Source organism: Ralstonia nicotianae, assembly GCF_018243235.1.
Lineage (GTDB): Bacteria > Pseudomonadota > Gammaproteobacteria > Burkholderiales > Burkholderiaceae > Ralstonia > Ralstonia nicotianae.
In genome coordinates this window covers 1587501-1645171 of record NZ_CP046674.1, presented here as the reverse complement: position 1 = coordinate 1645171, position 57671 = coordinate 1587501, and the positions used below count along the sequence as shown (strand labels likewise).

Genomic DNA, 57671 nt, shown 5'->3' with positions numbered 1-57671 from the left:
GCTGGGCGAAGGCATCTGGACGTTCGAGGATCTGTCCGCGCACCGGCCGGTGACGGCGGCCCTGACGCCGCGCGAGCGCGACATCGCCGCGCAGCTGGTGGAGGGCAAGACCAGCAAGCAGATCGGCAAGCAGTTGGACATCAGCCCGCGCACGGTGGAGATCTATCGCGCGCGGCTGATGAAGAAGTACGCCGCCAGCACCTCGCTGGAACTGGTGCAGCGGCTGATGGGGCACTGAGGCGGCGGGGGCCGCGTCAGACCATGCCGTCGTCGGCGTTGATGATGGCGCCGTTGATGAAATCCGACTGGTCGGAAGCCAGCAGCAGGATCAGGCCGTCGAGGTCCTGCGGCTTGCCGACGCGCTTGCGCGGCAGCATCTGCACCAGCTTCTGGCCGGCCTCGGTTTCCCAGTGGTGATGGTTGATCTCGGTGTCGATGTAGCCGGGGCAGATGGCGTTGGTGTTGATGCCGTGGCGGCCCCATTCCAACGCCATGGCGCGGGTCATGTGCACCACGGCGGCCTTGCTCATGCAGTAGATGCCGATCTGCGACAGCACCTTCAGCCCCGCCACCGAGGCGATGTTGATGATGCGCGACTGCGGCAGCGGCGAGCCGTTCTTCTCCGCCCCCCTGGCCCGCGCGATCATGCGCTTGGCGGTTTCCTGCGCGACAAAGAAGGCGCCGCGCGTGTTGGTGTCGAAGACGAAATCGAAATCGTCCGGCGTCACGTCGACCATGCGCTGCGTGGTCGAGACCCCCGAATTGTTGACCAGGATGTCGATGGTGCCCGCCTCGGTCTCGGCGTGGGCGATGGCCGCGCGGATGCTGTCGGGATCGGTCACGTCCAGCCGCACCACGTGGGCGCTGCCGCCCTTCGATTCGATATCGGCGCGCAGTTCCTTGAGCCGCTCGACCCGGCGGGAAGCCAGCACCACCTTGGCGCCCGCTGCCGCCAGCACATGCGCGAAACGCGCCCCCAGGCCGCTGGACGCGCCGGTGATCAGCGCGACCTTGCCTTCCAGATTGATCGACAAACCCATGATGCGTGGTCCCTGTGAGTTGTAGTGACGCGCCGGACCGTTCGCGCCCGGCGCCGGCAGGTGAAGCGGGCGCAGCTTGGCGAAAATCGAACGACCGTTCAAAAGTTTCGCTTGCCGCATCCGGGCGCGTCCCCGACAATGCCGGAAATTCTAATGCAGCGATCCGCTATACCAATAAGCAAACGCCCTACAAGCGAAGAGGCATCATGAACCAGCAGCAGCTCCTCGAACAGTACGGTCCCCGCGAATCCATGGAGTACGACGTCGTGATCGTCGGCGGCGGGCCGGCTGGCCTGGCGACCGCGATCCGCATCAAGCAGCGCGCGGCCGAGACCGGCAAGGACGTTTCCGTGGTCGTGCTCGAGAAAGGCTCCGAGCCCGGCGCGCACATTCTCTCGGGCGCCGTGATGGACCCGCGCGCGATCGACGAGCTGCTGCCCGACTGGAAGGCACAAGGCGCTCCGCTCAACCAGCCCGTCACCGGCGACGATGTGCTGTTCCTGAGCGAGACCGGCGCCACGCGCACCCCCGACTGGCTGGTGCCGCGCAACCTGCACAACGAAGGCTGCTACGTCATCTCGCTGTCCAACGTCGTCAAATGGCTGGCGACGCAGGCCGAGGGCCTGGGCGTGGAGATCTTCCCCGGCTTTGCCGCCGCGGAGGTGCTCTACGACGACCGCGGCGCCGTGCGCGGCGTGGCCACCGGCAACATGGGGGTCGGCAAGGACGGCGAGCCGACCGACCACTTCCAGCTCGGCATGGAGCTGCTGGGCAAGTACACCATCTTCGCCGAAGGCGCGCGCGGCCATCTGGGCCGGCAGTTGCTGGACAAGTACAAGCTCGATGCCGGCAAGGACCCGCAGAGCTTCGCCATCGGCATCAAGGAGCTGTGGGAGATCGACCCGGCCAAGGCCAAGCCCGGCCTGGTGGTGCACACCGCCGGCTGGCCGATGGATGCCGATACGTTCGGCGGCGGCTTCCTGTACCACCTGGAAGACAACAAGGTCACGCTCGGCTTCGTGATCGGCCTCGACTACAAGAACCCGTGGATGAGCCCGTTCGAAGAAATGCAGCGCTGGAAGACGCATCCGGCCATCCGCGCGCACATCGAGGGCGGCAAGCGCATCGGCTATGGCGCCCGCGCGATCAACAACGGCACGCCGCAGGCACTGCCCAGGACGGTGTTCCCGGGCGGCGCGCTGGTCGGCTGCGACGCCGGCTACCTGAACGCGGCGCGCATCAAGGGCAGCCACGCGGCCCTCAAGAGCGGCATGCTGTGCGGCGAGGCGGTGTTCGAGGCGGTGACGGCGGGCCGCGCCGGCGACGAGCTGTCGGCCTATCCGGCGGCGTTCGAGCAGAGCTGGCTGAAGGAGGAGCTCGACCAGACGCGCAACTTCAAGCTCTGGTTCAAGAAGCATGGCCGCATGGTCGGCAATGTCATGACCGGCATCGAGCAGTGGCTGCTGCCCAAGGTTGGCATCAAGACCCCGCCCTGGACGCTGCACAGCACGGCGCCCGACAACGTCTCGCTCAAGCCGGCCGGCGAATGCCCCAAGATCGCGTATCCGAAGCCGGACGGCAAGCTGACCTTCGACCGGTTGTCATCGGTGTTCATCTCGAACACCAACCATGAAGAAAACCAGCCGGCCCACCTGACGCTGAAGGACCCGACCGTCCCCACGCGCATCAACCTGACGCAGTTCGCCGGGCCGGAACAGCGCTACTGCCCGGCCGGCGTGTACGAATTCGTCAAGAACGACGACGGCACCGAGCGCCTGCAGATCAACGCGCAGAACTGCGTGCACTGCAAGACCTGCGACATCAAGGACCCGACGCAGAACATTGTGTGGGTCACGCCGGAAGGCGGCGGCGGCCCGAACTACGTCGGCATGTAAGTGCCTGGCGCCCAACAAAAAAGACGGCTTCGCGCCGTCTTTTTTGTTGCCTGCGCGGATCGCCTTACGGCGCCTTGGCGGCGATGGCCGGGGTCGCCACCGCCACGTCGCCGCATTGGGCGCGATGGCGCAGCGCATGGTCGGTCAGCACCAGCGCCAGCAGCGCCTCGGCGATCGGCGTGGCGCGGATACCGACACACGGATCGTGGCGGCCGAACGTCTCGACCGCGGTCGGCTCGCCCGCCTTGTCGATCGAGCGGCGCGGCGTGCGGATGCTGGAGGTCGGCTTGATCGCCAGCGATACCGAGATGTCCTGCCCGGTGGAAATGCCGCCCAGGATGCCGCCCGCGTTGTTGCCGACGAAGCCGGCCGGCGTCAGTTCGTCGCCGTGCTCGGAGCCGCGCTGCGACACGGCATGGAAGCCGGCGCCGATCTCCACGCCCTTCACTGCATTCAGGCCCATCATGGCATGGGCGATGTCGGCGTCCAGGCGGTCGAACAGCGGCTCGCCCCAGCCGACCGGCATGCCGGTTGCCACCACCTCGATGCGCGCGCCGACGGAGTCGCCGTCGCGGCGCAGCGCGTCCATGTAGGTTTCGAGCTCGGGGAGGATCTCGGCGTTGGGCGCGAAGAACGGGTTGTTCGGCACCTCGTTCCAGTCGAGGAACGGAATCCGGATCTCGCCCAGCTGCGACATGTAGCCGTGGATCTCGACGCCGAACTTCTCGCGCAGCCATTTCTTGGCGACGGCGCCGGCCGCCACCACGGGCGCCGTCAGCCTGGCCGACGAACGGCCGCCGCCGCGCGGGTCGCGGATGCCGTACTTGTGCCAGTAGGTGTAGTCGGCATGGCCCGGGCGGAAGGTCTCGACGATGTTGCCGTAGTCCTTGCTGCGCTGGTCGGTGTTGCGGATCAGCAGGCAGATGGGCGTGCCGGTGGTCTTGCCCTCGAACACGCCGGACAGGATCTCGACAAGGTCTTCTTCCTTGCGCTGCGTGACGTGGCGCGAAGTGCCGGGCTTGCGGCGGTCGAGATCGGGCTGGATGTCCTCGGCCGACAGCGCCATGCCCGGCGGGCAGCCGTCGATGACGGCACCGATGGCCGGGCCGTGCGACTCGCCGAAGGTGGTGACGGAAAACAGCAGGCCCAGGGTATTGCCAGACATGATCGTGCTCGGAAAGGCGCCACGGCGGTGCGTGGCGCGAAACATCGGGAAACCGCTATTGTAAGGCTGACGGATCAGCCGCCGATGCCGAGCAGCTCGACCTCGAAGTTCAGCGTGGCGTTGGGCGGGATCGTGCCGGGCACACCGCGCGCACCGTAGGCGGTCGCCGGCGGACACGTCAGCTTGGCCTTGCCCCCCACCTGCATCTTCTGCACGCCCTCGGTCCAGCACGGGATCACGCGATTCAGCGGGAAGGCGATCGGCTGGCCGCGCTTGTAGGAACTGTCGAACTCGGTGCCGTCGGCCAGCGTGCCGCGATAGTGCACCTTGACCGTATCGGTCGCCTTGGGCGACGGCCCGCTACCCTTGGCCACATGCTGGATGGTCACGCCCGACGGCAGCGACTCGGCCGGCGCGGCCGACACGGCGGATGCCGCCTGAACGTTGTATGCGGCGAGGGCGAGCGATGTGGCGCACAGCAGCAGGGAAAGGCGTTTCATAGGCGTATGACGAACGGGGTTGGGAATCAGGGTTTCAGGTGGCGGGCCGCTTGACCCGCCGCGTTGCCAGCCGGCAGTGTATCCAATTGCGCCGCGGCTAGCGCCGCTCGCCGCGCAGGGCCAGCACAGCGGCCTGCAGCCCTTCCGGCGACACCGCCTGCGGTGCCACCGGCGTGCCGATGCACAGCTCCAGCCGGTTGAGGAAGCCGCGGCGGAACGGGCGCGTCATCGCCGCGCCATCCTTGCGCGAGAAGAAGCTGCCCCACAGGCCGCGCAGCGCCATCGGCACCACCGGCACCGGGGTGCGCTCGACGATGCGGCGCACGCCGTCCTTGAACGGATTCATCTCGCCGGTGGCCGTGATCTTGCCCTCGGGGAAGATGCAGACCACCTCGCCCTCGGCCAGCGCGGCGGCGATGGCGTCGTAGGCGCGCTTGAGCAGCGCCTCGTCTTCGTGCGCCGGCGCGATGGGGATCGCCTTGATCGTGCGGAAGAACCAGGACAGCAGCGGCACGCGGAAGATGCGGTGGTCCATCACGAAGCGCACCGGCCGGCGCACGAAGGCCCCCACCACCACCGCGTCGACAAAGCTGACATGGTTGCAGACCAGCAGGCACGGGCCCTCGTCGGGAATCCGCTCGTCGCCCTCCACCTTGACGCGGTAGACGGTATGGATCAGCAGCCACATCACGAAGCGGATCAGGAATTCCGGCAGCAGCGCGTAGATGTAGATCGCCACCACGGCGTTGAGGATGCCCGTCACCAGGAACAGCTGCGGGATGGTGAAGCCGGCGCGCGTGAGCACCATCGCCAGCACCGCCGAAGCGATCATGAACAGCGCGTTGAGGATGTTGTTGGCGGCGATGATGCGCGCCCGGTGCGTCGGCTCGCAGCGGCTCTGGATCAGCGCGTACAGCGGCACGCTGTAGAAGCCGCCGAACATCGCCAGCAGAAACAGATCGGCCAGCACGCGCCAGTGGCGATGGTTCTGCAGGAAGCCCGCCACGCCCGTCAGCGCATCGTGTGCGACCAGCGCCTCGGCATGCGAAGCGAAGTACAGGTCCACCGCGAACACCGTCATGCCGATCGAGCCGAACGGCACCAGGCCGACCTCCACCATGCGGCCCGAGAGCTTTTCGCACAGCACCGAGCCCAGGCCGATGCCGATCGAGAACACCGCCAGCAGCAGCGTCACCACGTTCTGGTCGCCGCCGAGCACGTTGCGCGCAAAGGCGAAGAACGAGGTCAGGAAGGTCGCGCCGACGAACCACAGCCACGAGATGCCGAGCAGGCTCAGGAACACCGCGCGCTGGTTGCTGGCCAGCTTCAGGTTGCGCCAGGTCTCGGAGACGGGGTTCCAGTTGATGCGCAGATCCGGCTGCGAGGCCGGCGACACGGGCACACCGCGCGCCGTCAGCCAGCCGCCGACGGCGATCGCCAGGCAAGCGATGCCGGTCAGCGCCGGGCCGACCAGCTCGCCGTTGCGCGTCAGGTTGGCCAGCTCGCCGCCGCCGATGGTGCCGAGCAGGATGGCGACGAAGGTGCCCATCTCCACCAGCCCGTTGCCGCCCACCAGTTCGGACGGTTGCAGGTGCTGCGGCAGGTAGGCGTATTTGACCGGCCCGAACAGCGTCGAGTGCACGCCCATCAGGAAGGTGCACAGGTACAGCAGCTCGACCCGGCGCAGCGCAAAGCCCGCGCAGCCGATCGCCATGATGGCGATCTCCAGCGTCTTCACCAGGCGGATCAGCCGGGCCTTGTCCATGCGGTCGGCGATCTGCCCGCTGGTGGCCGACAGCAGCACGAACGGCGCGATGAAGATCGCCGAGATCAGGAACGCCGCCGAGGCCGGGTCCGCGTTGCCGAACAGCGCGGCGTGATAGGTGACCAGCGATGAGAAGGCGACCTTGAACACGTTGTCATTCATGGCGCCCAGAAACTGGGTCCAGAAAAACGGGGCGAAGCGGCGCTGCTTCAGCAGGGAAAACTGGCTCGATTGGCTCATCTGGCGGACAAATCGGGATTCAACAAAAAACCCGCTCGCGGTGCGGGCGGGTTTCGGGGATTCGGCATACCGGCGCTCCCGGCACGGCCGGCGGCGTGCAGCCGGTCAGGCCGGTCAGTCTTCGCTGGCCTCTTCCTTCGGCCAGTCGCGGATGTACGCCTTGAGCATCTTGTTCTCGAAGTTCTGTTCCTCGAAGACGGCCTTGGCGACGTCGTAAAACGAGATCACGCCCATCAGCGTGCGGTTGTCGAGCACCGGCAGATAGCGGGCATGCCGCTCCAGCATCATGCGGCGCACTTCGTTGACCTCGGTCTCGGGGGTGCAGGTGAGCGGATGGTCGTCCATCACCTTGCGGATGGTGGTGCCGTCATCGACCTTGCCGTTGTTCCGGGCGAGCACCAGGATGATCTCGCGGAAGGTCAGCATGCCGACCAGCTCGCCGTATTCCATCACCACCAGCGAGCCGATGTCGTATTCCGCCATGGTCTGCACCGCCACCTGGAGCTTGGTTTCCGGGGCCACGGTGTAGAGCGTGTTGCCCTTCACGTGAAGGATGTCGCTGACTTTCATGTTGCGTCTCCCAGGTCGGGGTGCCGGTCCGCCGGGGCGGCGACCGCGCGCGGGTAGTGATTATGGTTGTGTTTCGATCCTAGCCCAAACCGGTGGGCTTCGACAAGCGCATGCCCCCAAAATGCGGCAGAAAAAGCCCGTCAAAAACCGCGCCCGCTCGGCGTTTGCCCGGGATGCACCGCAACGGGGTGCGGTGCTAGCATGCCCCGTCCCGACCTCATTTGGTGCTTGTTTCCCATGTCCAAAGCCCGCTTCGACACGCTGGCGCTGCATGCCGGTGCCGCGCCCGACCCGGCCACCGGCGCCCGCGCGACGCCGATCCACCTCACCACCTCCTTCGTCTTCCGCGACAGCGAGCACGCCGCCTCGCTGTTCAACATGGAGCGCGCGGGCCACGTCTACTCGCGCATCTCCAACCCCACCGTGGCGGTGTTCGAAGAGCGCATGGCGGCGCTGGAGAACGGCGTCGGCGCGATCGCCACGGCGTCGGGCCAGGCCGCGCTGCACTTGGCCATCGTCACGCTGATGGGCGCGGGCTCGCATATCGTGGCGTCGTCGGCGCTGTACGGCGGCTCGCACAATCTGCTGCACTACACGCTGCGCCGCTTCGGCATCGAGACCACCTTCGTCAAGCCGGGCGACATCGACGGCTGGCGCGCGGCCATCCGCCCCGAGACGCGCCTGCTGTTCGGCGAGACGCTGGGCAATCCGGGGCTGGATGTGCTCGACATCCCGACCGTCGCGTCGATCGCGCACGATGCCGGCGTGCCGCTGCTGGTCGATTCGACCTTTACCACGCCGTGGCTGCTGCAGCCGTTCGCGCACGGCGCCGACCTGCTCTACCACTCGGCCACCAAGTTCCTGGGCGGGCACGGCACCACCATCGGCGGCGTGCTGGTCGACGCCGGCACCTTCGACTACGTGGCGGCCGGCCGGCATCCCGAGCTGACCGAGCCGTACGCGGGCTTTCACGACATGGTGTTTGCCGAGGAAAGCACCGTGGCGCCCTTCCTGCTGCGCGCCCGCCGCGAGGGCCTGCGCGACTTCGGCGCGTGCATGAACCCGATGGCGGCATGGCAATTGCTGCAAGGCATCGAGACGCTGCCGCTGCGCATGGCGCGGCACGTCGAGAACACGCGCCGCGTGGTCGCCTTCCTGGCGGGCCACCCCATGGTGGCGTCGGTGGCCTATCCCGAACTGGAAACGCACCCCGACCACGCACTCGCCAAACGCCTGCTGCCGCGCGGCTGCGGCGCGGTGTTCAGCTTCGATCTGCGCGGCGACCGGCGCGCCGGCCAGCAATTCATCGAATCGCTCGGCCTGTTCTCGCACCTGGCCAATGTGGGCGACGCGCGCTCGCTGGTGATCCACCCGGCCTCGACCACGCATTTCCGCATGGATGCGGCCGCGCTGGCCGCCGCCGGTATCGGCGAAGGCACGATCCGCCTGTCGATCGGCCTGGAAGACGCCGACGACCTGATCGACGATCTCAAGCGCGGTCTGAAGGCCGCCGAGCGTGCCATGTCGGCCGCGTCCGGCAAGACCGCCCCCGCCCCGACCGGAGCCCGCTGATGGAATGGACCGTACAAGGCCGGCGCGCCTATGCCTACACCGGCGGCAAGCCGTTCGATCCGGCGCTGCCATGCGTGATCTTCGTGCACGGCGCGCAGAACGACCATTCGGTGTGGGGCCTGCAAACCCGCTGGTTCGCCCACCACGGCTTCAGCGTGCTGGCGGTCGACCTGCCCGCGCACGGCCGCAGCGCCGGCGCCCCGCTGACGACCGTCGAGGCCATGGCCGACTGGGTGATGGCGCTGGCGCAGGCCGCCGGCGTCGCCCGGCCGGCGATGGTGGTCGGGCACAGCATGGGCTCGCTGATTGCGCTGGAGTGCGCGTCGCGATACGCCGACCGCGTCGGACGCATCGCGCTGGTGGCCACCGCCTGGCCGATGAAGGTGTCGGAGGCCCTGCTCGAGGCGGCACTGAACGACACGCCGGCCGCCATCGAGATGGTCAACGCCTGGTCGCACTCCAGCCTGGCCAACAAACCGTCCGCGCCGGGCCCCGGCTTCTGGATGCACGGCGGCAGCCAGCGCCTGATGGAGCGCGTCGCGCGCGGCTCGCAGGCGCCGGTGTTCCATACGGATTTCTCGGCCTGCAACGCCTATGCGCGCGGCGCGCAGGCCATGGCGACAGTGCAGTGCCCCGCACTCGTGATCGTCGGAGACAAAGACCAGATGACGCCCGCGCGCGCCGGCAGGCAGGTCGCCGCCGGGCTGGCGGGCAGCCGCGTGGTGGCCCTCCCCTGCGGCCACGCCATCATGGGAGAATGTCCGGACGGCACGCTCGATGCGCTGATCGCCTTTGCGCGCGAGCGCGCCGCCGTCGCCGCGTAACCGGCGTCCCGCACAGGAGGCGACCATGGCCACCACCGACGCGCACCGCTTCGGCAGCTTCGCCGAGTTCTATCCGTACTACCTCGGCGAGCACCGCAACCGCACCTGCCGGCGCCTGCATTTCGCGGGATCGACGCTCGCGCTGGTGTGCCTGATCCAGCTGGTGTTCACGGGCAGTCTGTGGTGGCTGCTGGCCGCGGCCGTCAGCGGCTACGCCTTTGCCTGGGTCGGTCACTTCGCCTTCGAGAAGAACCGCCCCGCCACCTTCCGCCACCCGATCTACAGCCTCATGGGCGACTGGGTGATGTACCGCGACATCTGGATCGGCAAGATTCCGTTCTGACCGGCTTCCGGACGCGGCTCAGGCGCGGGCGGACGCCGCCAGCGTTGCGGCGGCCGGCGCGGCCGCGGCTTCGGCAGCGGCCTTCACGCCGGACTCGCCGGACGCGAACACGGCTTCCAGCGTGCAATCCAGCGCCGGGTTGTGGAGCTGGGCCTCGAGCATGCGCGTATCGCCCAGCTGATGCGCGAACGCCGTGCGCGACAGCCGCGGCAGGCTCAGCACCAGCTTCTCGTAAAGCGGGCGCAGCGTGGTGGTATGCGCGTCGCACAGCAGCGCCCAATGCGCCTGCCCGCGATCCTGCTGCAGCTTGCCGACCAGATGCAGCGTCTTCAGCTGGATCAGCAGGTCGGCCACGTAATCCGCCTCCAGCTGCAGGCGCCGGCCGATGTCCAGTTCGCCGAGCGTGCGTGGCGCGTGGTCGCGCGCGCGGTGCAGCAGCAGCAGGATGCCGAGCGCATCGAAAAACTCACTGCCCGGGAAGGTGCGGCGCTGCCAATAGCCCTGGCGGATGATCGGCAAGGTGGCGGCGATGGTCGCGCCCAGCAGCGTCACCAGCCAGCTGACGTAGATCCACAGCAGGAAGATCGGCAGCGCGGCAAAGGTCCCGTAGACCGCCGTGTAGGTGGGAAAGCGCGCCACGTAATAGCCGAAGCCGCGCTTGGCGATTTCGAAGGCCACGGCGGCAACCAGCCCCGCCAGAAACGCATCGCGCCACGCAACGAGGGTGTTCGGCACGAACACATACAGCATGGCGAACGCGATGGCCGACAGCAGGATCGGCACCAGCCCCACCACCACGCCCAGCCCATACGGCAGCTTGGCGACGTAGCCCGCCGAGACCGACACCAGGTACGAGCTGACCGACAGGCTCGCGCCGATCAGCACCGGCCCGAAGCTGACCAACGCCCAGAACACCAGCACGCGCTGCGCCAGCGGCCGGCGCTGGCGCACGCGCCAGATGGCGTTGAGGGCGTTCTCGACCGTGAGCATGGTCATCACCGACGTGACGACCAGGCCGACCAGGCCGGCGGCCGTCAGCCCCTTGGCGTTGTGCGAGAACTGGTTGAGATACGTCAGGATCGGCCGGCTGATGTTGCCCGGCACGAGGTTGCTGAACAGGTAGCCCTCGATGGCCGCCCGAAAGCTCTGGAACATCGGGAACGCGGTGAACAGCGCGAACGCCACCGTCAGGATCGGCACCAGCGACAGCACCGTGGTGAAGGTCAGGCTGCCCGCCACCTGCGGCAGGCTGTCCTCGCCCGCGCGTCGCAGTGCATAGCGCTGCAGCGCACGCAGCTTGGGGACATTCCATTGGCGGAGCACACGGGTATCGAACTGCATGAAGAATCAGACTGGGAGCGGATGAAGCGCGTTCGGGGCCGCAACTATAATACCGCGACCCTCTTTGCGCATCGCCATGAAAGACATCCTCGTCCTGTACTACAGCCGCCACGGCAGCACGCGCGCACTGGCCGAAGCCATCGCGCAAGGCATCGAAAGCGTGGACGGCGCACAGGCGCGCGTGCGCACGGTGCCGGCCATCTCGACCGTGTGTGAAGCCACGCAGCCCGAAGTGCCGGGCAACGGCCCGCCCTACGCGGAGGTGCGCGACCTGGAAGACTGCATCGGCCTGGCGCTCGGCTCGCCCACGCGCTTCGGCAACATGGCCGCGCCGCTCAAGTACTTCCTGGACGGCACCACGCCGCAGTGGCTCTCCGGGGCGCTGGCCGGCAAGCCTGCCTGCGTGTTCACCTCCACCGGCAGCATGCACGGCGGCCAGGAGACCACGCTGCTGTCGATGATGATGCCGCTGTTGCACCATGGCATGGTGATGCTCGGCCTGCCGTACCAGCACAGCGAGTTGATGTCGACCGACGCCGGCGGCACGCCGTACGGGCCGACGCACGTAGCGCATCGCGGCGACACCGCGCCGCTCACCGCCATCGAACGCACGCTGGCCGTGGCGATGGGCCGGCGGCTGGCGCAGACCGCGCTCAGGCTCGCCGCATGACGCCCGCCGCCCCCGTCCCGCATTCGCGCATCCTGCACGGCTTGAGCGCGGGCAGCCTGATCGCGCTGATCGCGCTGTGCATGGCCTGGGAGCTGTGGCTCGCGCCGTTGCGCCCGGGCGGCTCGTGGCTGGCGTTGAAGGCGCTGCTGCTGACCTGGCCACTGCCGGGGGTGCTGCGCCGCAATCGCTACACGATGCAGTGGGCGTCCATGTTCATCCTGCTGTTCTTCACGGAAGGCATCGTGCGCGCGACGTCCGACCCGGGCGCCTCGCGCGTGCTGGCATGGGCCGAAGTCGTGCTCAGCCTGGTGTTCTTCTTCGCCACCATCTTCTACCTGCGTCCGTTCAAGCGCGCGGCCAAGGCGCGCGCCCGGCACGACGCCTGACCCTCGCGCCCGCCATGACCCACGATGCCTTCCTGCAGGCCTGCACCGACGCCATCGGCGGCACGCACGTCCTGACTGCGCCGGAAGACCAGGCACCCTATCTGACCGACTGGCGCAAGCGCTTCACCGGCCGGGCACGCGCCGTGCTGCGCCCGGCCGATCCCGAGCAGGTCGCCGCGCTGGTGCGCCTGTGCGCCGGCCATGGCGTGCCGATCGTCCCGCAGGGCGGCAACACCGGGCTGTGCGGCGGCGCCACGCCCGACGCCGCGGGCACGGCCGTGGTGATCTCGCTGCAGCGCCTGCAGCGCGTACGCGCGGTCGATCCGATCAACAACACCATCACCGTGGATGCCGGCTGCATCCTGGCGAGCGTGCAGGATGCGGCGGCGGCGGCCGACCGCCTGTTTCCGCTGAGCCTGGCCGCGGAAGGCAGTTGCACCATCGGCGGCAACCTGGCGACCAATGCCGGCGGCACGGCCGTGCTGCGCTACGGCAACGCGCGCGAGCTGTGCCTGGGCGTGGAGGCCGTGCTGCCCGACGGCGCGCTGTGGAACGGCCTGCGCGGCCTGCGCAAGGACAACACCGGCTACGATCTGCGCGACCTGCTGATCGGTGCGGAAGGCACGCTGGGCATCATCACCGGCGCGACGCTGAAACTGTTTCCGCAACCACGCGCACAGGTGACGGCCCTGGCTGCATTGGCGTCACCGCGGCAAGCGCTGGCATTCCTGTCGCTGGCGCAAGGCCATGCAGGCACGCTGCTGACGGGGTTCGAGCTGATGTCGGCGTTCTGCCTGGCGCTGGTGCGCAAGCACTACCCGCAGTTACGCGTGCCGTTCAGCCAGGCGTATCCACAGTACGTCCTGCTCGAACTGTCAGACCTGGAAAGCGAAGCGCACGCGCGCGGCGTGTTCGAAACCCTGATGGAAGACGCGCTGGCGCGCGAGGTGATCCTGGACGCCGCCGTCGCGGAATCCGTCGCCCAGTCGCGCGCGCTGTGGGATCTGCGCGAGCACATCCCGCTCGCCCAGGCCGACGAAGGCAAGAACATCAAGCACGACATCGCCGTGCCGATCTCGCGCATCGCCGACTTCATCGACTTGACCGACCGCGCGCTGGCGGCCGCCTACCCCGGCATCCGCATGGTGACCTTCGGCCACCTGGGCGACGGCAACCTGCACTACAACGTGTCGCCGCCGGCCGGCCAGGATCACGAGACCTTCCTGGCCAACCAGCCCCGCATCAACCGCATCGTGCACGACAGCGTGCACGCGCACGGCGGCTCGATCTCGGCCGAGCACGGCATCGGCCAGCTCAAGCGCGAGGACAACGCCCGCTACAAGAGCCCGGTCGAACTCGCCGCCATGCGCGCGATCAAGCAGGCGCTCGATCCGCGCGGGCTGATGAATCCGGGCAAGGTGCTATAGCGCGCTCGCTATAGATAGCCGAAGTGGCGGGCGGCCAGATTGAGCAGCGCGAAGACGACGGCCGAGGCCAGCAGCCACAGCAGCAGGCGCGGCACGCCGCTGGGCGGCAAGCGATGCTCGCCGACACTGGACCGGCCGCCGATGCTCCCGCTCTGCGCGCTGCGAATATAAGTGGTTCGGGGCGCCCCCGCCGGGCGCCGCATATGACGCGTGCTCATTTCAACTCTCCCTCCATGCCCACTGCCACCCCGCCTGCCCCCTGTTGCCGGCGAGCACGCAGCCTTGTTCAGACTGCCCCAACAAGACTCCCCTGATTTCCCGTCCGGTCAGAATCGCACACTACCCGTCGCGCCCGCCGGCGCGTCCAGGCCTTGCTTTGCGTTCCGCGTCATTGCGCGGAATTCGAGTGGCAGCGAGCTTGTTGTGGCACGACCCGACCGCCACGAAATGTAGCAAAAATTACCCCCAATGGGGGGTGCCCCCAAAGAAAAAGATTGAGGCGGTGATGCGTGGGTACGACGCTTGCAGCGTCAGCTAGGACACGCCATCAAAACAGGGAGTTTCCATGCCAGTGCAACCTTCGTTCACCCGCCCCCCTAGCGCGCACATCACGCCGCCGACACCGCCCGAGCCATCCCGCCCGCCGCCCGAGATGCCTCCACCCGATGTCCCGCCGGTCGAGCCGCCCTTCCACGATCCGGATCCGGCCGGCCCACCCATCGAGTTGCCGCCGGGAGATCTGCCGCCCGAAATCCCGCCCCAGCGCTGACCTGCCGGCCGGCGAGAGACCGCCAGCCGTCATCCATCTGATAGAATCTGCGGCCTCCCGTCTCCCGGGAGCCGCAGTTTCAGCGTGCCTGCCTGGGCAACGCATTGCGCCGCATCTGCCCATAGCTCAGTTGGATAGAGCATCGGCCTTCTAAGCCGACGGTCGGGGGTTCGAATCCCTCTGGGCAGGCCACCGATTCCTTATAGCGTCACAACGACGGTTTAACGTGTGAGCATAGGAAAGTGTGCTCGGACTCTATTCTCGACACGTGTCCCACGATCCCGGAAGATCGTTACTGGACACGGACCATCAGGCATCCGTGCAGTCCCGCGCCACGAAAAGGTCCTGCTGATCCAGCGTAGCGAACAGAGTCACGCCGCACGTGGAAGCTTTACCCTGCACCCCTTCGGGTAGTTGTGGCACCCCCAGAACGAACCACTTTCGCCTTGACGGACCACCATCTTTACCCCGCAAGCGGCACAGGTCGGCGTCTGGTAGTCACCTTCGAACGCCTGTGTCAGCAGTTCATCTCGCTTTTCAGCATCCAAGGCACGGATGCGTTCAACAATGTCCGCACCATCCAACAACTGGATGCCAGCCTCTTTGGCGTAGTCCTGCACCGGTTGGCCGATGAAACCTGTCAGTGACCAGAAAATGCCCCGTTTGACCTTCTTGGTGTGCATGACGCCACCAAGCGCGCGGACAGGCGCCACCTTGACGGGTGTACTCCATGCCTTGCACTGGACCAGTGCGATGGGATCAGGCTTCCCCTTCATGTACAGGGTTGCGTCGACACCACCATCCGCCCCTTGTGGCACCGTTTCGACGGTAAATCCCATGGCCTCGTAGTACCACACGCACAGCATCTCGAATCGCTTCCATTCCAGTTGCCGAAGCGCATCAAGGGACCACTCCACCGCTGATGATGGATCAGTCTCCGCTGGTTCCTCGAACACCTCTGGGATGTGCTGGACCGGCTGATCAGCGGCTGTGCCAAGCAGTTCGTGCGCAGCGAACGTGGGCACCACGAACACCGCCAACATTGATCCAAGACTGGTCTTGGCGGCATCAGTCAAACCATCGCGGTTGACCTCCCTGTCCTGCCACATAACGGTTCGCGCCAGTGGCATGCCCGCATCCGTCAGATCAGCCCGGCTTTCGCACACCCCTGTCACCTTACCGATCAGGTAGGTGCGGCTGGCTGGCGAGTACGTGACAACCAAGTCATCGACCTTGACCTCGTTCATGAAGCGCCAAACCTGCGACGCCACTGAAACCGCCATCTTTTCTTTTGTTTCCGGCACGATGAATAGATGCAGATCGGCCAGTTCTTTCTTCGTCATGCCAGCCTTGGCATGGTGCGCAAGCTGCGTCCAACCGATAGCAGCAATACCTTTCTGACGAAAATCATCGTAGAGACGGCCACCATCGGCCCGGATCATCCACATCCTTGTCACATACCCCCCGCAGCCCATTTTGAACGTGGTTCGGCCACACGCATGACCGGCTATCAGTGATCCAATAATACAAAAACCGCCTTGGATCGGCGGTTTCGGTGTTGGCAAGACAAATCAATACTTTAGGTTTTTTCCATTGGCGATTGCGACACTCACCATCTCCTCAAAAATTTGGAGGGCACCGTCCAGGGAGTCGGCCTCTTGCTCGATTGGCATACCGCGACCTTCCACTCCCTTCAGGTTGTGGATGCATTTAGCCTTGATGGTCGCAAAGGCGGAGTCATCAAGCACACCACCATTGAGGACGTGCCAGATAATTTGCGAAACAAGGTCCTGCAAGCACATGGAAACGATCCCCATCTTCATGGCGCTCGTTTGAAGATTCCTGACATATTCTTCGCTGGGCATGTCGTGGTTATGGAGTTTGGAGGGCTTCATAGTACACCCACAAAAACAGGTCAGGACCGGTGGACGCTTATTCTGAATGCGCCGCAGTGACGGCGCGGGCAGGCCTGCCAAAATCAATCAATCCGTCTTCGTGGAAGGTCTGGACCACATATTCCAGCATCGAACCGAACCGGTGGACCACGGCCACGAAGTTCCCGGCGACCATGCCGAACTCATATGGCATTGCATACATCACGGTCAGGTCTTCGTCTCGGTCGATGGTGAACACCGGCAGGAACACGTTCTCATTCAGGCGCCGTGCCAGTTCATGCTTCTGACCGATGCTGGCCTGCCGGTTCAGTGGCAGGTATGTAGAAACCCACGTTTGCGAACTTGGCATTTCCACTTGTCACGGTACTTCGAAATTGCGGCCATTGCGTCTACCTCACGGTAGTCGCAGTGTGCTCAAAGTGTGCTCGGATTCACCCAGTGTCCCACAGATCCTTGTCAGATAAGGGGACAGTGGCTAAAGCATGATCGCTTCTAAGCCGACGGTCGGGGGTTCGAATCCCTCTGGGCAGGCCAATAAAGATAAAGGGTTGCAGCGATTTCGCCTGCAACCCTTCTTCATTCCCGCCCTTCGTGTAGCCGCCATGCACTTCATTCGGGCGGATGACCGTGAGTGCCTGGCGGCCCTGATTTCAAAGTCGAGTACATCGGCATCAGTTCATCAGGGCGAACTGCGCTCAAACTCCGACGCTTTCCGACATGCTTGGGGTCCCCACCACACCAAAACCAGCGCGATGAACTGGTTTTCTTCTTCGGCAGACCCGGCTCCGCGGACACGCCTTAGGACGTCTACATCCTCAGAATGAGGAGGCTTATCAAACTGAAAGCTACGACACCAAACCAAAACATTCCCGGGTCGTCCTCTCGCGTATATACCGCATCTCGAACCGCGAAGTATCCACCGTAGACGGCATGCGCGCTGATGGAGGCAAGTGAGAGGCCAAGCACTGTCAGCGTGTGGTGTGAAATCGGCCCCCCTCGATGATGGGCTGCATAGGCAACTGGGATGACCAGGCCGATAGCGAACGCCACCCAGTTTGCGATGAACCATGGCCGTTCGAATGGCTTCGTGGATTCCATACTCATTGGGCTGGCCTGATGGGACCGGTGTTAGACGCTCCGCAATATATCAGATGGCCCATTGCCTCAGGAGTACGCCGTCCAGATGCCCCGCGATCATCACGCCGATCATGCACCGTTCGCCGGATGACAACTGTTGCGCCTGAGCATGCCGGCGCGGGCGCGTCAGCCTGCAATGAATTCGGGCAAGGGGCGCGCGCTCGCGAGCGGATATCCCCTGGCATCGGTGGGCAGGCATTGCGTCTGGAATGCGGTGAAGATCGCGGCGAAACCATCGGCGCGCTGCACGATCACCGCGCCATCCTGAAACGCGCCGTTTTCCCCCCAGTGCTTTCCGCGCGGATTGCCCTGATTCATGTGGGTTTCATGCAGTCCGTCTTTCTTGGGAAGAAACAGGAAGCCGAAACCATAGACGACAACGTCATGGTCGGTTGGCGGGTAGAAATCGCGATTCTGCGGTTGACCATTGCCGTTGTCGTAGGGCAAGGACATCGGCGGCTGGGTCGTATCGATCGACAGGATCTCGCTGATGATGTCGTTGACGTCGGCACGCTGGCCGTTTTCATCCGCGTACGGGACGGGCCGCATCCGGCGCAGGTCGAGCAAGCTGCGGTCCTGCCAGTAGTCGAGCCGGGGGAAATCGGTGGTCTGCAGCCCATAGGGCAATTGACCGAGCTTTTCGGTGAGCGGGTCGGTAAAGTTCAGATCGGCGTAGAAATAGACGTTGTTGTTGCCGTCTTCGCCGATTTCGGTCGACGCCGAGTTCACAACGATCTTGAAGATGGCGTCGTCACTGCCTTTGACGTTGATCACGTAGTGCGGACTGCCCGGATATTGGGGCTTGAACGGGGCCGCGTTCTGCAGCTTGCCTTTGAACATGCAATATTGATTCATCGACCTGATCTCCTGTGTCGGTCTCCCGGAACCGGGTAAGAGCGCATGCCGGCGCGCACGCACGCGACCGGCATGACTGCCTCGGTGCTTATGTGCTGTAAGGCCGGCGCGGATGCACCTTCTGATGGGTGGCGTGCATCGCCACGAACATCTCGGTCCAGCCGCCCATCCGTACGCGCAGCAGATCGAAGCTCTCGGGCGAGTTGGCCGCAGCCAGGAAGGTGGCCTGATCCGCCGTGGTCACCGTCAGGATGTTCGACCCCTCCCCTTCGACAAAGGCGTCCAGAATCTCGACCAGCCGGCTTTCGCCAATGCTTTCGTCGATATTGAGATCGACCGGAGCCCCATTGGCAAAGCCGAAAGCATCCGTCGCCGTGATGCCCTTGAGCGCGAGCACGCCGTCAACGCGCTGCTGGCTGGCATCGGTTGCCGGCAGATCGAGAGGCGAAGGAGATGGCGACATGTCGGTGCCCAACGGCTGGCCGGAAAGCCGCCCGTCGGCCGATGCCGCGCAGCCCAACCCCTGCTCCACATAGCTCGCGAACGTCCCCACGCCCGGCTGCATGCAGAAGCCGCCGAAAGGATGCGCCGGCGTGCCGTAGGCCATTGCCTTGCGCCGGTACTGGTCGGCCAGCCCATCGCGAGGCTGGGCCATGACCTGCACCGCGATCCCTGCGACGCGTTGGCAGATCTCGTTGCCGAACCGGTCGATGTCCGCGTTGCCGCGTCCCCACCGGGGCAGCGACAGTGCGATGGATCGCAGTTGGCGGAACCGGGTCGCGGCCTGACTGACGCGCGTGGCATCCCCGGCCAGCACGGTCGGATGAACCAGTGGGTCGATCATGTTCTCGCCCCAGTTGCAGAGGAGCGCCTGGACCAGTTCGCTCAATGTCGTGATCGCGGTCGCCTGATCGAAGCACATCACGCGGATTGCCCACAACGCGTTGATCGTGTTGGCCAGCGACGTGAAGCACGGCCCGAACACGTTGTAGCGCGCGCCGCCGGCATAGATATCGCGCCCCTTGGCCAAGCAGTCGTGGATGAACAGGTTGAGCAACGGCGACGGACAGACGCCCTCCATGCGTCCGAAATCCGCCACCGTTCCTTCCATCTGGCGTGCGAACGTCCACTCCAGGTGCTTGAAGAACACATCTTCCAGCTCGGCGTAGGAAGCGATCGCGCTGGCTGGCTGAGACCGGAACGAAACGTTCTTGCCGAACAGATCGACGGGGCCGGCCGATTGCATCTGCCGGCCCTGGTTCAGCGCAACCTCCAGCATCTGCAAGAGGGTGACGCCACCGAGATGGAACCAGTTGGCGCCGACAAACTGCGGCTCGTAGCAGCCATCGCAAGCGTAGTCATGGGCGTCTTCCCGGCGGACGGCCGCGTTCCACCGCGCGGCTTCGTCGGCGCTGGCGCGTGGCCCGATCGCGATACCCGAGCCGCTGAGCGCCGGAATGATCTTGTCGTCATTGAGCAGGATCGGGCTGGCGCCGCCGCTGAGCTGCCCGCGCGCGGCCTCGGCCAGCAGGCGCTTGCGCCATGCGGAGGGCATGTCCCTCGAAACCCGCAGCGACAGGACCGGCGCGTTGAACGGCAAGCGGGACGACGCGCGCAGGCAGGCCAGCGTGACATCGGAATATTCCCAGCTGCCATCGGCGTTCAGACCACCGACCGTGACCTGCTGGATCCACTGGTTGACGCTCTGCCCCTTGGGGTACGGGCCCGCGCGATTGCCCATCGCGAGATTGCCCAGTTCCTGGCGGTCGTCGATGAAAATCCGGTTGAGCAAGGTTTTCTCACCGAGCTTCAGCCAGAAGCAGTCGATGGCTTCCTGCAACTGCGTCTCGCCGAGCGGCGCTTTTTCCTGGAACGGTCGAATCAGCCGGTCAAGCCGCCCCACCGCGACCGGTTCTCCGCACAGGTGCAGCGTCGCATGGCAAGCCAGCACCAGCTGGAGCGCGTCGAGCACCGTCTCGGGCACCGCGCCGCTGGCCAGCCGCCGCAGCCGCGCCTCCATCTCCGCCAGATTCGTGCGTTCGATCTTCTGGTCCTGCGGCAAGGCCTGCGCAGTGTCGTGCGCGGTGCCGGCCAGCCCCTCGAGATATTCGGCAAGCCCGCGCAGCGCAAGACGGGACCCCGCATAGAAGGGCGCGACCGCTTCCGTGCGCTGGGGATCGGTGGCGGCAAGCGCCTGCTGAGCCTCGTCGATCCGACGGCTGACCCCACGGATTCCGTGTGTCAGCAGGGCTTCGTAGCCAGGGACGACGTGGCCCACGCCCGAGGTGGGGCTGAGCGACAGGTTGAACCAGCGAAACCGCTCGGCCTCATCGTCATCGTCCCGTGTGTAGTCGATGACGTAGCGGCCCTCGGCCAGCGATTGCGCCGGCATCGACCCGGCGAGGAGATCGAGCGGGTGAATGTCGCAGGTATCCATCCCGCCGTTGCCACGGCGGCCGACGCCGTCGAGCCGAGCCGCCAGGTTGCACAGCAGCCGGGCCGCCCAGGCGGCGCGCAGTGCGACGGGTTGACGCATGACATGATCGGCGGCGCGCGCCTGGGGCGTCGGCCCCTTGACGTCGCCCCCCGCTTCGGCCAGCAGCGCATCCCGCTCCGGGGCATGACTCGAATCGGCGAAGAAACGCTCCAGCTGCTGACGAAGCGGCGCCAGCTCGGCCGGCTTCTGAGCGCGATACCACGTATCGTCCCACTTGCTGAACAAGCGTTCGAGAAGAAACTGAACACGCAGGGACAGCGGGGCGGGTCCATTGTCGCTGGCCGCGCGGGTGCCGATCGTGTAGAGATAGTCCTTGTGGTTGTAGAACATCCAGCCGTTGGGCGAGCGCTTTTCGTAATGGCGGTTGAGCCGCGACCAATCCACCCCCGGGAACCGCCGCCAATCCTCGAAGCGGTTGGGCACCCGGCTGTTGAGGTCGTCTGCGAAGGCCTCGGCCTGCAACTCGCGCAAGCTGGGCGCATAGAAGAAGCCGCCCAGGTCCGAGCGGACGTGCGTGCCGCCAAGCAGGCGATCGCGCGCGAAGCCATCGCCATCCGCTTCGCCGAATTGCGAGCGCAGAACGGATTCGATCCGTGCCGCCGAGCGCGCGACACCGATGAAATAGATGCCCGCCTCGTCGTTGTGCGAAGCCCCGCCCGCGTTCTCGACCAGGGGCGTGCCTGCGTCGTTGCGCTTGCGCTGGCCGAAGGGCAAACCCAAGCGCAGCAGTTTGATGGTGTTGCCCGTGGCATCGTACGTGTGGGAACTGCGAACGTGAGAACGGGCATCGTACGAGGGGACCAGCTCGTCGCTGTACTGGTGACGGCCAATCACCGAATCGATCTCGGCGGCCGCCTTGGAGTGGATTTCCGCCCAGTTGATCTGGAAACGCTGGGTAAAGACAAAAGCGCCGCCGATGCTGCCGGGGTCTTCGTCGCCCACCAGCACATGCTCGAGCACTTCCACGGGCGAAGCGGGATTGCGCAGGTTCTCCTGGAACCGGCCCCCGAGCACGCGCCCGCCCGCCCCGCCCTTCGGCAGCGTCGGGTTGACACGCGACTGCATGGCGACCTCGACGATAGCGTCCGCCGCGACGCCCGCCTCACCCAAGCGCTCCGTGAGAAAACGCGCGATCGCGGACACGGCGTCCTGCGTATCGGCCTTGATGACGAACCAGGCCTGCACGCCGCTGCTCTGCAGCGCGCCGCGCGACCGGTCGACCACTTGCGGTGCATCCGGGCCGGCGCCGGGCTCCTCAAACACCATGCCGCGCGGCGGCGTACGCGATTCGGCCTTGCAGAATTGCGTCCAGGTCGAGAAGGCAAACGCTACGCAAGCGCTGGCATGGACGTCGGGATGGTCGGTGTGGATGTAGCGACGAGCGGCCGACAGCAATTTGCCGAACCCTGCGCGGTCCATGGAAGGCGGCAGGCGCAAGATCGACAACGCATTCTGAAAAGGGGCGGGATAGATCAGACCCGGCTGCATCCAGCTCAGGGTAGCGTTGGCCCGATCACGCAGCAATGGCTCCGGGCTCTCCGCCTGTGCGGTATCCGGCGATGCGCCAACTGGCGCGCGGCCGTGCGGGTCGAGGAAAAAATCCACGACAAGACGGCTCCAACGCATGCTGTTGCCTGACTCGGCCATCGATACTCCCTCCTGTTGCGACAGCGTCGCTCATGTACTTCGTTGGGTGTTTCGTCAGTGCGCCCCGCCCCCTACCGATGGAGCGCGGCCGCCAGAACATTCCAATGCCCGGACGCAAAGCATGCCCTCCGAGCCATTCGCCGGCGAATTCAGACAAGACGGATTGGATTGGTAAAGAAGAAGCCCTGCAGAGATGCCGCTATCGGCGCGCAATGGATCGGCGGTCGCCGCTTGGCGAAGGGCTCGTTTGCATTCGCCAATCAGTCAAACCGAGGCTCCGTGCACGGCAGAATCAAACACCGCGTTCGGGTTTCGCACATGCTTCATGAGAATGAAAAGAGCGAAGCAACCAATCTCGTCTGCTCGCCTGGACGTGGCGTTTGATTGCAAAGACATGCCTCCGGAATGAGATCGGCAGCCTGACCCCGGCAGTCAGTGCATGGCTTCGATTGCTTTGGGGGCAAATGTTTGTCATGCAGACTACGTCACGTTGATGCCGCGTGCCAGAATTTCTCTCTTTCTTGGGAAGCGCTGTCGCGCCTGAGTGCGGCCATAAAACCGGGGCATCGCAGCAGAATCGAATGCCGAATGGATGGAATGGGCAAGCTACAACCTGGCGCTCGGCGTGGGCGCAGAGAAAATCGTCGAGGAACTCAAGCACAACGGTTTCGAGGCCGGTCGCGCCCGGTCTCCCGTGACGGACATCCAGCTCCACCCGATCTTCAAGGCGGCGAAGACATTGGGGGGCGACGTCCAGAAGTGGGAATCGCTGAGCGAAGCCCTGCTGGAATTGGCGTCCCAGAGCGTCGATCTGAATAGCGTACCGCGCGTGCGCGGCCTGTCTTCCGAGGCCTTTCACGAACACTATTACAGCCGGAATCTGCCTGGATCGTCCGGAGTTCGCGTCGCTCCTGGAGGATATTGCCTTCGACGAGCGTTATCTCGATCCGATCGGCCCGGTCGGCAAGGTGTTCTTCTGGCTGGGTCCGAAAGGGGCGAAAACCCCGCTCCATCGCGATCTCGGGAACGTCTTCCTGGTGCAGGTGCGGGGCCGCAAGCTCTGGGGCGACTATGCCCCGACCGCGGGCGTGCCGCTGTTCGCTTCGCGATCCGAAGGCGGCCTATCTCCGGGACGTCGACGGCCATCGCTACATCGATTGCGCGCTGGGCTACGGCTCGGTCGTACTGGGACACGGCCACCCCGCCGTGGCCGACGCAATGCGGCAGGCGGCCCGGCTCGGCGGCCATTCGACACTGCTCAATCGCTGGCATGCTGAGCTTGCGCAACGTTTTGTCGACATGATCCCGGCGGCCGAAATGGTCGCCTTCCTGCGGACCGGGTCGGATGCAGTCAGTGCCGCCGTCCGCCTGGCAAGGGCGATCACGAAGCGCAGGGTGGTGCTCCATTGGGGGCTGCACGGCTGACACGATTGGTGCGCGCCCGGTGCGCAGGGCATTCTCCAGGCCAATCGCGAGCACGTGTTCGAACTGCGCTACAACGACCCGAATCACGCGGCCCACCTCGTATCGAAGCATGGTCGGGACCTGGCCGCCATCGTCATGATGCCCTACGAGATCGACCCTCCGGTGGCCGGCCATCTCCATTGCATGCAGGCGCTCGCACGAAAGGCCGGCGCGCTCTTCGTCCTCGACGAGGTGCGATCGGGATTCCGGATCGCGCTTGGCGGCGCCCAATCGTACTTCGGGCTCGAACCGGATCTATCGGCCTTCGGCAAGGCACTCGGCAACGGCTATTGCATCTCGGCCCTCGCGGGGCGCGCCTGCCATATGCGGCACATCCTGAAGCTCGGATTGACCGTCACGCATTACCGCTCTCCCGATGTCATGGCCGCAGCCGTGGCGACCTTGGAAGCACTCGATCGATCCGACGCGCCGGCAAGGCTGACCGCGCTGGGCGAGCGTCTGATGTCGGGGCTGGACCGGACCTTCGCAACGTCCGGCGTGCCCGGCCGTGCCGTCGGCTTCCCGGCCACGCCGTTCGTACGGTTCGACGCCCCCCGACCGAATGTCCGCGACAGCATGGTCCGGCATTTCATCAATGGCATGCTGGCCGAGGGCGTTCTGATGTGCCCGGCCCACCATTGGTTCCTGTGCGCGGCCATGACGGATGCGGATGTCGACGCCATCGTCACGGCCGCGGCGCGCGTGCTCGCCGGACTGCGCGGCACCATCGACCCGCATGCCCCATCCCCTCCCGGCGCAGCCTGATACCATCGGACGCGAGCAATCCGTGACCGGTGGCCGCTTGGCCCGGACACGGCAGATGCACTGAGACGCCCGCCCCCGCAGGAGCGGCTTAGTCTGTCTTCCTGAGCTGGATCAACCGAACGCGCTATTCAGGAACCCGCCAATCGTCCGCTCCTGTTGTCGTACCACGCGAATAGCGCGCCGCCTCGTCACAGCGAAAGGGGACATCATGCCGCTGGCCCGCCAGCTCCCGTTGCCCGCCGGTTCCAGCCGGCCAGCGGCCACCATGGCCACGTCGCAGATCCGCCCTGCGGTGGCCGCCCACGCACCGGACGCCGCCGATGCGTAGCGCATTGCCGTCGCCGCGTGCGTCGGGCGCCCCTTCCAGCCCGGCGTCGAATCCGCGCGCCGAGGCCCGATCGGGCCGCTCCGGCAACAGGAGCGCCCAATGACGATGAAAGCGCTTGCGGGCCGGGTAGCCCGCTTCATGGGCGTGCCAGCCGACAACCCGGAGCTGCTCAAGGCGCAGTACCGTGCCTTCTCGCGCCAGTTGCCGATGATGTACTTCATCCTCATCTCGAGCACCTGGGCGGTCGCCCTCACCTACCGCGCCATCACCCCGGCCTGGCTGACGGTCGGGATACCGCTGCTGCTGACGCTGGCCTGCGCGATACGCGTGCTGCACTGGTGGCAGTCCCGCCGCATCGACCCGACACCCGAGCTCGCCCTGGGCGCCCTCACGCGCACCAACCGGCTGGCCAGCGTCATCGCCGTGTCGTTCACGGCCTGGTCGCTCGCGCTGTTCCACTATGGCGACGCCTATACGCGGTCGTACCTGGCCTTCTACATGGCCATCACCGTGATCGCCTGCATCTTCTGCCTGATGCATCTGCGCTCGGCCGCCATCACGGTCACGGCGATCGTCAACGGGGCGTTCATCGCCTTCTTCGCGGCGACGGGCCAGCCGACCTTCATTGCGATCGCCATCAACATGGCCCTGGTGTCGTTCGGCCTGCTGGTCATCCTGATGGTCAACTACCGCGACTTCACCCTCATGGTGAACGCGCAGACCGAAGCCCGCCGCCGCGAAGCGGAGCAAAGCCGCCTGCTGCACATGATCGACGACATGCCGGTCGCCGTCATGACGGTGGAGCCGGGCACGTTCGCCATCAACTACGCCAACAACACGTCCAAGCGGCTGATCGACCGGATCGCGCACCTGCTGCCGATCGAGCCCGACGCCCTGCTCGGCACCTCCATCGACGTCTTCCACGCGCATCCGGAACACCAGCGCCGGCTGCTCGCCGATCCGGCCAACCTGCCGCACAACACGCGCATCCGGCTCGGGCCCGAGGTGCTGGACCTGAAGGTCTCGGCGGTCCGGGCCAACGACGGCAGCTACATCGGGCCCATGCTGACCTGGGCGCTGGTGACCAAGGAGGTGGAGGCCGAGAACCGCATCCGCCAGCTCGCCCACTACGACACGCTCACCGGCCTGGCCAACCGCACCAACTTCCGCGAACAGCTCGATGCCCGCCTCGCGGCGCCCGAGGCCCGCCTCGGCTTGCTGTATATCGACCTCGACGGCTTCAAGCTCGTCAACGACACCAAGGGGCACCGGGCCGGAGACGCGCTGCTCGAACGGGTCGCGCAGCGGCTGCGCGCGGTCTGTGACCGCCCCGGCATGGCCATCGCGCGGCTGGGCGGCGACGAATTCGCCGTGCTCGTGCCGCACGACGATGCCGATCGCGCGGCGGCGCTGGCCACCGCGCTGATCGAAGCACTCGGTGCGCCGTATGCCCTCGGTGCCGACCAGAACGTCCGGATCGGAGCATCGATCGGCATCGCGCTCGCCCCCGCCCACGGCCGCGATACCGAGAACCTGCTCGCCCGCGCCGACATCGCGCTCTACGCCGCCAAGGCCGCCGGCAAGGGCCTGGCACGCCTGTTCTGCGCGGACATGGAAACGCGCATCCAGGCGCGCGCGCTGCTGGAAGCGCAGTTGCGCGCCGCCCTCGAGCACCAGGACCGCCTGTTCGTCTTCTACCAGCCGATCGTCGATGTCGCGACCGGCAAGGTCACCGCGCGCGAAGCGCTGGTGCGCTGGCACCATGCGGAACGGGGCTGGGTCTCGCCCGACGAGTTCGTCCCCATTGCCGAACAGAGCGGCCTCATCGACCAGCTCGGCCGCTTCGTGCTGCATCGCGCCTGCCGCGAAGCGACCCGCTGGGAAGACGGCGCGCGCGTGGCCGTCAATGTGTCGCCCATGCAGCTGGGCAAGGCGACACTGGCGCAGACGGTGCACGCCGCGCTGATCGACTCCGGCCTGGCGCCCGACCGCCTCGAGATCGAGGTCACGGAGACCGCCCTCATCCAGAACGAAGCGGAGAGCTTCGAAGACCTGCGCCAGCTCTATGACATGGGCGTGCGCGTCGCCCTCGACGACTTCGGCACCGGCTATTCATCGCTGGCCCATCTGCGGGCCTTCCCGTTCGACAAGATCAAGATCGACCGCTCGTTCGTCCGCGACCTTCTCGAGCGGCCGGACAGCGCGGTCCTGGTCAGAGCCATCGCCGACCTCGGCCGGCAGCTCGGCGTGACCACCGTGGCCGAAGGCGTGGAAACGCAAGCGCACGTGAGAGGCATCCGGGAAGCCGGATGCACCGAGGCCCAGGGGTACTACTACGGCCGGCCGGCGCCGAGCGACGAAGACCGGCCGCGCGTGGAGGCCTGCGGCCCGGCGCGGACGGATGCCGCGTTGGCTTCCTGCGCCGGCTGACACGATCACAGCGCGTTCAGCGGAATCTTCAGATACCGCACGCCATTCGGCTCGGCCGGCGGCAGCGCGCCCGCCCGGATGTTGACCTGGATGGACGGCAGCATCAGCGTCGGCATGGCCAGCGTGGCGTCGCGCCGGGTGCGCATCTGCACGAAGTCGTCTTCCGTCACGCCGTCGCGCACATGGATATTGGCGCGGCGCTGCTCGGCCACCGTGGTCTCGCAGGTCGCCTCGCGGCCGGCGGGCGGATAGTCATGGCACATGTAGAGCCGCGTCTGCGGCGGCAAGTCCAGCAGGCGGCGGATCGACTGGTACAGCGTGCGCGCGTCGCCGCCGGGAAAATCGCAGCGGGCGGTGCCGACATCCGGCATGAACAGCGTATCGCCCACGAACACGGCGTCGCCCACCTGGTAGGCCATGTCGGCCGGCGTGTGACCGGGCACCGACAGCGCCTTCGCTTCCAGCGCGCCGATGCGGAACACCTCGTCCGCGGCGAACAGGTGGTCGAACTGCGAGCCGTCGAGCCGGAACGACGGCTCCAGGTTGAAGATCGGCTTGAACACGCCCTGCACCACCCGGATGCGCTCGCCGATGGCAATGCGCCCACCGAACCGGTTGCGCAGGTACGGCGCGGCCGACAGGTGGTCCGCGTGGGCATGCGTCTCGAGCAGCCACTCGACCCGCAGCGCGTTCGCCTCGATGTAGGCCGCCACCCGGTCCGCCGAGCCGGTCCGGGTGCGGCCGGATTTGGGATCGTAGTCGAGCACCGAATCGATCACCGCGCACGGCGTGCCCGGCCCGCCATGGACCACGTAGGTCATGGTGCAGGTATCGGAATCGAAGAACGTCGAAATCTGGGCGGGCATGGCAGGACTTCCCCAAACAATCTATATTTTAATAGAATATCGTCAGACATTCTGTCTGCCAATAGAGCACCTTTCAACAACCGCGCCCGCCATGCCCCGATCGACCGCCGTCGCCACCACGGCGCCCCCCGCTCCGCTGCCCGAGCATGCCATCGACATGCTGCGGGATGCCGCGGCCCAGGCCTGTGCCGTGCTCAAGGCCATGGCCCACGAAGACCGCCTGCTGCTGCTCTGTCAGCTGACCCAGGGCGAACGCAACGTCGGCGAGCTCGAGACGCTGGTCGGCCTGCACCAGCCCAGCCTGTCGCAGCACCTGGGCGTCCTGCGCGACGAAGGCCTGGTGGCCACGCGCCGCGACGGCAAATACATCTATTACCGGCTCGCGAGCTTCGAGGTCATCCAGATCATGCAGACGCTGTCGTCGCTGTATTGCGGTCAGGCTCTGCCCCCATCTTAGAAGGCCGCGCCCATCTGGTCATTTTGTGCTGCGGCATGTGGCGGTTGCCCTGGCATCCGCTGCCACCGCAGCGTTCATCGAACGGCCGGCCGGACGCCTCGGCCACCCAACGCCAACCCGCTATGCCCCCATCCCCCAACGCCAACCCGAACCCGCCCCACCATCCGCCCACCGAAGTCCTGATCATCGGTGGCGGCGCCGCCGGCATCGGCGTGGCCGCGAGCCTGCGCCGCCGCCGGCCGCAGTTGGACATCGCGATCATCGAGCCGAGCGATGCCCATTACTACCAGCCGGCCTGGACGCTGGTCGGCGGCGGCGCGTTCGACGCCGGCCGCACCGTGCGGCAGACCGATGCGCTGATCCCGGCAGGCGTGCGCCGCATCCGCTCCAGCGCCACGCACATCGATACCGAGACCCACCGCGTGTCGCTCGATGACGGTCGCAGCGTGCGGTACAGCCAGCTGATCGTCAGCCCCGGCCTGCGGCTGGCCTGGGAGCGCATCGACGGGCTGGAGGCGGCGCTGGGGCAGCATGGCGTCACCTCCAACTACCGCTTCGACCTCGCCCCCTACACCTGGTCGCTGGTGCGCAGCCTGCGCTCGGGGCGCGCGCTGTTCACGCAGCCGGCCATGCCGATCAAGTGCGCCGGCGCGCCGCAGAAGGCGATGTACCTGGCCTGCGACCACTGGCGCCGCACCGGTGTACTCGATCGCATCGACGTGGAGTTCAATCTGACCGGCACCACGCTGTTCGGCGTCGAAGCCTTCGTGCCGGCGCTCATGCGCTACGTGGAGCACTACCGCGCCGGGCTGGCCTTCAGCTCCACGCTGGTGGCTGTCGACGGCCCGGCGCGCACGGCCTGGTTCGAGCACAAGAACGCGGACGGCGAAACGGTCCGCGCTGCCAAGCGCTTCGACCTGCTGCACGCGGTGCCGCCCCAGGTGGCACCGGCCTTCATCGCGCAGAGCGGCCTGGGCGATGCCGCCGGCTGGTGCGAAGTCGACCCGGCCACACTGCAGCACGTCCGCCACGCCGATGTGTTCTCGCTCGGCGACGCCTGCTCGACACCCAACGCCAAGACCGCGGCCGCCGTGCGCAAGCAGGCCGTGGTGGTCGCGGAAAACCTGCTCGCCCACCGCGACCGGCAACCCCTGCCGACACGCTACGACGGCTACGGCGGCTGTCCCCTGACGGTCGAGCGCGGCAAGGTCGTCCTCGCGGAGTTCGGCTACGGCGGCAAGCTGCTGCCGACCTTTCCGCTGGCGCCAACCGTGGCGCGCCAGTCGGCATGGTGGCTCAAGACCACCGTGCTGCCGTGGCTGTACTGGAACGGGCTGCTCAAGGGCCGCGAGTGGCTGGCCCGCCCGAGCCTGCCGGTGGAGCGCTGAGCCGTGCCGCTCTACGAAGCCGGCTGGCTCGCCAGCGCGGGGCTGGGCTCCGTGGTCGGACTGATCCTCGCGCTGACGGGCGCCGGGGGCGCCATCGTGGCGGTGCCGCTGCTGATCTTCGGCCTGCACCTGTCGGTCTCGCAGGCGGCGCCGGTGGCGCTGCTGGCTGTCGGCCTGTCCGCCGGGCTGGGTTCGGTGCTGGGGCTGCGCGAGGGCAAGGTCCGCTACAAGGCCGCCGCGCTGATGGCGCTGTGCGGCGTGGCGCTGTCGCCGCTGGGCGTCTGGGCCGCGCATCGCGTGCCGAATACGCCGTTGACCGTGCTGTTTGCCATGGTGCTCGCCCATGTGGCGATCCGCATGTTCCTGCAGGCGCGCGCAACGGCCCCTGCCGCGCCATCGCCACGCCATGCCGCCCCGCCCTGCCACCTGGACACCGTCCGCGGCAAGCTGATCTGGACCCTGCCGTGCGCGCGCACGCTGGCATCCTGGGGCGCGGCGGCCGGCCTCCTGTCCGGGCTGCTCGGCGTCGGCGGCGGCTTCGTCATCGTGCCGGCATTGCGCCGCGCAACCGACCTGCCGATGCAAACCATCGTGGCCACATCCCTCGCGGTGATCGCCCTCGTCTCGGTCGGCGGCGTGCTCGCCTCGGCCATCGGCGGGCATGTCGACTGGCACATCGCCCTGCCGTTCGCCGCCGGCGCATTGGCGGGCATGCTGACCGGGCGCGGCTTCTCGCGCCATCTGGCGGGGCCGGCGCTGCAGCTGGGTTTCGCGGCGTTTGCCGGCGTGGTGGCGATCGGACTGGTTGTGCGGGCGCTGGCCTGACCTGCCGTGCCCCACCGGCCACGCCTCTGGCGCAATAGCGTCCCAGATCGCGATCACGGATGCCGCCAGCCCGCCCCCCTCCTGGCTGGACTCGCAAACACTGTGCCCAATACCGCACCCCGACACATCGGCCGCCGCAATGCACATCAGAGCAGTACAGGCGATCACATCCGCCTGAATTGGATTGCACACCCCACGATTGGCGTTACCATGCCGGCTTCACTGTGATTGTGGGGAAAATGTGGCCCATGTAAGTCAAGGGTTCGTCGGAAGACTGGAGTCGCTAAGGGGGATCGCCGCCCTGGGTGTCGCCATCTTCCACGCGCTGATCTGGATCGCCTTCGGCGCCGAGCGTGCACTCTTCACGCAGACAGTCGAAAGCGTCCACGGTGTCCAGGTCACGATTGCCCGGACCATTCTTTCGGCATTTTGCGGCCCGGCCGCCGTGATCGTGTTTTTTGTCCTGAGCGGCTTTGTCCTAGCCAGATCTTTGCGCAAAGAACCGCTCGGGGCTGCGATGTACATCGGCTATTGCCTGAAGCGGGTGATGCGGATTCTGCCCGCGCTCGCGTTGTCGATCGCCATCGTGCTTGTGTATTTGGCCGTCTTCTATCCCGGATACCAAGCCTTTCCGGCAGCCTCGATCTGGTTCAACTGGTGGTACAAGGAGCCGATCACAGTCGTTGACGTCGTCAAGAACCTCGCGATGGTGTCGTCATCCCTCAACTCGAATGCCTGGACGCTGCGCATCGAAATGCTGGCTTCGTTTGCGTTGCCGTTTGTCGTGGCGATCATGGGGCGCAGCGGAATGGTGCGTTCGCTGATCGCCGTCGCCGCATGCTTTGCATGGGCCGCCTATACAGACAACCCGGCAAGCGCGCCTGGCGAGTTCGCCCATTACGCCTATATGTTCGTGCTGGGCGTAGCCGTCGAGAAGCACATCGGCCAGGTTGCAAGGATTCCAACGTGGCTGTCCGGTCTGCTGGTGATCGCCAGCCTGTCCGCAATGGTGGCCGTCAATGCCCTCTGGCCGCTCGCCCACTTCCTATATTGCGATGCGGCCATCGCCGTAAGCGCCGCGCTCCTCATCCTGGTGATCGTCGTCGACGGGAATGCGAAGTTCCTTGCGATCATGGATACCCGCGCCGTTCGCTTTTTGGGCCGTGTTTCGTACAGCTTCTATATCCTGCATTTCATCTTCCTGTACGGCACGGCAAATCTTGCGTTGCGACTGTTTCCAGAAGGCGTGCTGGTAAGGTATCCGCTGATCGCATCGGCGCTTGTGGCAATTGCTTCAATTGCCATGACCCTGCCGTTCGCATCCCTCTCGTATCGTTTTGTAGAGCGCCCAATGACAGCGGTCGGAAAACGGATCGCCGAGATGCAATGGTTGCGCATGAGGACATCGCCGTAGCGCGATTGCGCGCGATGCACGAGATGCAGGAAAGCCGCTGATGCGGCTTTTTTCGTGCCTGCCGACACGTTGACACGTGCTGCGACCTTCTTCTGACCCAGGCACAGCTACGCGAACGTTGGGGGCCCAACACTCGCCCGACTGCGGGATGAGCCGGCCCTGGTAGCCCCGGTAGCGGCGCCCGTCACCAAGACCGACTGCAAGAGGAAGCCGCCCGAGTTGGGCGACCTTGCCCGAAGGCGCACGGTATACCTGCCCGGAATTAGACGCGCGTCGGAAGACAAGAAAAAACGGCCTATGCATTGCTGCATAAGCCGTTTTTTCCAAAGCAGAAATTCTGGTCGGGGCGACATGATTCGAACATGCGACCCTCTGATCCCAAATCAGATGCGCTACCAGGCTGCGCTACGCCCCGAACCCGCGATTGTACTGTGTTTGCAACGCGATGGTCAAACCGTCCTTAGCTCCAGTCTTGGCCGATGCAGCGAGCCGGCGCTGACGTTGTCATGACACGGTGCTATAACGGCCCCAGAAGCCGCCCTCCCGAATGCCTCCATGAACCTGATCCTCTGGCGCCACGCCGAAGCCGAAGACGTTGCCACGACGCTGCGCATGCATCGCAGCACCGACCTCCAGCGGGAACTGACCCAGCGCGGGCACAAGCAGGCCGACAAGATGGCCGCCTGGCTGCGCCCCCGCCTGCCCGAAGACACGCTGGTGCTGGCCAGCCCCGCGATCCGCACGCAGCAGACCGCCCGCGCGCTGACCGAGCACTTCCAGACGCTGCCCGCGCTCGCCCCGGGCGCGGATGTCAGCGCGATCCTCGCGGCGCTGGACTGGCCGTCGAACGCCAACCTGCTGCTGGTCGGCCACCAGCCCTGGATCGGCCGACTGGCCAGCCTGCTGATCGCCGGTGAGGAGATGGACTGGAGCGTGAAGAAGGCCGGCGTCTGGTGGCTGTGCCGGCGCGTGCGCGAAGACGAGGCCCAGACCGTCCTGCGCGCGGTGATGAACCCGGACATGCTGTGACCCCGAACACCCTGCATCGTCACGGAAACGCCATCGAAAATTCATCCAACGGTCACGATTGACACGCTTTTGTCGCCGATCTGTCATGCAGCGTCTCTAGAATCGCCTCGCCAAGTCATCAAGGGGATGCCCGAATGCGAGACCTGCCGACGCCCACCCAGCCGCTGATCGATGCGTTGCCGAGCCTGAGCCTCGGCGCCTCCAACGCACGGAGGGGTCTTCATCGCGCACCGGATGCTCCGGCGCGTGACAAGCCTGTTCTGGCCATTTCGTGGGCCCGCCACCAGGATGAGGTAACCGAGGCGCAGCGCCTGCGCTACAAGGTCTTCGCCGAAGAGATGGGCGCCCACCTGGCCTCGGCCGGCACGGAACTGGATGTCGACATGTTCGACGCCGTGTGCGACCACCTGATCGTGCGCGACCAGCAGACGCTGCGCGTGGTCGGCACCTATCGCGTGCTGCGCCCGGATGCCGCCAAGCGCATCGGCTGCCTGTACTCCGAATCGGAATTCGACCTGGTGCGCCTGGCGCACCTGCGTCCGAAGATGGTCGAACTGGGCCGCTCCTGCGTGCACCGCGACTACCGTTCGGGCAGCGTGATCATGGCCCTGTGGGCCGGTCTGGGCGAATACATGCAGCGCTACGGTTTCGAGTCGATGCTGGGCTGCGCCAGCGTGTCGATGGCCGACGGCGGGCACTTTGCCGCCAGTCTGCACCGCCGCTTCGTCGAAGACGGCTCGCTCGCGCCGATCGAGTACCACGCCTTCCCACGGGTGCCGCTGCCGGTCGATGAGCTGAACCAGACCCTCGAAGCGGAGCCGCCGGCGCTGATCAAGGGCTACCTGCGCCTGGGTTCGCGCATCTGCGGCGCCCCGGCCTGGGACCCTGATTTCAACGTCGCCGACTTCCTGACGCTGCTGCGGCTGTCGGACATCAATCCCCGCTACGCCCGCCACTTCCTGCGCGGCTGACGCCGACCCGCCTGACGGCAAAACAGAACGGCCCGGATCGAAAGACCGGGCCGTTCTGCTTGCATCACGAACCGGCGACGCTCAAACGTAGACGACCTTGTAGCGCCGGCCGATGCGCTCCCACTCGTCGGCCTCCTGCGCCAGGCTGTACTCGACCAGCGGATTCTGCTCGACCCAGCTCTTCGGCAGCTCCACCTCGAAGCCGCCCTCGTTGAGTTCACCCTCGGTATGCCGCACGCGCAGGCCCGGCAACTGGATCACCCCGCGCCGCCGGCACAGCACGAAGGCCAGCCGCAGGCTGAACAGCATGCGCCAGTCGAGGAACTTGCCGCCACCGGCCAGCTTGCCGAGCTTGCCCGCGTGCCCCAGCAGCAGCGTCGCCAGGCGGGCCTGGTCGGTCTTGGAAAACCCCGGCATGTCGGCATGGCTGGCGATATAGGCCGAGTGCTTGTGGTAGCTGCTGTGCGAGATGCTCATGCCGATCTCGTGCAGGTTCGCGGCCCAGCCGAGCAGCGCGAGATTGTCCTCGCGCCGCTCATCGGGCGGATCGGGAAACTGCGACAGCAGCGCCGTCGCCGCGTCCCGCACCCGGTGCGCCTGCGCGCGGTCCACGCTGTAGCGGCGCATGAACTGCTCGATCGTCACGGTGCGCATGTCTTCGTGATGGCTGCGGCCCAGCAGGTCGTACAGCACGCCCAGGCGCAGCGCGCCATCGGTGACGTCCATGCGATCGATGTCGAGCTCATCGAAGACGCCCAGCATGATCGACAGGCCACCGGGCAGCACGGGGATGCGGTCCGGCTTGAGGCCGCTCAGCTTGAGGCGGTTGGCATTCTCGGCCTTGACCAGCGCGCGCTTCAGGCGCTCCAGCCCTTCGCGCGTGATGCCGTGCTCGCTGCTCTTGTCGTTGAAGCCGTTGAGCTCGATCAGTTCGGCCAGCGCGCGAGCCGTGCCGGACGAGCCCACCGACTGCTTCCAGCCCGCCGTGCGGTACGGCTGCACCAGCACCTGGATCTCGCGACGCGCGGCCAGCTCGGCCTGCTTCATCGCATAATCGTCGACATTGCCATTCGGGAAGAAGTGACGGCTGTGCGAAACGCAACCGATATAGAGACTCTCCATCAGCTTGGGCTTGTAGCCGTTGCCGATGATGAACTCCGTGGACCCGCCGCCGATATCGACCACCAGCCGGTTGCCCTGGCACGCCGGCGCATCGTGCGACGCACCGAGATAGATCAGGCGGGCCTCTTCGCGGCCCGCGATCACCTCGATGGGGAAGCCGAGCGCGGCCTCCGCCTCGATCAGGAAATCCTGCGCGTTCTTGGCCACGCGCAGCGTGTTGGTCGCCACCGCGCGCACCTGCTCGGGCGCGAAATCGCGCAGGCGGTCGCCGAAGCGGCGCAGTGCGTCGACGCCGCGACGGCGCGCGGGCTGGTCCAGGTACTTATCTTGCGTAAGCCCGGCCGCCAGCCGGACCGGTTCGCGCAGCGCATCGACCTGGAATATCTGGCTGCTGCTGTTGCCGCTCGCGGTGATCGTCTCGTCGACGCGGCCGATCATCAGCCGAAAGCTGTTGGAACCCATGTCGACAGCTGCCAGCAGACGGGGGGTGGGACTCATGGATGGATACGGGTAAATACGCAGGGGGATTGTGATGCACGACACAGGGCAACAAAATATGTCTTTGTTGTGTCCTATGCGTGACAATTCTAATGCGTCACAAACTTGACACGCGACTATGAAAAAGTGGCCGGATAGTCATTCGTTGGAAACCACCATGTCGACCCTTCCGACCGGCGACCTGCTCAATCGGGAAGTCGGCATCCTCGAGTTCAACGCGCGCGTGCTCGCACAGGCGGCCGACCCGGGCGTTCCGCTGATGGAGCGCTTGAAGTTCATCTGCATCGTGTCGAGCAATCTGGATGAGTTCTTTGAGATCCGCGTCGCCGGGCTGAAGGAACAGATGCGCGACAACGCCTCGGCCCTCACCCCCGACGGCCTGTCGGTGCAGCAGGCATTTGGCGTGGTGACGGAGCGGGTACGGCAGCTGGTCGCGCAACAGTATGCCATGCTGCAGGACGAAATCCTGCCGCTGCTCGAGAAGGAAGGCGTGTTCTTCCACATGACCACCAACTGGAACGAAGCCCAGCGCGCCTGGTGCCGCGGCTTCTTCCAGCGCGAGCTGGTGCCCATCCTGACGCCGATGGCGCTGGACCCGGCCCACCCCTTCCCGCGCGTGCTCAACAAGAGCCTGAACTTCATCATCGAACTGTCGGGCAAGGATGCCTTCGGGCGCGAAGCCGAACTGGCCATCGTGCAGGCGCCGCGCGCCCTGCCCCGCCTGGTGCAGATGCCGCCGGAGCTGTCGGGGTATCCGTACGGCTTCGTGCTGCTGTCGTCGTTCATGCAGGGCTTCGTGCACGAGCTGTTTCCGCAGATCGACGTGCATGGCTGCTACCAGTTCCGCGTCACGCGCAACTCCGACCTGTTCGTCTCCGAAGACGAAATCACCGACCTGCGCGAAGCGCTGCAAGGCGAACTGTCGACCCGGCACTTCGGCGATGCGGTGCGGCTGGAGATCGCGCACGACATCTCGCCCGCGCTGGCGCGCCGGCTGCAGCAGGAATTCGGCCTGTCCGAAGCCGACTGCTACCGCGTCAAGGGGCCGGTGAACCTGGTGCGCCTGCTGCAGGTGCCCGACCTGGTGGACCGCCCGATGCTGAAGTACCCGCCGCATGCGCCCGCCGCCGTGAAGGCCGTGGCCGCGTCGTCGAGCATCTTCGATGCCATCCGCCAGGGCGACATCCTGATGCACCACCCGTACGAGAGCTTCATGCCCGTGCTGGAGCTGCTGCAGCAGGCCGCGCGCGATCCGGACGTGGTCGCCATCAAGCAGACCGTGTACCGCACCGGCAACGAATCCCCGGTGATGGAGGCGCTGATCAAGGCCGCCCGCAACGGCAAGGAAGTGACGGTGGTGGTCGAGCTGCTGGCGCGCTTCGACGAAGAGACCAACATCAACTGGGCCGACCAGCTCGAATCGGCCGGCGCCCACGTGGTGTACGGCGTGGTCGGCCACAAATGCCACGCCAAGATGCTGCTGGTGGTGCGCCGCGAGGCCGCCGGCGGCAAGGCCAAGACCGTCAAGCTGCGCCGCTATGCGCATCTCGGCACCGGCAACTACCACCCGAAGACCGCCCGGCTCTATACCGACTTCGGCCTGATGACGGCCGACGAAGCCATCTGCGAAGACGTCCACCACGTGTTCCAGCTGCTGACCGGCACCGGCGCCCAGGTGAAGCTGCACCACCTGTGGCACTCGCCGTTCACGATGCACGCCAACCTGATCGAGCACATCCGCGCGGAAGCGCGCGCCGCCCGTGCCGGCAAGCGCGCGCGCATCATCGGCAAGATGAACGCGCTGCTGGAGCCGACCATCATCGACGAGCTCTACAAGGCCTCGCGCGCGGGCGTCAAGATCGACCTGATCGTGCGCGGCGTGTGCGCGCTCAGGGCCGGCGTGCCGGGGCTGTCGGAACACATCAGCGTGCGCTCGCTCGTCGGGCGCTTCCTGGAGCATCACCGCGTCTACTACTTCCATGCCGGCGGCGAGGAAGTCGTCTATCTGTCCAGCGCCGACTGGATGGACCGCAACCTGTTCCGCCGCGTCGAGGTCGCCTTCCCGGTGCTCGATCGCAAGCTGAAGGCGCGCGTGATCCGCGAAAGCCTGCAGGTGCACCTGCGCGACAACGCCTCGGCCTGGGTGATGCAGCCGAACGGCTCGTACGTGCGGCGCCAGACCAAGGGCAAGCACGTGCGCGTGAGCCAGATGGATCTGCTGAACCACTTCTCGCCGCAAGCCGCCGCGGCCGCGGAAACGGCCGCCGCCGTCGCAGCGGCCACCGCGACCGAGCCGCCGCGCAAGCCGCCCGCGGAAATCTCCGCGGGCTGAACGCCCCGACCCGCCAACAAAAAACGCACGCCCGAACGGCGTGCGTTTTTGCTTGAAGGGCGGAAAAGCCCGAAGCCGTCAGGCCGCGCGCTCGGCGCCTGAGTCCCCCGTGCCGCGCACCACCGTGCGCTCCGGCGGAAAGCTCGCGCGGAACGTACTACCCTTGCCGCGCTCGCTGACGACCTGCAGGTCGGCTCCGTGCCGCGACAGCACGTGCTTGACGATCGCCAGGCCGAGGCCGGTGCCGCCGGTATCGCGCGAGCGGCTGCGATCCACCCGGTAGAAGCGCTCGGTCAGGCGCGGGATATGTTCGGGCGCGATGCCGATGCCGGTATCGGTCACGGAAAACACCGCGTGCCCCTCCCTGGCCGACCAGTCCAGGCTGATCCGGCCGCCCTCGGGCGTGTAGCGGATGGCATTGGAGACCAGGTTGCTGAAGGCCGACAGCAGCTCCAGCTCGGCCCCGCACACGCTCACCGACGCATCGCAGGTCATGCTGATCGCGTGCCGGCCGGCGGACAGCGCCTCGGCATCGTGCTGCAGCTGGAGCATCACGCGCTGCATCGGCACCGGCGTGATCGAGGGCGGCTCGGAATTGCCCTCCAGCGTGGCCAGCGCCAGCAGGTCCTCCACCAGGTGCTGCATGCGCGTGGCCTGCACGTGCATCATGTCCAGGTAGCGCCGCTTGTCGTCCTCTGACAGCGGCAGGTCGCGCACGGTCTCGAGAAAACCGGACAGCACCGTCAGCGGCGTCTTCAGTTCGTGTGAAACGTTGGCGACGAAATCGCGCCGCATCGCCTCGGTGTTCTCGAGCTTGGTGATGTCCTGCGACACCAGCAGCTTGCGGTCCTCGCCGTAGGGCAGCACCTGGGCGGACACGATACTCTGCTTGTGCGGGCCCATGTCGCGCATGGTGAGGGGCTCCTCGAACTCGCCGCGCGCAAGATAGCGGACGAATTCCGGTCGGCGGATCAGGTGGGTGATGCGCTGGCGCAGGTCGCGCTTGGCAGACAGGCCGAAGTGCTCCTCGGCGACGGCGTTACACCACTCGATCTGGTCTTCGCCGTCGAGCATCAGCACCCCGTTGGGCGAGGCCTGAATCGCCTGGATGAAGCGGCTGTGCTGCTGCTCGACCTGCAGCACCTGCGTGCGCCAGCCCTTCATCAGCCGGTGCAGGCGGTAATACACCTCGCCCCACAGGCCGAGCGCGCTGGGAATCTCGCCATAGGCAGGCGACTCCAGCACGCGCCACAGCCGCTGGAGCTGATAGACGTAGTACAGCAGCATCGTCAGCAGCATCGCGCTGAACGCCGCAAAGGCGACCGCGTGGCCGACAAAGAAGTACAACCCCAGCGTCACCAGCCCCATCAGGGCAACGGCGACGACGAAGCGGGTCCAGATGATGTTCATGAGGCCATTCTAAGCGCTGGACCTGCGGGTGCGGAACAGACCCCGCCGACGATGGGTACGGGGTCCCCACAAGTGTCGATGCCGGGTTACTGTCCGGGATTGCGTGCCAGGCGATAGCCGCTGCCGCGCACGGTTTCGATCATGCTGCTGTAGCCGCCCGGGGCGAGCGCCGCGCGCAGACGCTTGATGTGCACGTCCACGGTGCGCTCTTCCACGAAGACGTGGTCGCCCCACACCTGATCGAGCAACTGCGAACGGCTATGCACGCGCTCCGGGTGCGTCATCAGGAAATGCAGCAAGCGGAATTCGGTCGGGCCCAGATCCAGCTTGATGGGGTTTTCCGACTCGCTGTTCACGGCGGTCACGCGGTGGGTGGCCGGGTCCAGCCGGAGGCCGTTGATGGCGACCACGTCGTCGGTCAGCTGCGGCGCGCGGCGGCGCAGTACGGCCTTGATGCGGGCAAGCAACTCCTTGGGCGAAAACGGCTTGGTGACGTAGTCGTCGGCGCCGGCGTCCAGGCCCATGATCTTGTCCTGCTCTTCGCTGCGGGCGGTCAGCATGATGATCGGGATCTGGCGGGTGCGCTCGTTGGCGCGCAGTTCCTTGGCGAACATCACGCCGGACTTGCCCGGCAGCATCCAGTCCAGCAGGACGAGGTCGGGCAGCACGTCGCTCATCAGCGACAGCGCCTGCTCGGCATTGTAGGCACGAATCGGATAGTGACCCGCGTGCTGCAGGTTGACGGCGATCAGCTCGGCGATCGCCGGTTCATCTTCCACGACCAGAATACTGCTCGGCATACTCACGTCTCCAGTCCTGCCGGTCACTCGCCCAGGATCTCGCGCTCGAGCGCCTCGCGCGAGGCGTGGCGGACGTCGGTTCCCTTGACGATATAGATAATAAACTCCGCGATATTCTTCGCGTGGTCGCCGATCCGCTCGATCGCCTTGGCGATGAAGAGCAGGTCCAGCGCCACCGAGATGGTGCGCGGGTTCTCCATCATGTAGGTGATCAGCTCGCGCATGAAGCCGCGGAATTCCTCGTCCAGCGCCTTGTCTTCCTGCAGGATCGACACGGCAGCGGTGGTATCCAGGCGCGCGAACGCATCCAGCGCGTGGCGCAGGATGGTGGCCGCCATTTCGCCGGAGCGCTTCACGTCGGCGTAGTTCAGCGAATGGGCCAGCGGATCCTGCAGGATGCGCTTGGTGCGCTTGGCGATCTTCTCGGCTTCGTCGCCGACGCGCTCCAGGTTGGTGATGGTCTTCGAGATCGCCATCACCAGGCGCAGGTCGCGCGCGGTCGGCTGGCGGCGCGCGATGATGTTGTTGCAGTCGCTGTCGATCTCGATCTCGAGCGCGTTCACTTCCAGTTCGACCGCCCGCACCTGGTCGCACAGCTCGGCGTCGAAGTTCGCCAGCGCACGCATGGCGCGCGCGATCTGTGCTTCCACCAGGCCGCCCATCTGCAGCACCTTGGTGCTGATCGAGGTCAGGTCGGTATCGAATTGCGTCGACAGATGTTTGTCGGACATCTCGGTTCTCCTTGTCGCTTCCAGCGCGGTCTGCGCGGCATCAGCCGAAGCGGCCGGTAATGTAGTCTTCCGTTTCCTTGCGGCGGGGCTTGATGAAGATCTTCTCGGTCTCGCCGAACTCGATCAGCTCGCCCAGGTACATGTAGGCAGTGTAGTCAGAGCAGCGCGCCGCCTGTTGCATGTTGTGCGTCACGATGACCACCGTGTAGTCATCCTTCAGTTCGGCGATCAGCTCTTCGATCTTGCCGGTGGAGATCGGGTCCAGCGCGGAGCACGGCTCGTCGAGCAGCAACACTTCCGGACGGATGGCAATGCCGCGCGCGATGCACAGGCGCTGCTGCTGGCCACCCGACAGGCCGTAGCCCGACTGGTGCAGCTTGTCCTTCACTTCACCCCACAGCGCCGCCTTGGTCAGCGCCCATTCCACGCGGTCGTCCATCTCCGAGCGCGACAGGCGCTCGAACAGCTTCACGCCGAAGGCGATGTTGTCGTAGATCGACATCGGGAACGGCGTCGGCTTCTGGAACACCATGCCCACCTTGGCGCGCAGCAGGGCGATGTCCATGCGCGAGGTCAGCAGGTTCTCGCCGTCCATGTTGATCTCACCCTCGGCGCGCTGCTCGGGGTACAGCGCGTACATCTTGTTGAAGGTGCGCAGCAGCGTCGACTTGCCGCAGCCCGACGGGCCGATGAAGGCCGTCACCTGCTTCTCCGGAATCTGCAGCGAGATGTTCTTGAGGGCGTGGAACTTGCCGTAATAGAAGTTCAGGTCGCGCACATCGATCTTCGGGCTTTGCACGCGCACATCGATAGACGTAGCAGTCATGGTCATTTCTTGGTGAACAAGGCACGCGCGAGGACGTTCAGCCCCAGCACACCCAGCGTAATCAGGAACACCCCGGCCCAGGCCAGTTGCTGCCACTCGGGGAACGGGCTCATCGCAAAGCGGAAGATCACGACCGGCACGCTGGCGATCGGCTGGTTCAGGTCCAGGCTCCAGAACTGGTTGTTCAGCGCGGTGAAGAGCAGCGGCGCCGTCTCGCCGGCAATGCGGGCGATGGCCAGCAGCACGCCGGTGATCACACCCGCATACGAAGCCTTCAGCGTGATCGACAGCACCATCTTCCACTTGGGCGTGCCGAGCGCCATGGCGGCCTCGCGCATCGCGTTGGGCACCAGGTTCAGCATGTTCTCGGTGGTGCGCACGACGATGGGGACCTGCAGCAGCGCCAGCGCGATCACGCCCGCGATGCCGGAGAAGTGATGCACGCGCGCCACCACGATCGCGTAGACAAACAGCCCGATCACGATGGACGGCGCCGAGAGCAGGATGTCGTTGATGAAGCGCGTGACGCTGGCCAGCGCCGAGGTCTTGCCGTACTCGGACAGGTAGATGCCGGCCAGGATGCCCAGCGGCGTGCCGACCAGCGTGGCCAGCCCCACCATCAGGAAGCTGCCGACAATGGCGTTGGCCAGACCGCCGCCCGGCGTGTTCGGCGGCGGCGTCATCTGCGTGAACAGCGACAGCGACAACCCGTCGATGCCGAGCGTCAGCGTGGTCCACAGGATCCACGCCAGCCACACCAGGCCGAAGCCCATGGCCGCCAGCGACAGCGTCAGGGCCAAGCGGTTGACGTTGCGGCGACGGGCCTGCAGGCGCGACTTGATCTTTTCCGAGTCGGCGCGGACGGCCGGGATGGAGGGCGTGCGCATGGTATTGGATGTCATGGCGTCGGGCGACAGGCGTTGGTTCACTTGTGACCCTCGCCTTTCTGCAGGCGCAGCAGCAACAGCTTGGATGCCGCCAACACGAAGAACGTGATGACGAACAGGATCAGGCCCAGCTCCATCAGCGCGGCGGTGTGCAGCCCCTGCCCGGCTTCCGCGAACTCATTGGCCAGCGCCGACGTGATGCTGTTGCCCGGCGAAAACAGTGAAACGTTGTCCAGCAGGTTGGTGTTGCCGATCACGAAGGTGACGGCCATGGTCTCGCCCAGCGCGCGGCCCAGGCCCAGCATCACGCCGCCGATCACACCGGCCTTGGTGTATGGCAGGACCACGTTCCACATCACCTCCCACGTAGTGCAGCCGACGCCGTAGGCGGACTCCTTGAGCAGCACGGGCGTGACCTCGAACACGTCGCGCATCACGGCCGAGATGTACGGGATGATCATGATCGCCAGGATGACTCCGGCGCACAGCAGGCCGATGCCGATCGGCGCGCCCTGGAACAGCGCCCCGACAAACGGGATCCTGCCCACGGTGGCGGCCAGCGGCTTCTGGAAATACTCGCCGAAGATCGGCGCGAACACGAGCAGCCCCCACATGCCGTAGACGATGGACGGCACGGCGGCAAGCAGCTCGATGGCGGTACCGAGCGGCCGGCGCAGCCAGGCCGGCGAAAGCTCGGTCAGAAACAGGGCGATGCCGAAACTCACCGGCACCGCAATAATCAGGGCAATCAGCGACGTCACGAGGGTGCCGTAGATCGGCACCAGCGCACCGAACTGATCGGCGGGCGGATCCCACTCGGCCTTCCACAGGAACGACGTGCCGAACTGCTGGATCGAGGGCCAGGCGCTGATGATCAGCGAAACGATGATGCCGCCCAGCAGCAGCAGCGTAACGAGCGCAGCAAACCGGGTCAGCCCGCCGAACAGCAGATCGCCGATGCGGCTTGGAGCGCGGACGCCGGAAGAGTCGGAGAGCGTAGCCATGATGGAAACCGGTCAGCCGTCTAAAGAGCTTTCAAGAGGTGCGGGCGACAAACACCGCCCGCACCCGCTACACAGCAGCGATCAGTTGTAGATCGGCTTGCCCGAAGCGTCCTTCACGCCCGACTTCCAGGTGGCGCGAATCTGGTTCAGCACCGGGTCCGGCAGTGGCACGTAGTCCAGCGCGGAAGCATCCTTGCCGCCGTTCTTGTAGGCCCAGTCGAAGAACTTCAGGACCTCGGTGCCCTGGACCGGCTTGTCCTGGGTCTTGTGCACCAGGATGAAGGTCGCGCCGGCGATCGGCCATGCGTCCTTGCCCGGCTGGTTGGTCAGGATCTGGTAGAACGACTTGCTCCAGTCGGCGCCGGCAGCGGCGGCCTTGAAGGCGTCGCTGGTCGGCTGCACCACGGCGCCCGAGGCGTTCTGCAGATTGATGTGGGTCATGTGGTTCTGCTTGGCGTAGGCGTACTCGACGTAGCCGATCGCGCCACCCAGACGCTGCACGAAGGCGGCCACGCCTTCGTTGCCCTTGCCGCCCGTGCCGGTCGGCCAGTTCACGGTCGTGCCTTCGCCGACCTTGCCCTTCCACTCGGCGCTCACCTTCGACAGGTAGTTCGTGAAGATGAACGAGGTGCCCGAACCGTCAGCACGGCGCACCACCAGGATGTCCTGGTCCGGCAGCTTGGCCTTCGGATTCAGCTTGACGATGGCCGGGTCATTCCACTTCTTGACCTTGCCCAGGTAGATGTCGCCCAGCACCTGGCCCGTCAGGACCAGCTCGCCCGGCTTCACGCCCGGCAGATTGATCACCGGCACCACGCCGCCGATCACGGTCGGGAACTGCAGAAGGCCGTCCTTGCTCAGCTCGTCATCCTTGAGCGGCATGTCCGAGGCGCCGAAATCGACGGTCTTGGCGGTGATCTGCTTAATGCCGCCCGACGAGCCGATGCCTTGATAGTTCACCTTGGTGCCGGTGGCCTTCTGATAGGCGTCAGCCCACTTGTTGTAGACCGGCGCCGGGAACGTCGCGCCAGCGCCGGTGATGTCGGCGGCAAACGCGATACCAGCGAAAGCCAGCGAAACAACGCCCGCAATCGCAGTCTTGACCAATTTCATGTGTCCTCCAGAGGAGCGGTTGAGCGATGACAAATTTTTGACACCCGAACTGTAGGTCGGCCGCATGACAGTTCTGTGACAACACGAAAACTTCTCACAACACGCTCAAATCGCTGAAATGTCGACCGTTGGACACAAAAAAAGCGGCGTTTCCGCCGCTTATTGGTTGGACACGTCGCGTGCGCTCACTGAAGCGTCGCCGCGAGCTGCTCCGCGTACTTGGTCGCGAGGGCCGCGTCCTGTGCCTCGACCATCACGCGCACGACCGGTTCGGTTCCCGACGGGCGGATCAGGACCCGCCCCTTGCCGTTCAGCTCAGCCTCGCTCACCTTCAACGCCGCCTGCAGGGCCGCGTGCGCTTTCCAGTCGAAACCCTTCTCAACCCGCACGTTGATCAGCTTCTGCGGGAACAGATGCACGCCATCGAGCACCTGCTCCAGCGTCTGACCGCTGCGGCGCAGTGCCGCCAGCACTTGCAGCGCGGAGATGATGCCGTCGCCGGTGCTGTGCTTGTCCAGGCACAGCAGATGGCCAGAGCCCTCGCCGCCCAGCAGCCAGCCGTGTTTCTTCAGCTCTTCCAGCACATAGCGGTCGCCCACCTTGGCGCGCACGAATTCGACGCCCTGCGCCTTCAGCGCCAGTTCCACCGCCAGGTTGGTCATCAGCGTGCCGACGGCACCCGGCACGGCCTGGCCGGCCGCGCGACGGGCCTGCACCATCACGTACAGCAGCTCATCGCCGTTATACAGGCGGCCGTTCCGGTCGACCACCTGCAGGCGGTCGGCATCGCCATCAAACGCCAGGCCGAGGTCGGCGCCGTGCTGGCGGGTCGCCTCGATCAGCTTGGCGGGCTCGGTGGCGCCATAGCCGTCATTGATGTTGCGCCCGTTCGGCTGGTTGCCGATCGAGACCACTTCGGCACCCAGCTCATGGAACACGTGCGGCGCGATGTGATACGCCGCGCCGTGCGCGCTGTCCAGCACGATCTTCATGCCGAACAGGTTCAGATCGTTGGGGAAGGTGCTCTTGCAGAACTCGATGTAGCGGCCGGCGGCATCGTCGATGCGGCGGGCGCGGCCCAGCGCATCGGACGCCGCATACACCATCGGCTTTTCGAGCTCGGCCTCGATCTGCGACTCGGTTTCATCGGGCAGCTTGTCGCCGGTGGCCGAGAAGAACTTGATCCCGTTGTCGTAATACGGATTGTGCGATGCCGAAATCACCACGCCCGCGGACAGGCGCAGCGCCCGCGTGAGATACGCGACACCGGGCGTCGGCAACGGCCCGCTCATCAGCACGTCCACGCCGGCGGCGGTGAAGCCCGCCTCCAGGGCGGCTTCCAGCATGTAGCCGGACAGGCGCGTGTCCTTGCCGATCAGCACGGTGGGCCGGCCGTGGCCATGCGCTTCGCTGCCATGCGCCAGCACGCGGCCCGCCGCGTAGCCGAGGCGCAGCACGAAGTCGGGCGTGATCGGGCTTTCGCCCACGCGCCCGCGGATGCCGTCGGTGCCGAAATACTTCCTGGACATTGCGTGTCACTCCTGAAGAGAGAGGTTCTTTTGTTTGTAAGTCGCCGGACTGGGCCGGACAATCGTCTGTTCACCCGACCCCGATCGCGCGAGGCCGGCCTGGCGGTCATGCAACCGGCGGATCGATCCGCTCGTGCCGCATGGCCCACCAGAGCTGGATAGCTTCGACGGTGGGCCGCACATCGTGCACCCGCACGATGAAGGCCCCCCGCTCCGCCGCCAGCAACGCCGCCGCCACGCTCGCCGCGATGCGCTCGGCGGGCGGCTTGCCGCCCAATACCGCGCCCAGCGTCGACTTGCGCGACAGGCCCACCAGCAACGGCAGCCCCATCCGCTCGAAGTGCTCCAGCCGGTTGAGCATGATCAGATTGTGGTCCGGCGTCTTTCCAAAGCCAAATCCAGGGTCCAGCGCAATGCGTTCGGCCGCGACGCCCGCAGCCAGCAGCGCTTGCGCCTGCGCTTGCAGGAAGGCCCCGACTTCGGCCATCAGGTCCGTGTAGCTGGGGGCTTCCTGCATCGTTTCGGGGTCCCGCTGCATGTGCATAAGGCACAGCCCGGCATGGCCCTGCGCGACAGCCTCGATCGCCCCCGGCTTGCGGAAGCCCCAGATATCGTTGATCAGGTCGGCGCCGGCATCGAGCGTGGCGCGCATCACGTCCGGCTTGTAGGTGTCGATCGACAGCGGCCTGCCGCACTCGCGCAGCGCCTCGACGATCGGCATCACCCGATCCAGCTCCTCCTGCAGCCCGAGCGGCGCGGCCCCGGGCCGGCTCGACTCGCCGCCGATGTCGATGAGGTCGGCCCCTTCGGCAATCAGCTGCTCGGCGTGGCGCAACGCGGCATCGCGGGTGGCATGCCGGCCACCGTCGGAAAACGAATCGGGCGTGACGTTGAGGATGCCCATGACCAGCGGGCGACGGTCACGCGGGTAGCGGAAGCGTCCGCACTGGAAATGCGTCGTGGTGGGAATGGAAACAGACAAGGTACGTAACTCAAAACACGGCGCCCGAAGCAAGCGGAAAGCGGCGCCAACAAAAAAGCCGGTGCGCACGCACCGGCTCTCCTATGCCGTCCTCGCGGACGACCCGCCTAGCGGCTCATCAAGCCGTGGCAGGCACGTTGCCCGGCGTCACACCCGCGGGCGTACCGCCATTCGGCGGCGTGCTGCCGCCACCGCTCGAACCATAGCGCGGCGGACGCGGAGGCTTGCCGGCCATGATGTCGTTCACCTGGTCGGCGTCGATGGTTTCCCATTCCAGCAGTGCGGCGGTCATCGCCTCGACCTTCTCGCGGTTCTCTTCGAGCAGGCGCTTGGCCAGCGCGTACTGCTCGTCGACGATGCGGCGGATCTCCGAATCGACCTTCTGCTGCGTTGCCTCGGACACCGTCTTGGACGACATGCGGCCGAAGAAACCGTCCTGCTCGGTGTCCACGTAGACCATGGTGCCGAGCGAATCGCTCATGCCGTAGCGCGTCACCATGTCGCGGGCCATCTTGGTGGCACGCTCGAAGTCGTTGGAGGCACCGGTGCTCATCGCGCCCAGGAACACCTCTTCCGCAGCACGGCCGCCGAACAGGATGGCGATCTCTTCGAGCATCGTGTCCTTGTAGGCGTAGTGCTTGTCGTGCTCCGGCAACTGCCAGGTCAGGCCGCCGGCCCAGCCGCGCGGCATGATCGTGACCTTGTGCACCGGATCGGCCTTGGGCAGCAGCTTGGCCACCACCGCGTGGCCCGACTCGTGATACGCCGTGGCGCGGCGTTCCTCTTCGCGGATCACGGCCGACTTGCGCTCCGGACCCATGTAGATCTTGTCCTTGGCGTCTTCGAAGTCCTGCATGTCGACCACGCGCTTGTTGCGGCGGGCGGCGAACAACGCAGCCTCGTTGACCAGGTTGGCCAGGTCCGCGCCGGAGAAGCCCGGCGTACCGCGCGCCAGCACGGAAGCATCCACGTCGTTGCCGATCGGCACCTTGCGCATGTGGACCTTGAGGATCTGCTCGCGGCCGCGGATATCCGGCAGGCCCACGTACACCTGGCGGTCAAAGCGGCCCGGACGCAGCAGCGCCTTGTCCAGCACGTCGGCACGGTTGGTCGCGGCGATGACGATCACGCCCGAGTTGGCCTCGAAGCCGTCCATCTCGACCAGCATCTGGTTGAGGGTCTGCTCACGCTCGTCATTGCCGCCGCCCATGCCGGCGCCGCGATGGCGGCCGACAGCGTCGATTTCGTCGATGAAGACGATGCACGGCGCCTGCTTCTTGGCGTTCTCGAACATGTCGCGCACGCGGGCCGCGCCCACGCCGACGAACATTTCAACGAAGTCCGAGCCGGAGATGCTGAAGAACGGCACCTTGGCTTCGCCGGCGATGGCACGGGCCAGCAGCGTCTTGCCGGTGCCCGGGGGGCCGACCAGCAGTACACCGCGCGGAATGCGGCCACCCAGCTTCTGGAATTTTTGAGGATCCTTGAGGAAGTCGACCAGCTCGACCACTTCCTCCTTGGATTCGTCGCAACCCGCCACATCGGCGAACGTGACGCTGTTGTTGTTCTCGTCGATCAGCCGCGCCCGCGACTTGCCGAACGAGAAGGCGCCGCCTTTCCCGCCGCCTTGCATCTGTCGCATCATGTAGAACCAGAACACGATGATCAGCAGGGTCGGGCCGAGGTAGTAAAGCGCAGAGAGAAGCACTCCTTGCTCTTCCTCCGCCTTGCCGGTCACCTGGACGCCGTACTTCATCAGGTCGCCGACCATCCAGATGTCGCCCGGCGAAATGATGGTGTACTTGCCGCCCTCGTTGGGCGTCACCAGCAGGTTGCGGCCCTGCACTTCGACGCGCTTGATCTTGCCGCCTTTCGCATCGTCCATGAATTGCGAGTACGTCACACCTTCCTGGGCGCGCGGCTTGTCGAACTGCTTGAAGACGGTGAACAGCACCAAGGCAATCACCAGCCAGATGGCCGCCTTCTGAAACCAGTTGTTATTCAAGGCGAGACTCCTTTAGAAATGCCTTGACGGGATGCTTGGCATTGTAATGCACCGACACCGCGCCGGGTTGATTGCCCGCAAGACCGCGGGCAACGTTCCGGGCCCCTACCGTGGGTAACGTCCGTCAGCCCGGATGCTTGAGCTGACGACCCAGCAGGAACGTCTCGGAAGACTTGTCGCGGGAAGCCTTGGGCTTGCGCGGCGCCACGACCCGGAAATGGCGCTTGAACATCTCGACAATCTGACTATAGCCGCTGCCGTGAAAACATTTGATCAGCAGCGCGCCCTCGGGTTTCAGGTGAGCCTGGGCGAATTCCACGGCCAGTTCCGCGATGTGCTCCATGCGCGCGGCGTCCGCCGACGCCACACCAGAGAGATTGGGGGCCATGTCGGACAAAACAAGGTCTACCTTGCCGCCGCCCGTGGCGTCCAGCACGATCGTTTCCAACTGCTGGAAAACCGACTCTTCGCGGAAATCGCCCTGGATGAAGGTCACGTCGGCCACCGGCTCCATGGGCAGGATGTCGATCGCGACGATGGCGCCGTCGATGCGGCCGTCCTTGGCGCGCGGCGAAGCGGCCAGCTTGTTGCGCACGTACTGGCTCCAGCTGCCCGGCGCGGCGCCCAGGTCGACGATGACCTGGCCCGGCCTGATCAGCTTGTCCTGCTCGTCGATCTCCTTGAGCTTGTAGGCGGCACGGGCGCGATAGCCCTCGCGCTGCGCCAGCTTCACGTACGGATCGTTGATATGGTCGTGCAGCCACGACTGGTTGAACTTGTTCTTTGCCATCGAATTTGCGCCGCGCCGCCAAAACATGGCGGATGCGGCCGGTTTTGGCGGATAATACGCGCCGTTTGTCCTTTTGCGCGAATCCGCGTCATTTATGCCAGCCCTGACCCTTTCCCCTGCCCGCCGATCGGAACTGCGCTCGCAGGCGCATGCATTGAACCCGGTCGTCCTCATCGGCGCGGAAGGTCTGACGAAGGCCGTCCTGGCCGAGATCGACCGTTCGCTGGCGGCCCACGGGCTGATCAAGATCCGCGTGTTCGGCGATGACCGCGAAGCGCGCATCGAGCTTTACGACACCATCTGCGCGCGGCTGCAGGCTGCACCGGTCCAGCACATCGGCAAGCTGCTGGTGATCTGGCGCGACGGCCCGGTCTACCTGAAGGAAAACCAGCCCAAGGAACTGCACCCCGTCCGCAAGATCGCCGGCGCCGCGCCGCGTTCCGTGGTGGTGCGCAAGCCCAACCCGAACAGCACACGCCGGCCGAAGCCGGTGCGCCTGAGCGTGCTGGGCAACGAGCGTGTCACGGCCGGCGGCAACGTCAAGCGCGCCAAGCCGCGCCAGGCCAGCCACAAGAAAAAAGCGCTGTCCTGATCGGCACGGATACAAAAAAACGACCGGCCAATCCAGCCGGTCTTTTTTTGGAGGGCGCTCAGGCAGGCTGCCGGATGCCGGCCACCTTCCAGATCAGCGCGAGACCGAGCAAGCTCTCCACCAGGTAGAACACGCTCGAAACACCGTGCAGCATGCCGAACTGCGCACGGTACGGCGAGTCACCCACCGCCGCGCCGATCACCTCGGCCTGCTCACGCAGCGACACCATGAATGGCTGCAGGCCGAAATAGCCGACCAGCACGCACAGCAGCATTCCCAGCACCAGCCAGCGCAGCGGCCGGTAGCCGAGCTGCCCGGCCCTGACGAGCCACGTCGCCGTCACCAGCAGCAGGCAGCCCGCCGCCAGGCCGATCCACGCTTCGGCATGGAACAGCCGCCCGGCAATCGTGCCCGCCAGATGGCGATCTTCCAGCATCGCAAAGAGCATCGGCGCAACGATGTAGCCGATGGTCCAGAGCGATCCGCACCAGACCGTGGCAAGCAACTGGAAGAGGCGCTGCGGCATGGTGGGGCTCCGTTCTGTCAGAGGTGTCAGAGGTACTTGACCGCGCGCACTTCGTATTCGCGTTCGCCGCCCGGTGCCACCACGGTGGCGACGTCGCCTTCGTACTTGCCGATCAGCGCGCGCGCAATCGGCGAGCTGATCGAGATCTTGCCGCTATCCAGATCGGCTTCATCGTCGCCGACGATCTGGTAGGTGACCGGCTTGCCGGAGTCCAGATCTTCCAGGTCGATGGTGGCGCCGAAGACGATGCGGCCATCGGCATCCAGCCCTGCCGGGTCGATGACCTGCGCAGCGGCCAGCTTGGACTCGATCTCGAGGATGCGGCCCTCGATGAAGCCCTGGCGCTCCTTGGCGGCATCGTAGTCGGCGTTTTCGGACAGATCGCCCTGGGCGCGCGCTTCGGCGATGGCGTTGACAACGGCTGGACGCTCCTTGGTCTTCAGGCGTTGCAGCTCATCCTTGAGCATCTCGGCACCGCGCTTGGTAATCGGAATGGTGCTCATGTTGTTCGATTCAGAATCACAAAAAAATCAGCCGCTGCGAAGCGGGAGGGCGCGTAGCGCACACCCGCCTGACGGCGGCTGTCGTTGTTTTGACACGGACGCTGTAGTGTAGGCGAAACCCCCGGCAGGCGGCAACTGCCGCCACCGGGGCCTCGCCGTGCGACGCTTTGCCGCGCCGCACGGACCTGGCGAACGCCTTACAGGCTGGCGTGCAGGCCCTGGAGATCGTAGACGTCCAGGTTCTGCAGGTGCTTCAGGCCCTCCACCGCGGCACGGGCGCCGGCGATGGTGGTGTAGTAGGTCACGCGGTTGGCCAGCGCGGCGGTCCGGATGGAACGCGAGTCGGCGATGGCCGCGCGCGTCTCGTCGACGGTGGTGAACACGAGCGCCAGCTCACCGTTCTTGATCATGTCGACGATGTGCGGACGGCCGTCCTTCACCTTGTTGACCACGCGCACCGGAATGCCGGCCGCCTCGATGGCCGACGCCGTACCGCGCGTGGCCACGATCGGGTAGCCGAGCGTGTGCAGCGTGCGGGCGACTTCGATGGCGCGCGGCTTGTCGCTGTCCTTGACCGTCATCAGTACGGTGCCCTTCTCGGGCAGACGCGAGCCGGCGGCAAGCTGGCTCTTGAACAGCGCTTCGCCGAAGGTGCGACCGACGCCCATCACTTCGCCGGTGGAGCGCATTTCCGGTCCGAGCACCGGGTCGACGCCCGGGAACTTGTTGAACGGGAACACCGCTTCCTTGACGCTGTAGTACGACGGCACGACCTCATCATGGATGCCCTGCTCGTCCAGCGACTGGCCGGCCATGCAGCGCGCCGCCACCTTGGCCAGCGAGATGCCGGTTGCCTTGGACACGTACGGCACCGTGCGCGAGGCGCGCGGATTCACTTCCAGCACGTAGACGATGTCCTCGCCGCCCTTCTGCTGGATGGCGAACTGCACGTTCATCAGGCCGATCACGTTCAGCGCGCGGGCCATCGCGGCGGTCTGGCGCTTGAGCTCGTCGACGGTGGCCTGCGACAGCGAATACGGCGGCAGCGAGCACGCCGAGTCGCCCGAGTGCACGCCGGCCTGCTCGATGTGCTCCATCACGCCGCCGATGAACACGCGCTTGCCGTCGGACAGGCAATCGACGTCGCATTCGATGGCGTCGTTCAGGAAGCGGTCGAGCAGCACCGGACTGTCGTTCGACACCTTCACAGCCTCGCGCATGTAGCGCTCGAGGTCGCGCGGTTCATGCACGATTTCCATGGCACGGCCGCCCAGCACGTACGACGGGCGCACCACCAGCGGGTAGCCGATCTCGTCGGCCAGCTTGAGGGCTTCGTCTTCGGCGCGCGCGGTGCGGTTGGGCGGCTGGCGCAGGCCCAGGTCGTGCAGCAGCTTCTGGAAGCGCTCGCGGTCTTCGGCCGCGTCGATCATGTCCGGCGTCGTGCCGATGATGGGCACGCCGTTGGCTTCCAGGTCGAGCGCGAGCTTCAGCGGGGTCTGGCCGCCGTACTGCACGATCACGCCAACCGGCTTTTCCTTGTCGACGATCTCGAGCACGTCTTCCAGCGTCACCGGCTCGAAGTACAGGCGGTCGGAGGTGTCGTAGTCGGTCGAGACGGTTTCCGGGTTGCAGTTGACCATGATGGTCTCGTACCCGTCTTCGCGCAGCGCCAGCGCGGCATGCACGCAGCAGTAGTCGAACTCGATACCCTGGCCGATCCGGTTCGGGCCACCGCCCAGCACCATGATCTTCTTGCGCTCGGTCGGGTCGGCTTCGCATTCGCCGTGCTCGGCCTCGTAGGTCGAGTACAGGTACGCCGTGTTGGTGGCGAACTCGGCCGCGCAGGTGTCGACGCGCTTGTAGACCGGGCGGACCTTCTCGGCGATGCGCTTCTCGCGCACGGCCTGGGCCGTGGTCTTCATCAGCTTGGCCAGGCGGCGGTCGGAGAAGCCCTTCTGCTTGAGCAGGCGCAGTTCGGCGGCCGACAGGCTATCGAGCGTGCGGGCCTTGACCAGCGCTTCGGTCCTGACGATGTCTTCGATCTGGGCGAGGAACCACGGATCGACGGCCGTCTCGGCATACACCTCGTCGATCGACAGGCCGAGGCGGAACGCATCGCCCAGGTACCAGATGCGGTCCGGGCCCGGCTCGCCGATCTCGGCGATGATCTCGTCGCGGTCGGAGGACTTTTCGTCCAGGCCATCCACGCCGACTTCCAGGCCGCGCAGCGCCTTCTGGAACGACTCCTGGAACGTGCGGCCCATCGCCATCACCTCGCCCACCGACTTCATCTGCGTGGTCAGGTGGCTGTCGGCCTGCGGGAATTTCTCGAAGGCGAAACGCGGCACCTTGGTGACCACGTAGTCGATCGAGGGCTCGAACGACGCCGGGGTCGCGCCGCCGGTGATCTCGTTCTTCAGTTCGTCCAGCGTGTAGCCGACCGCCAGCTTGGCGGCCACCTTGGCGATCGGGAAGCCGGTGGCCTTGGAGGCCAGCGCCGACGAGCGCGACACACGCGGGTTCATCTCGATCACGATCATCCGGCCGTCCTCCGGATTGATCGAGAACTGCACGTTCGAGCCGCCGGTATCCACACCGATCTCGCGCAGCACGGCCAGCGAGGCGTTGCGCAGGATCTGGTATTCCTTGTCGGTCAGCGTCTGCGCCGGCGCCACGGTGATGGAGTCGCCGGTGTGGATGCCCATCGGGTCCAGGTTCTCGATCGAGCAGACGATGATGCAGTTGTCCTTTTTGTCGCGGACCACCTCCATCTCGTATTCCTTCCAGCCGAGCAGCGATTCTTCGATCAGCAGCTCGTTGGTCGGGGAGAGATCCAGGCCGCGCTTGCAGATGTCCTCGAACTCTTCGCGGTTGTAGGCGATGCCGCCGCCCGTGCCGCCCAGCGTGAACGACGGACGGATCACGATCGGGTAGCCGCCGGAGCTGGTCTCGCGGGCGATCTGCGCCTGCACGGCCAGCGCCTCTTCCAGCGAATGCGCGATGCCCGACTTGGCCGAACCCAGGCCGATCTTGGTCATCGCTTCCTTGAACTTCTGGCGGTCTTCGGCCTTGTCGATGGCCTCGGGCGAGGCGCCGATCAGCTCGACGTTGTACTTCTCGAGCACGCCGTGGCGGTGCAGGTCCAGCGCGCAGTTCAGCGCGGTCTGGCCGCCCATGGTCGGCAGGATCGCGTCCGGACGCTCCTTGGCGATGATGCGCTCGACCACTTCCCAGGTGATCGGCTCGATGTAGGTCACATCGGCCGTGCTGGGGTCGGTCATGATGGTGGCCGGGTTGCTGTTGACCAGGACCACCTTGAAGCCTTCCTCGCGCAGCGCCTTGCAGGCCTGCGCGCCGGAGTAATCGAATTCACACGCCTGGCCGATGATGATCGGGCCCGCGCCGATGATCAGGATGGTTTTGATGTCTGTACGTTTTGGCATAACCCGCTCGATTCGATTAATTCAGTGTGGCCGTCGCCAGCTTGGCGGAAAAGCCGATAAACATGGCGCCGACACCGCTGCTCATGCCGGCAGCCAGGCGTCGTCGCGCGCGGAACGCCGCGGCCAGCCGCGCGCCCACGAAGATGATGGTGGTCAGATACAGGAAGCTGCCGATCTGGCAGACCAGCCCCAGCACGACGAACGACAGCGCCGGCAGCGCGAAGTGCGGATCGACGAACTGGATGAAGAACGAGATGAAGAACAGGATCGCCTTCGGGTTCAGCAGGCTGATGACCAGCGCCTTCTTGAACGGATGCGATTCGTCGCCCCGGGCCGCGTTCTGCTCGGCCGACCCGCCCGCCTTGCGCGCGCGCCAGTTGCGCACCGCACCGCGCAGCATCTGCAGGCCGATCCACGCCAGGTACGCCGCGCCGATGGACTTCACGACGTAGAACAGCACCGGACTCGCCTTGAGCAGCGACGACACGCCCGCCGCCGACAGCACCATCAGGATGGCATCGCCCAGGAACACGCCGCACGCGCCCTGGTAGCCTGCGCGCACACCGCGGCGGGCCGCCACCGACAGCACGTACATCGAGTTCGGCCCCGGCAGCAGCACGATGAAGATCGTGCCGAGCAGGAAGGTCCAGAACTCGATGATGCCGAAGTGGGCGAACATGAAGGCGTTCATGGCGATGCGCTCTCGTTTGCCGTTACTGCTTGCGCTCGGCCATCGCCGCGGTGAAGCGGTCGAACAGATAGCCGATGTCATGCGGGCCGGGCGAGGCTTCCGGGTGGCCCTGGAAGCAGAACGCCGGACGGTCGGTCAGCTCGAAGCCCTGCAGCGTGCCGTCGAACAGCGAGACGTGCGTCACGCGCGCGTTGGCCGGCAGCGATTCCGGATCGACCGCGAAGCCGTGGTTCTGCGAGGTGATGATCACACGGCCGTCCTGCAGGTCCTTGACCGGATGGTTGGCGCCGTGGTGGCCGGTCTTCATCTTCAGCGTCTTGCCGCCGACGGCCAGGCCCATGATCTGGTGGCCCAGGCAGATGCCGAAGGTCGGGATGCGGCGTTCGATGAAATCCTTGGTGGCGGCGATGGCGTAGTCGCACGGCTGCGGATCGCCGGGGCCGTTGGACAGGAACACGCCGTCCGGGTTGTAGGCGAGCGCGTCGGCGGCGCTGGTCTGCGCCGGCACCACCGTCACGCGGCAGCCGCGCTCGGCCAGCATGCGCAGGATGTTGTACTTGACGCCGAAGTCATAGGCGACCACGTGAAACTGCGGCTTGTCCTGCACGCCGTAGCCGCGGCCCAGCGCCCATTCGGTCTGGTTCCATTCGTACGGCTGGGTGACGGACACCACCTTGGCCAGGTCCATGCCCGACAGCCCCGGGAAGGAACGGGCCAGGTCGATGGCCTTCTGCGGGTTGTCTTCGCCGGCCAGCACGCAGCCGTTCTGGGCGCCCTTCTCGCGCAGGATGCGGGTGAGCTTGCGGGTATCGATGCCGGCGATGGCGACGACCTTCTCGCCCTTCAGGTAGTGCGACAGCGAGTGTTCCTGGCGGAAGTTCGACGCCAGGATCGGCAGGTCCTTGATGATGAGGCCGGCGGCATGGACTTTGGTGGCTTCGACGTCCTCACGGTTCACGCCGACGTTGCCGATATGCGGATACGTGAGCGTGACGATCTGGCGCGAATAGCTCGGATCGGTGAGGATTTCCTGGTAGCCGGTGATGGCGGTGTTGAACACCACTTCGCCGATCGTATGACCGGCGGCACCGATGGAATAGCCACGAAAGACCGTGCCGTCTGCAAGCGCGAGAATGGCGGGCGGGAAAGACGGCAACACGGGTAGCTCCTGCTGGGTTCACCCTGTGCCGACCTGTCAGACGCCGGGCCGCCGGGCGGAATTCCGGCAAGGCGGAATCCACACCGTTTGCGCGTCGTGGCTGGGAGGGGGAAACACACACCAAAAACGAGGCAGACGGGGCAGCAGGCGGAGGTAGGAAGCGGTAGGCGCTAGGGTGATGGGTTTCTAGACTCAAACCTGAAAATTATACCCCGCCACCGCAAAAAACTCAATAAAAGGAAGGACTTAACGG

49 protein-coding genes and 2 tRNA genes (1 of these 51 only partly in view) are annotated in these 57671 nt (G+C 65.9%); 20 read left to right on the top strand and 31 right to left on the bottom strand.

The window, feature by feature from the left end; all coding sequences use genetic code 11:
* A protein-coding gene (locus tag GO999_RS07610; RefSeq protein ID WP_011001513.1) for a LuxR C-terminal-related transcriptional regulator crosses the window boundary here: on the top strand, nt 1–238 show its end. The gene continues 308 nt to the left of window position 1, outside the view; the window shows 238 of its 546 coding nt (coding positions 309–546); the start codon falls outside the window, past its left edge; its stop codon occupies nt 236–238.
* A gap of 16 nt (nt 239–254) precedes the next feature.
* Here the strand turns inward: GO999_RS07610 and GO999_RS07605 are convergent, their stop codons facing one another.
* A complete protein-coding gene (locus GO999_RS07605) occupies nt 255–1040 on the bottom strand; it encodes an SDR family oxidoreductase (RefSeq protein ID WP_016721757.1) in 786 nt (261 codons plus the stop codon).
* A 206-nt stretch (nt 1041–1246) separates the two neighbouring features.
* Here GO999_RS07605 and GO999_RS07600 point away from each other — a divergent pair, with 206 nt between their 5' ends.
* Complete coding sequence (locus tag GO999_RS07600; RefSeq protein WP_016721756.1) at nt 1247–2935, top strand: electron transfer flavoprotein-ubiquinone oxidoreductase; 1689 nt, start codon at nt 1247–1249, stop codon at nt 2933–2935.
* A gap of 64 nt (nt 2936–2999) precedes the next feature.
* On the opposite strand, the gene aroC is transcribed toward GO999_RS07600, so the two are convergent.
* The 4 genes from aroC to GO999_RS07580 all read right to left on the bottom strand — a co-directional run bounded on the left by aroC (nt 3000) and on the right by GO999_RS07580 (nt 7175).
* A complete protein-coding gene (aroC, locus tag GO999_RS07595; RefSeq protein WP_011001510.1) occupies nt 3000–4100 on the bottom strand; it encodes a chorismate synthase in 1101 nt (366 codons plus the stop codon).
* 74 nt (nt 4101–4174) lie between these two features.
* Nucleotides 4175–4600, bottom strand: coding sequence for an FKBP-type peptidyl-prolyl cis-trans isomerase (locus GO999_RS07590; protein WP_019718695.1), 426 nt, complete (start codon nt 4598–4600; stop codon nt 4175–4177).
* Between the two features lie 97 nt (nt 4601–4697).
* Complete coding sequence (locus GO999_RS07585; protein WP_197360814.1) at nt 4698–6605, bottom strand: MFS transporter; 1908 nt, start codon at nt 6603–6605, stop codon at nt 4698–4700.
* A gap of 114 nt (nt 6606–6719) precedes the next feature.
* On the bottom strand, nt 6720–7175 hold the full coding sequence (locus tag GO999_RS07580; protein WP_003264280.1) for a CBS domain-containing protein: 456 nt from the start codon (nt 7173–7175) through the stop codon (nt 6720–6722).
* Nucleotides 7176–7412: 237 nt separating this feature from the next.
* Between GO999_RS07580 and GO999_RS07575 the strand changes: the two genes are divergently transcribed.
* The 3 genes from GO999_RS07575 to GO999_RS07565 are packed head-to-tail and all read left to right on the top strand — an operon-like array spanning nt 7413 to nt 9914.
* Entirely contained in the window at nt 7413–8747 is a 1335-nt protein-coding gene (locus GO999_RS07575; RefSeq protein ID WP_211906716.1) for an O-acetylhomoserine aminocarboxypropyltransferase, read from the top strand.
* Nucleotides 8747–9571 (top strand): alpha/beta fold hydrolase, encoded by an 825-nt coding sequence (locus GO999_RS07570; protein ID WP_211906715.1) that lies wholly within the window; start codon nt 8747–8749, stop codon nt 9569–9571. Before GO999_RS07575 ends, GO999_RS07570 begins: the two co-directional genes overlap by 1 nt.
* A gap of 25 nt (nt 9572–9596) precedes the next feature.
* Complete coding sequence (locus GO999_RS07565) at nt 9597–9914, top strand: Mpo1-like protein (RefSeq protein ID WP_011001505.1); 318 nt, start codon at nt 9597–9599, stop codon at nt 9912–9914.
* An 18-nt stretch (nt 9915–9932) separates the two neighbouring features.
* On the opposite strand, the gene GO999_RS07560 is transcribed toward GO999_RS07565, so the two are convergent.
* On the bottom strand, nt 9933–11255 hold the full coding sequence (locus GO999_RS07560; RefSeq protein WP_211906714.1) for a YihY family inner membrane protein: 1323 nt from the start codon (nt 11253–11255) through the stop codon (nt 9933–9935).
* Between the two features lie 76 nt (nt 11256–11331).
* Between GO999_RS07560 and wrbA the strand changes: the two genes are divergently transcribed.
* Genes wrbA through GO999_RS07545 form a run of 3 tightly spaced genes read left to right on the top strand, consistent with a single transcriptional unit; the run spans nt 11332 to nt 13738 of the window.
* Complete coding sequence (gene wrbA / locus GO999_RS07555) at nt 11332–11925, top strand: NAD(P)H:quinone oxidoreductase (RefSeq protein WP_019718692.1); 594 nt, start codon at nt 11332–11334, stop codon at nt 11923–11925.
* Nucleotides 11922–12311 (top strand): DUF2069 domain-containing protein, encoded by a 390-nt coding sequence (locus GO999_RS07550; protein WP_211906713.1) that lies wholly within the window; start codon nt 11922–11924, stop codon nt 12309–12311. The genes wrbA and GO999_RS07550 overlap by 4 nt, the downstream gene beginning before the upstream one ends.
* 14 nt (nt 12312–12325) lie before the next feature.
* Complete coding sequence (locus GO999_RS07545) at nt 12326–13738, top strand: FAD-binding oxidoreductase (protein ID WP_064047736.1); 1413 nt, start codon at nt 12326–12328, stop codon at nt 13736–13738.
* Between the two features lie 8 nt (nt 13739–13746).
* Here the strand turns inward: GO999_RS07545 and GO999_RS07540 are convergent, their stop codons facing one another.
* The gene (locus tag GO999_RS07540) at nt 13747–13956 is read right to left on the bottom strand and encodes a hypothetical protein (protein WP_197360819.1); all 210 of its coding nucleotides are present in this window, start codon (nt 13954–13956) and stop codon (nt 13747–13749) included.
* A gap of 666 nt (nt 13957–14622) precedes the next feature.
* On the opposite strand from GO999_RS07540, the gene GO999_RS07535 reads away from it, so the two are divergent.
* A tRNA-Arg gene (locus tag GO999_RS07535) sits at nt 14623–14699 on the top strand.
* A 179-nt stretch (nt 14700–14878) separates the two neighbouring features.
* Here the strand turns inward: GO999_RS07535 and GO999_RS07530 are convergent.
* From GO999_RS07530 to GO999_RS07510, 5 genes are all read right to left on the bottom strand, one after another.
* The gene (locus GO999_RS07530) at nt 14879–15955 is read right to left on the bottom strand and encodes a restriction endonuclease (protein WP_249215059.1); all 1077 of its coding nucleotides are present in this window, start codon (nt 15953–15955) and stop codon (nt 14879–14881) included.
* Between the two features lie 123 nt (nt 15956–16078).
* The gene (locus GO999_RS07525) at nt 16079–16372 is read right to left on the bottom strand and encodes a hypothetical protein (protein WP_211906712.1); all 294 of its coding nucleotides are present in this window, start codon (nt 16370–16372) and stop codon (nt 16079–16081) included.
* Between the two features lie 67 nt (nt 16373–16439).
* On the bottom strand, nt 16440–16751 hold the full coding sequence (locus GO999_RS07520; RefSeq protein ID WP_211906711.1) for a hypothetical protein: 312 nt from the start codon (nt 16749–16751) through the stop codon (nt 16440–16442).
* Between the two features lie 914 nt (nt 16752–17665).
* Nucleotides 17666–18394, bottom strand: a complete 729-nt coding sequence (locus GO999_RS07515; protein WP_211906710.1) for a DUF2278 family protein — start codon at nt 18392–18394, stop codon at nt 17666–17668.
* Nucleotides 18395–18482: 88 nt separating this feature from the next.
* Nucleotides 18483–22538: a Dyp-type peroxidase gene (locus GO999_RS07510; protein WP_211906709.1), complete on the bottom strand. Its 4056-nt coding sequence runs from the start codon at nt 22536–22538 to the stop codon at nt 18483–18485.
* Between the two features lie 1071 nt (nt 22539–23609).
* On the opposite strand from GO999_RS07510, the gene GO999_RS24650 reads away from it, so the two are divergent.
* The 3 genes from GO999_RS24650 (at nt 23610) to GO999_RS07500 (ending at nt 27525) form a co-directional block, all read left to right on the top strand.
* Complete coding sequence (locus GO999_RS24650; protein ID WP_019718676.1) at nt 23610–23963, top strand: aminotransferase class III-fold pyridoxal phosphate-dependent enzyme; 354 nt, start codon at nt 23610–23612, stop codon at nt 23961–23963.
* Between the two features lie 54 nt (nt 23964–24017).
* Nucleotides 24018–24767 (top strand): aminotransferase class III-fold pyridoxal phosphate-dependent enzyme, encoded by a 750-nt coding sequence (locus GO999_RS24645; protein WP_249215058.1) that lies wholly within the window; start codon nt 24018–24020, stop codon nt 24765–24767.
* Between the two features lie 427 nt (nt 24768–25194).
* A complete protein-coding gene (locus GO999_RS07500; RefSeq protein ID WP_211906708.1) occupies nt 25195–27525 on the top strand; it encodes a putative bifunctional diguanylate cyclase/phosphodiesterase in 2331 nt (776 codons plus the stop codon).
* A gap of 5 nt (nt 27526–27530) precedes the next feature.
* On the opposite strand, the gene GO999_RS07495 is transcribed toward GO999_RS07500, so the two are convergent.
* A complete protein-coding gene (locus tag GO999_RS07495) occupies nt 27531–28391 on the bottom strand; it encodes an MBL fold metallo-hydrolase (RefSeq protein WP_011001491.1) in 861 nt (286 codons plus the stop codon).
* A 91-nt stretch (nt 28392–28482) separates the two neighbouring features.
* On the opposite strand from GO999_RS07495, the gene GO999_RS07490 reads away from it, so the two are divergent.
* The 4 genes from GO999_RS07490 (at nt 28483) to GO999_RS07475 (ending at nt 32475) form a co-directional block, all read left to right on the top strand.
* Entirely contained in the window at nt 28483–28848 is a 366-nt protein-coding gene (locus GO999_RS07490; protein WP_016721730.1) for an ArsR/SmtB family transcription factor, read from the top strand.
* A 122-nt stretch (nt 28849–28970) separates the two neighbouring features.
* The gene (locus GO999_RS07485; RefSeq protein ID WP_211906707.1) at nt 28971–30236 is read left to right on the top strand and encodes an NAD(P)/FAD-dependent oxidoreductase; all 1266 of its coding nucleotides are present in this window, start codon (nt 28971–28973) and stop codon (nt 30234–30236) included.
* A gap of 3 nt (nt 30237–30239) precedes the next feature.
* Complete coding sequence (locus tag GO999_RS07480) at nt 30240–31061, top strand: sulfite exporter TauE/SafE family protein (protein ID WP_211906706.1); 822 nt, start codon at nt 30240–30242, stop codon at nt 31059–31061.
* A gap of 241 nt (nt 31062–31302) precedes the next feature.
* Complete coding sequence (locus GO999_RS07475; protein ID WP_016721728.1) at nt 31303–32475, top strand: acyltransferase family protein; 1173 nt, start codon at nt 31303–31305, stop codon at nt 32473–32475.
* A gap of 338 nt (nt 32476–32813) precedes the next feature.
* On the opposite strand, the gene GO999_RS07470 is transcribed toward GO999_RS07475, so the two are convergent.
* Nucleotides 32814–32890: transfer RNA gene (locus tag GO999_RS07470), tRNA-Pro, on the bottom strand.
* Nucleotides 32891–33030: 140 nt separating this feature from the next.
* Here GO999_RS07470 and sixA point away from each other — a divergent pair.
* Nucleotides 33031–33504, top strand: coding sequence for a phosphohistidine phosphatase SixA (sixA, locus tag GO999_RS07465; RefSeq protein ID WP_011001486.1), 474 nt, complete (start codon nt 33031–33033; stop codon nt 33502–33504).
* Between the two features lie 134 nt (nt 33505–33638).
* A complete protein-coding gene (locus GO999_RS07460; protein WP_011001485.1) occupies nt 33639–34475 on the top strand; it encodes a GNAT family N-acetyltransferase in 837 nt (278 codons plus the stop codon).
* A gap of 81 nt (nt 34476–34556) precedes the next feature.
* Here the strand turns inward: GO999_RS07460 and ppx are convergent, their stop codons facing one another.
* Nucleotides 34557–36095 carry an exopolyphosphatase gene (gene ppx / locus GO999_RS07455; RefSeq protein WP_016721725.1) on the bottom strand — a complete coding sequence of 513 codons (1539 nt, stop codon included), beginning with the start codon at nt 36093–36095 and terminating at the stop codon, nt 34557–34559.
* A gap of 157 nt (nt 36096–36252) precedes the next feature.
* Between ppx and ppk1 the strand changes: the two genes are divergently transcribed.
* Nucleotides 36253–38427 (top strand): polyphosphate kinase 1, encoded by a 2175-nt coding sequence (gene ppk1, locus GO999_RS07450; protein WP_019718671.1) that lies wholly within the window; start codon nt 36253–36255, stop codon nt 38425–38427.
* Between the two features lie 78 nt (nt 38428–38505).
* On the opposite strand, the gene phoR is transcribed toward ppk1, so the two are convergent.
* The 11 genes from phoR to GO999_RS07395 form a co-directional block, all read right to left on the bottom strand.
* Entirely contained in the window at nt 38506–39837 is a 1332-nt protein-coding gene (gene phoR / locus GO999_RS07445; protein WP_011001482.1) for a phosphate regulon sensor histidine kinase PhoR, read from the bottom strand.
* An 86-nt stretch (nt 39838–39923) separates the two neighbouring features.
* On the bottom strand, nt 39924–40637 hold the full coding sequence (gene phoB, locus GO999_RS07440; RefSeq protein ID WP_011001481.1) for a phosphate regulon transcriptional regulator PhoB: 714 nt from the start codon (nt 40635–40637) through the stop codon (nt 39924–39926).
* Nucleotides 40638–40660: 23 nt separating this feature from the next.
* A complete protein-coding gene (phoU, locus tag GO999_RS07435; protein WP_011001480.1) occupies nt 40661–41368 on the bottom strand; it encodes a phosphate signaling complex protein PhoU in 708 nt (235 codons plus the stop codon).
* Between the two features lie 40 nt (nt 41369–41408).
* Nucleotides 41409–42194 (bottom strand): phosphate ABC transporter ATP-binding protein PstB, encoded by a 786-nt coding sequence (pstB, locus tag GO999_RS07430; RefSeq protein ID WP_028853071.1) that lies wholly within the window; start codon nt 42192–42194, stop codon nt 41409–41411.
* 2 nt (nt 42195–42196) lie between these two features.
* Nucleotides 42197–43081, bottom strand: coding sequence for a phosphate ABC transporter permease PstA (gene pstA, locus GO999_RS07425; RefSeq protein ID WP_011001478.1), 885 nt, complete (start codon nt 43079–43081; stop codon nt 42197–42199).
* A gap of 38 nt (nt 43082–43119) precedes the next feature.
* Nucleotides 43120–44085 carry a phosphate ABC transporter permease PstC gene (pstC, locus tag GO999_RS07420; RefSeq protein ID WP_011001477.1) on the bottom strand — a complete coding sequence of 322 codons (966 nt, stop codon included), beginning with the start codon at nt 44083–44085 and terminating at the stop codon, nt 43120–43122.
* An 81-nt stretch (nt 44086–44166) separates the two neighbouring features.
* The gene (gene pstS, locus GO999_RS07415; RefSeq protein WP_011001476.1) at nt 44167–45198 is read right to left on the bottom strand and encodes a phosphate ABC transporter substrate-binding protein PstS; all 1032 of its coding nucleotides are present in this window, start codon (nt 45196–45198) and stop codon (nt 44167–44169) included.
* A 185-nt stretch (nt 45199–45383) separates the two neighbouring features.
* On the bottom strand, nt 45384–46727 hold the full coding sequence (glmM, locus tag GO999_RS07410; RefSeq protein ID WP_011001475.1) for a phosphoglucosamine mutase: 1344 nt from the start codon (nt 46725–46727) through the stop codon (nt 45384–45386).
* A gap of 106 nt (nt 46728–46833) precedes the next feature.
* Complete coding sequence (gene folP, locus GO999_RS07405; RefSeq protein WP_211906770.1) at nt 46834–47697, bottom strand: dihydropteroate synthase; 864 nt, start codon at nt 47695–47697, stop codon at nt 46834–46836.
* A gap of 130 nt (nt 47698–47827) precedes the next feature.
* The gene (gene ftsH / locus GO999_RS07400) at nt 47828–49714 is read right to left on the bottom strand and encodes an ATP-dependent zinc metalloprotease FtsH (protein WP_011001473.1); all 1887 of its coding nucleotides are present in this window, start codon (nt 49712–49714) and stop codon (nt 47828–47830) included.
* Between the two features lie 124 nt (nt 49715–49838).
* Nucleotides 49839–50504: an RlmE family RNA methyltransferase gene (locus tag GO999_RS07395; RefSeq protein WP_028853068.1), complete on the bottom strand. Its 666-nt coding sequence runs from the start codon at nt 50502–50504 to the stop codon at nt 49839–49841.
* A gap of 94 nt (nt 50505–50598) precedes the next feature.
* On the opposite strand from GO999_RS07395, the gene GO999_RS07390 reads away from it, so the two are divergent.
* Complete coding sequence (locus GO999_RS07390) at nt 50599–51096, top strand: YhbY family RNA-binding protein (protein ID WP_011001471.1); 498 nt, start codon at nt 50599–50601, stop codon at nt 51094–51096.
* A gap of 58 nt (nt 51097–51154) precedes the next feature.
* Here the strand turns inward: GO999_RS07390 and GO999_RS07385 are convergent, their stop codons facing one another.
* From GO999_RS07385 to carA, 5 genes are all read right to left on the bottom strand, one after another.
* Complete coding sequence (locus GO999_RS07385) at nt 51155–51622, bottom strand: DUF4149 domain-containing protein (protein WP_011001470.1); 468 nt, start codon at nt 51620–51622, stop codon at nt 51155–51157.
* A gap of 26 nt (nt 51623–51648) precedes the next feature.
* On the bottom strand, nt 51649–52125 hold the full coding sequence (greA, locus tag GO999_RS07380) for a transcription elongation factor GreA (RefSeq protein WP_011001469.1): 477 nt from the start codon (nt 52123–52125) through the stop codon (nt 51649–51651).
* A gap of 197 nt (nt 52126–52322) precedes the next feature.
* Complete coding sequence (carB, locus tag GO999_RS07375; protein WP_016721715.1) at nt 52323–55568, bottom strand: carbamoyl-phosphate synthase large subunit; 3246 nt, start codon at nt 55566–55568, stop codon at nt 52323–52325.
* A 16-nt stretch (nt 55569–55584) separates the two neighbouring features.
* Nucleotides 55585–56259 carry a leucine efflux protein LeuE gene (leuE, locus tag GO999_RS07370; RefSeq protein WP_020832195.1) on the bottom strand — a complete coding sequence of 225 codons (675 nt, stop codon included), beginning with the start codon at nt 56257–56259 and terminating at the stop codon, nt 55585–55587.
* Nucleotides 56260–56281: 22 nt separating this feature from the next.
* On the bottom strand, nt 56282–57418 hold the full coding sequence (gene carA, locus GO999_RS07365) for a glutamine-hydrolyzing carbamoyl-phosphate synthase small subunit (RefSeq protein ID WP_011001466.1): 1137 nt from the start codon (nt 57416–57418) through the stop codon (nt 56282–56284).
* Nucleotides 57419–57671: the final 253 nt, after the last annotated feature.

Coding starts and splice junctions, on each gene's coding strand:
- GO999_RS07575 (WP_211906716.1), top strand. CDS start 7,413: ATGTCCAAAGCCCGCTTCGACACGCTGGCGCTGCATGCCGGTGCCGCG.
- GO999_RS07525 (WP_211906712.1), bottom strand. CDS start 16,372: ATGCCCAGCGAAGAATATGTCAGGAATCTTCAAACGAGCGCCATGAAG.
- GO999_RS07495 (WP_011001491.1), bottom strand. CDS start 28,391: ATGCCCGCCCAGATTTCGACGTTCTTCGATTCCGATACCTGCACCATG.
- GO999_RS07585 (WP_197360814.1), bottom strand. CDS start 6,605: ATGAGCCAATCGAGCCAGTTTTCCCTGCTGAAGCAGCGCCGCTTCGCC.
- GO999_RS07605 (WP_016721757.1), bottom strand. CDS start 1,040: ATGGGTTTGTCGATCAATCTGGAAGGCAAGGTCGCGCTGATCACCGGC.
- GO999_RS07395 (WP_028853068.1), bottom strand. CDS start 50,504: ATGGCAAAGAACAAGTTCAACCAGTCGTGGCTGCACGACCATATCAAC.
- GO999_RS07515 (WP_211906710.1), bottom strand. CDS start 18,394: ATGAATCAATATTGCATGTTCAAAGGCAAGCTGCAGAACGCGGCCCCG.
- pstB (WP_028853071.1), bottom strand. CDS start 42,194: ATGACTGCTACGTCTATCGATGTGCGCGTGCAAAGCCCGAAGATCGAT.
- GO999_RS07570 (WP_211906715.1), top strand. CDS start 8,747: ATGGAATGGACCGTACAAGGCCGGCGCGCCTATGCCTACACCGGCGGC.
- GO999_RS07580 (WP_003264280.1), bottom strand. CDS start 7,175: ATGAAAGTCAGCGACATCCTTCACGTGAAGGGCAACACGCTCTACACC.
- leuE (WP_020832195.1), bottom strand. CDS start 56,259: ATGAACGCCTTCATGTTCGCCCACTTCGGCATCATCGAGTTCTGGACC.
- phoR (WP_011001482.1), bottom strand. CDS start 39,837: ATGAACATCATCTGGACCCGCTTCGTCGTCGCCGTTGCCCTGATGGGG.
- GO999_RS07460 (WP_011001485.1), top strand. CDS start 33,639: ATGCGAGACCTGCCGACGCCCACCCAGCCGCTGATCGATGCGTTGCCG.
- sixA (WP_011001486.1), top strand. CDS start 33,031: ATGAACCTGATCCTCTGGCGCCACGCCGAAGCCGAAGACGTTGCCACG.
- ppx (WP_016721725.1), bottom strand. CDS start 36,095: ATGAGTCCCACCCCCCGTCTGCTGGCAGCTGTCGACATGGGTTCCAAC.
- pstC (WP_011001477.1), bottom strand. CDS start 44,085: ATGGCTACGCTCTCCGACTCTTCCGGCGTCCGCGCTCCAAGCCGCATC.
- GO999_RS07600 (WP_016721756.1), top strand. CDS start 1,247: ATGAACCAGCAGCAGCTCCTCGAACAGTACGGTCCCCGCGAATCCATG.
- phoB (WP_011001481.1), bottom strand. CDS start 40,637: ATGCCGAGCAGTATTCTGGTCGTGGAAGATGAACCGGCGATCGCCGAG.
- glmM (WP_011001475.1), bottom strand. CDS start 46,727: ATGTCCAGGAAGTATTTCGGCACCGACGGCATCCGCGGGCGCGTGGGC.
- GO999_RS07550 (WP_211906713.1), top strand. CDS start 11,922: ATGACGCCCGCCGCCCCCGTCCCGCATTCGCGCATCCTGCACGGCTTG.
- GO999_RS07545 (WP_064047736.1), top strand. CDS start 12,326: ATGACCCACGATGCCTTCCTGCAGGCCTGCACCGACGCCATCGGCGGC.
- GO999_RS07560 (WP_211906714.1), bottom strand. CDS start 11,255: ATGCAGTTCGATACCCGTGTGCTCCGCCAATGGAATGTCCCCAAGCTG.
- pstA (WP_011001478.1), bottom strand. CDS start 43,081: ATGCGCACGCCCTCCATCCCGGCCGTCCGCGCCGACTCGGAAAAGATC.
- GO999_RS07530 (WP_249215059.1), bottom strand. CDS start 15,955: ATGTGGATGATCCGGGCCGATGGTGGCCGTCTCTACGATGATTTTCGT.
- ppk1 (WP_019718671.1), top strand. CDS start 36,253: ATGTCGACCCTTCCGACCGGCGACCTGCTCAATCGGGAAGTCGGCATC.
- aroC (WP_011001510.1), bottom strand. CDS start 4,100: ATGTCTGGCAATACCCTGGGCCTGCTGTTTTCCGTCACCACCTTCGGC.
- GO999_RS24650 (WP_019718676.1), top strand. CDS start 23,610: ATGCCCCGACCGCGGGCGTGCCGCTGTTCGCTTCGCGATCCGAAGGCG.
- GO999_RS07510 (WP_211906709.1), bottom strand. CDS start 22,538: ATGGCCGAGTCAGGCAACAGCATGCGTTGGAGCCGTCTTGTCGTGGAT.
- GO999_RS07590 (WP_019718695.1), bottom strand. CDS start 4,600: ATGAAACGCCTTTCCCTGCTGCTGTGCGCCACATCGCTCGCCCTCGCC.
- wrbA (WP_019718692.1), top strand. CDS start 11,332: ATGAAAGACATCCTCGTCCTGTACTACAGCCGCCACGGCAGCACGCGC.
- GO999_RS07540 (WP_197360819.1), bottom strand. CDS start 13,956: ATGAGCACGCGTCATATGCGGCGCCCGGCGGGGGCGCCCCGAACCACT.
- GO999_RS07485 (WP_211906707.1), top strand. CDS start 28,971: ATGCCCCCATCCCCCAACGCCAACCCGAACCCGCCCCACCATCCGCCC.
- GO999_RS07500 (WP_211906708.1), top strand. CDS start 25,195: ATGACGATGAAAGCGCTTGCGGGCCGGGTAGCCCGCTTCATGGGCGTG.
- GO999_RS07490 (WP_016721730.1), top strand. CDS start 28,483: ATGCCCCGATCGACCGCCGTCGCCACCACGGCGCCCCCCGCTCCGCTG.
- GO999_RS07390 (WP_011001471.1), top strand. CDS start 50,599: ATGCCAGCCCTGACCCTTTCCCCTGCCCGCCGATCGGAACTGCGCTCG.
- carB (WP_016721715.1), bottom strand. CDS start 55,568: ATGCCAAAACGTACAGACATCAAAACCATCCTGATCATCGGCGCGGGC.
- pstS (WP_011001476.1), bottom strand. CDS start 45,198: ATGAAATTGGTCAAGACTGCGATTGCGGGCGTTGTTTCGCTGGCTTTC.
- GO999_RS07520 (WP_211906711.1), bottom strand. CDS start 16,751: ATGCCAAGTTCGCAAACGTGGGTTTCTACATACCTGCCACTGAACCGG.
- GO999_RS07385 (WP_011001470.1), bottom strand. CDS start 51,622: ATGCCGCAGCGCCTCTTCCAGTTGCTTGCCACGGTCTGGTGCGGATCG.
- greA (WP_011001469.1), bottom strand. CDS start 52,125: ATGAGCACCATTCCGATTACCAAGCGCGGTGCCGAGATGCTCAAGGAT.
- GO999_RS07565 (WP_011001505.1), top strand. CDS start 9,597: ATGGCCACCACCGACGCGCACCGCTTCGGCAGCTTCGCCGAGTTCTAT.
- phoU (WP_011001480.1), bottom strand. CDS start 41,368: ATGTCCGACAAACATCTGTCGACGCAATTCGATACCGACCTGACCTCG.